Below are 55,468 nucleotides of genomic sequence, written 5' to 3' on the forward strand. Positions count from 1 at the left end.
TCAGCCAGAGCCCGGAATACATGCGACTCTTCGGCGCCAATGCCGGCCGCACGCTCGCGGTTTACAGCCACGATCACGATCATACCCATCTACCGGACGGTCGTGTACTGCACAGCGACGGCACGGTCACCGAACATTGCCACCCCGGCGACGGCCACCATCACCATCATGACGAGGATCACCATCATCATGACCATGGCCACCATGAACATCGCCATGAGGACCACGCCCACACCCACGCGCATGACGAGAGCCGTCACGAGGCGGCAGGCCACGGAGCTCTTTTGACGGCAGCGGACAAGGACAGGGAGAGCAAGCATGTTCGATGATTTCTTCGTCCGTGCCCTGCTGGCGGGCATCGGGCTCGCTCTGACCACCGGCCCGCTCGGCTGCTTCGTCATCTGGCGCCGGATGGCCTATTTCGGCGACACCATGGCCCATTCGGCGCTTCTCGGCGTTGCTCTTTCCCTGCTGTTGTCGCTCAATCTTATGGTGAGCGTCTTCGTTGTCGCGTCGATGGTGTCGCTTCTGCTCCTGCTCCTGCAGCGCCGGCAGGCTCTTTCCGCCGATGCCCTTCTCGGAATCCTAAGCCATGCCACATTGGCGATCGGCCTCGTGATGGTAGCCTTCATGACTTGGGTGCGGATCGATCTGGTGGCCTTCCTGTTTGGAGATATTCTCGCGGTTAACCTGACGGATATCGTGGTCGTCTGGGTCGGCGGTTTGCTGGTTCTGGCCATGATCGCCTGGCTCTGGCGTCCGTTGCTCGCCGCCACTGTCAATGCTGAGCTGGCCGAAGCCGAGGGACTGCAGCCCGAACGGGCGCGCCTCGCCTTCATGCTGCTGATGGCGCTGGTGATCGCCATTGCGATGAAGATCGTCGGCATCATGCTGATTACGTCGCTGTTGATTATTCCGGCCGCTACCGCGCGTCGCTTCGCGATCACGCCGGAGGCCATGGCGGTCTTCGCCTCTTTGATCGGAGCTGTTGCCGTCGTCTTCGGCCTCTTCGGGTCGTTGACCTATGATACGCCCTCCGGTCCTTCGATCGTCGTGGCGGCTCTTGTACTCTTTCTCTTGAGTCTTCTGCCCCGGCCCGGCCGGGAGGGCGCAGAGGCAAACAGGTAGGGATCGGAACCATGACAACGCCACAACTGACGAAGAACCAATCGCTCGTTTTCGACGCGCTGACGGAATCGGTTGGACCGCTGTCAGCCTATGGAATTCTCGACCGCCTCCGCGACCATGGCTTCCGGGCCCCGCTGCAGGTCTACCGTGCCCTCGACAAGCTTGTCGAACTCGGTCTGGTGCACCGCCTGGAGAGCATAAATTCCTTCGTCGTCTGCGCCCATCCGCAGCAGGATTGCTGCCATCACGGAACGGTCGCCTTCGCCATCTGCAACAAATGCGGACAGGTGAGTGAATTCCACGACCACGCCATCGATCATCGCTTGGCCGACTGGGCCAAGGGCCAGCGCTTCAAAGCTGAAAAGACGACAATTGAAATCCGCGGGCTGTGCAGCGAATGCGCCTGATCCCCGGGCTTTCAGCCGACATTAGATTGGCTTGAGGTCGCGGGCGAAGCGCTGCCAGTTGCGGACATAGTTTTCGGCCGAAAGCGCAAGCCTTGCTGCCGAGGCGTCATCCAGCGTTCTGACGACCCGCGCGGGCGAGCCGACGATCAGCGAGTTGTCGGGGAACTCCTTGTTCTCGGTAATCAGCGCGTTGGCACCGACGAGACAGTTATTGCCGATCTTTGCGCCGTTCAAAACGGTAGCACCCATGCCGATCAGGGAGTTGTCGCCGATCGTGCAGCCATGGATGATGGCGTGGTGTCCGATCGTGCAGCCCTTGCCGATCGTCACGGGAAAGCGCGGGTCCGTATGGATCATCACGCCTTCCTGGATATTCGTGCGCTCACCGACGACGATCGGTTCGTTATCGCCTCTCAGTACGGCGCCGAACCAGATGCCGACATCCTCGCCGAGATCGACCTGCCCGATCACCTGGGCGTCGGGAGCGATCCAGAAACGGCCCTCCGCAGGTGTCTTCGGGGAGAGGTTTCCGAGCGAATAAAGAGGCATGAAATCCGACCCGTCTGCCGATTGTCTTCAGCGCAGGCGCAGGAGAACGGGGAAGCGTCCCGCTTGCGAAGAAACATGCAGGTGGATATTGGCTTCCGGCTGCGAATAGCGCCAGGCGCGCGCGCCGTGGCAGAGCAGCAGGCCGATCAGATCCTTGGTTCTGGAGCGTTTCCGGCTGAGTCCGATATCCGCCAGCCGGAATGCCGCTTCGTGCAGAGGATGCAGGCTGTAATGCCCACCGCGGCTTTCATTGTCCTGGCCCGCCGCGAATTCGAAGTGATTTTCGTTCGATGCCATGTTCGTTACCTCGTACGCGATAAAAATCGAGGCTGGAAACCGACCGTTACTGCATTGCAGCCCAGCAGCCGATACCCACCTTTTTCAAGCTCTTGCATGCGTTGACAGCTGTCTTCTGGTCGTCGAAGCCACCGAAGCGGGCACGGTAAAGCTGTTCCGAACCGCTATTGTAGGCGACGGTGAAAGGGGTGGCGGAACGCAATACCTTGCCGCCTTTATCCTGCGCCTTGCGCAGGAGTGACATGGCCTGTTCCCGATCCGGCGAAGTGCCGATCTGGATGACCCAACCGGACGAAGGCTGGGTGGAAGCCGTTGTGGTCTGATCGACGGCTACCGGCTTGGCGGCGGCCTGTGCGACGGATTCTTCTTCCACGGGCGTTTGCGGAGCCGCCGAGGCCTGCACATCCGGCATATAGGCCGGCGCGGGCTGCGGCACGGGAACGCTGGCGGAAAGCGGTCGCTCGGGAGCGCCGGTGGCGGCCTTCAACGCGGCGGCAGCGCCGTTATCGTTTGCCGGGGCGGCATAGGCCGAGGCGACCGCCCCGTTCTTGTAGCGGGCGTCAGGAAGCGGGCCTTCCGAGGGAAGGCGTGGTGCATTGGCGATGACGGCGGGCTCTTCGACGGCTGCGAGGGCGCTGGACGGCGCAACGGACGTGTTGACCTTGGCAATCAGGTCGCCGCCACCCGAACGAGACGCTTTCGGCATGTAGCGAAGAACGAGTTGTTTCATCGTTTCGTTGCGCTTGGCTCCTGAGGACGACCCCATCACGACCCCGACGATGGAACGTCCATCCGCCTGGGCGGAGGTTACGAGATTGTAGCCGGCAGCGCGTGTGTAGCCGGTCTTGATACCGTCCACGCCGCGAACGACACCGAGCAGCCGATTGTGATTACCGATCGTCTGCTTGCCGAATTTGAAGCTGCGGGTGGAAAAATATCCGTAATACTGCGGAAAGTGCTGACGAAGCGCGATACCCAGGCGAGCCTGATCGCGAGCGGTCGTCATCTGCGCCGTATTCGGCAGGCCGTTGGCATTGCGGTAAGTGGTCTTGGTCATGCCGAGGCTGCGGGCCTTGGCGGTCATCATCTGGGCAAAACGGCTTTCCGACCCGCCGAGATATTCACCAAGCGCCGTGGCCATGTCGTTGGCCGAACGGGTTACGAGAGCGAGGATGGCCTGCTCGACGGTGACCGAACGGCCAGCGCCGACGCCGAGTTTGGAAGGAGGCTCTGCCGCGGCATTGGCCGATACCGGCACCTTGCTATTGAGGCTGATGCGTCCCGCCTCGAGGGCTTCGAACGTCAGGTAAAGCGTCATCATCTTGGTGAGGGAAGCCGGATACCGAAGGCTGTCGGCATCTTCGCTGTAGAGCACCTTCCCGGTATTGGCGTCGACAACGATGCCGGCATATTTGGGCGCGGCGTTCGCCGGCTCGACATTTACACCAACTGCCGCCGCGAAAATCAGAGCCGCCGCCGCCAGCTTCTGCATCTTTTGCGCGAGGTTGAGACTTCCCATTCTATTCTGCACCGCAAGAACTCTTCACATGCTGATCATTTCGGATCCGGGCTCGCCCCCACGTGCCCAATTTCGGGAAGTCTACGGCCCCAGCCTTACCAAGAGGTTTATAATGAATCATTGGTTGCCGAATCCGGTCGCATTTTATGGGAGGGGATGTATCGTCGGGTTTCCGAGCCGCGCCTCGACAAACTGGCGAATGGCGGTGTCCATCGCTTGCCAGTCCCGAAGCATGAGGCTGGAAAACCGATAGAGAACCGTTAGATCCCTGCCCACGTGAATGTCGCGCTGGCAGTCGCCGCTGGTTGCAAGCGCGGGTTCGCTCGGAAGCATGCAACGGACCGCATAGCCTGCCCCGTCGGGAAGGTTGGCGGTCAACAGAACCTCGTTGTCGTAGCCCGTGCCGTGGCGGAACCTGTGGAGCGTGAGACCGGCGGGGCCTTGCTGGGCCGGGCCTTCGAACAGAAGGCTGTAGATCGGTTCGATCCGGCCCGACATGTCCCGTGACATGGTGCTTTGCGACAGTTGCAGGAATAACAGTGTGTTACTGCTGTTGATGTCGTCAAAACGACGCCTGAGCTCCCGGCTGTAGCCAGTCATTTCGGGCCACAGCAGATGGAGGTCGAGGCGTTCGCTCTCGCCCTCCCGGCGTTGCTCGGCAAAACGGATGGTGTTGGCCTCGATCTGCAATTCATCCTGGCCGATGCCGATCGAAAGTCTGGATGTGCTATCGCTATGTCCGGCCAGCGCGATTTCCTCGCCGAGAGTTCGGCCAAAAACGTGAATCGCCAACGAGAGCGCGGCAAGCAGCGCGATCACTGACGTCGCAATCAGCAAAAAGCGATTCGAGATAAGCGGGCCATGGCCATGCGCATCGTCAGTCATATCCGCCATGCCCACCCCTCGTTCGCTGCCGGCAGCGTTCCCGTCCTGTCGCCTCCGGCTCCCGGAGGGCAATTTCGGAATCCGTCGGTACTTCGGAGCTTCAAAGGTCGGAGAAGATGGTTAATCTGGCGTAAAGATGCGATGTTCCCGCTGCGGGAACGCCAGGCCTTTCCCGAAGAAAGTGAGCCGGTCCCGAATGAACGGGACCGGCTCGTTGGCTCCGGTCGGGGACGGGGTATGCGGGGGACAGACCGGGCCAGTAGCTTTGTCGAGGCGTTTCCAGGTGGCGGGGATCAGTTGGTTCCGACGCTGCCGACCGCAGGAGCGCGACCATCCTGGAGTTTGACCCAGCGGCCAGGATCATCTGTGGATTGCCGCTTGAGGTAGGTATACTCCGTGTCCGACCACAGCAGCACCTTGTTGCGCATGTTGTCGAGAATGAAGTCACCGTGGTCGGTGCGCACCGTGAGAACTGCGTGACCTTCGCCATTCGGCTGCAATACTACGGTAATCAGCAGGTCCGATGGCGAGAACCCCTTCTCCATCAGAAGCTTGCGCTTGAGGAGTACGAAATCCTCGCAATCGCCGACGGTGCGGGGATAGCTCCAGCGCTCCTCAACGCCGTAGATCTCCTGGTCCGTCATCGGCGTGATCGAACTGTTGACGGTATAGTTTACGTCGAGCAGGACTTTCCACCTGTCTTCGGTCAGCAGGGCAGGGCCGGCATCGCCGTCGACGGAGCGGCACTCGTTCGCATAAGACTTGCAGAATTCGTAATGGCCGATCGGCGGGTTCGCTTTCCCGACGATCTTCATGCTGGCAGGTACTGCGGCTGCGGGCGCAACAAGCGCTCCGAGCAGCGCTGCGGTCAAGAGTCCAATCCCCAGAGTTTTCTTTTTTGTCATTGGTTGTCTCCCTGTGATGGAGCCAACATGACACGTATATTTTGATCTCTCGCAAAATGTCGAAGTAAAATACGAGGATGAATAGATTTAAACTTGCCTACAATGAGAATAAAACAAGTATAAAATCAAAATAAAACTCGATGAGTATTTTAGTAAAAATCTCGTCGAATTTTACCTTTTACAGGGGCGCGCTGCCATCCCGTCAAGAAGCGTTTGTGAGATAAAATATTGAAATATAAAAAGAAATATTCGATTTTCGATTCTTGTCTGAGGCGGGTGGCCAATGTCTTCGTTTTCCCGCCGCACTCGATTGGCTCGCAGGGTTGCGGCACGGGCGCAGGATCGGGAAGGCCAAACGTGACGGCGCAGGAGTTCAGCGTTTCAAACCGGTGTCGAAAAATTTCAAGAGGGAATTTATGGGGTCGCGTCTTCGCGTCCGATATCGATGGGCATGCGTCCGCTCCGACGGCATACGCGCCGTCGCGCGGTTAGCGATGAACGCAATCGTTCAAAGAAATTCGGTGAGGGCTTCGCGGGATTGCAGCGACAGGAACTCGATGGCGACGCCTTCGAGGAAATGGCGAACGATGCGACCGCGCATGTTGCCGAGCTGGACGGCGGTGCCGATCGGCGGGCGAATATCGATGTCGATCGCCGCGCCGGACAGCGAGAGGTCCATCAGACGGCAGGGGTAGCGGCGACCGTCCTCCAGCATGAGTTCTGCCACCGTGTTGCGCGGTGTCAGTCGGTCGTGGCGGCGGTCTTCCGGCAGGCCGAGTTCGTGCTTGTTGGCGATCCAGGTCAACTGGGCGGCAAGTTTTTCGCGCTTGCGGCCCGTCGCGACGATGGACATGACGAAGCCGTCCTCGGTCAGTTTGGTGACGGTGCCTTCGATGCGTCCGAGGTGATCGATATAGGCAATGACCCGCTCATTCGCACGCGGTCTGCCGGCGCAGGCGAAGTTGACGTCGCCCGGGGACATGTCGATGACCTTGCAGACATATTCCTCGTAATTGGCAAGCATCAGGCGTCCCTGCAGGTTCACCGCGACGCGCTGGAAGGCGCGCTGCTGTGCAGGGGGAGCCATGTTGCTGTTCTGCGTTGCCTGAAAGGAATACATGGATGAATGGTCTGAAATATTTCGCGACGATTAAATGCTTAGCGGCAAGCTGTTAACATAACGTTTTTTGATGATGCCGGCGGCGTTCTAAATTGGCCTGCATCTCCCGCGATTAAGGTTAATACTTCCTTTTCGTTGCATGGCGCCGTGAGCTGTGGCAAATGGCTTTCACGACGTTTCGAAGCAATATGCTTCAGCACCAACTGTCGGGTAGGGGTAGACCCTGGGGGACCCGAACAGCCGTCCGGTTCAGGCCGGACGGCTTTTTTTTGTCCATGCGCTGCGCTATGGCTCTCTGGTTTGGTGGATCTGAAGTTCGCCAGCTTGCAGAGGTGGAACCAGATGGACGAACGGACGCCGCAATCCGGAGAAGAGCGAGACCCGACGGAAGCCGCCGGGGAACGGCGTCGGGAGCCTGTTTTCAACCTGCCGGCGGGAATTCTCGCCTTGTTGGCGCTGCTGGGGGCAATCTACTTCGTCCAGTCGGTTTTGTTGACGCCGGATATGGTGGACTGGATGACGGTCGAATTCGGTTTCACGCCGATACGCTATGTCTATCCACTGTCCCAGCAGGGATATGAATGGCTCTGGACGCCCGTGACCTATTCGCTGCTCCATGGCGGTCTTGAGCATCTGGCGTTCAACGGCCTCTGGCTTGCGGCTTTCGGTACTCCGGTCCTGCGTCGCATCGGCCTGCCGCGATTCCTGATGCTGTGGGCCGTCTCCTCGGCCGCCGGTGCGGCCTTTCATGCCGCCTTCAACTGGGGCCAGCCGACCTTCCTGATTGGCGCCTCGGGAGCGGTCTCCGCTTTCATGGGGGCGGCCTGCCGATTCGCTTTCGGCGGCCGTGCTCGGGAGGCGGCCTCGCATTTGGGATATAATCCGCCGCGCCTGACGATCGTCGACGCCTTGAGGCAGAAAACGGTACGGGTCTTCATCCTGGTCTGGTTCGTCGGCAATCTCGTGATCGCGTTCGGTGTGCCGCTTTTCGGCGATATTGGCGCCGCCGTCGCATGGGATGCACATATCGGCGGCTTTCTTCTCGGTTTCCTGTGCTTCGGATTATTCGACCCCGTTTCCGACCCTCGACGGCGCGCGTGAGGTGAAGTTCCTCGCATATTGCAATCTCCTTGATTAACAGGCACCATTTCTCCAATCGGAACCGCAGGGAGTGTGCGGAGTTCGATCAGGACGCAATGACTGCGAAGGAGGAGAGCATGTCCGTATCCGTCAGGAGCATACTTGAGGTAAAGGGCCGCGATGTCGTGACCATCGGCCCGAACATGACTTTGGCCGAAGCTGCCCGCGTGCTTGAGGAAAACAAGATCGGCGCCGTCGTGGTCGTCGGCATGGAAGGCCGCATCGTCGGCATCTTCACGGAGCGCGACGTGGTGCGCGCCATCGCACGTTCTGCCGGCGAAGCGCTGACCAAACCGGTCTCGTCTGTGATGACCTCGAACGTTCATCGCTGCAACGAGCAGACGACCGTCAATGAACTGATGGAAATGATGTCGAGCCATCGTTTCCGCCACGTTCCTGTCGAGGAACAGGGCAGGCTCTGCGGCATCGTTTCGATCGGCGACGTCGTGAAATCGCGTATCCGGGAAGTCGAGCTGGAGGCCGAACAGATCAAGGCCTACATCGCCGGCTGAGGCAACCGGGCCAGATGGCTGGCCGAAAGACAAATCGGCCGGCACGCGCCGTCAGCGGGTGAAGGTGTCCTGCAACCGCTTCAATTCGTTGATGCGCGATTTGGTTTCCTCATAGCCGCGCTCGATCGCCTCGCCGGCCCGATGGAACTCTGAGAGGCCGATATCGTTCAGCCGCGGGTGAAGCGCCAGATCCGGGGGATCGCCGGCAAGCCTTGCGCGCGAGATACGATCCTGGATGATGTTGAAGGCCTGGACCATCACGCCGGTCAGGCCGATCCGGTGATGATGTTTTGGCAGATCGGAGACCTCGCCGACCTCGCTGGCCCGATGCTTGACCACGGCTGAACGACCGAACACGTCATAATGCAGGTTGGCCGCCACCACCAGCGGCTGTTCGTAGGCGCGGCAGACGGAGACGGGTACGGGATTGACCAGCGCGCCATCGATCAGAGTGCGGTTGTTGCAGTTGACGGGTTCGAAAATGCCCGGAAGCGCATAGGATGCCCTGAGCGCCGTGATGAGGTGACCGCTTTCGATCCAGACCTCGTGACCGCTGTTGAGTTCGGCGGCGACCGCGACGAACGGCTTCGGCAGGTCTTCGATCATCAGGCCCTGCAGGTGCTCCTGCATTCGCTTGGTGAGGCGCATGCCGCCGAGAAGCCCGCCGCCGCCAATGGTGAGGTCGAGAAGGGAGGCGATCCGGCGCATGGTCAGCGAGCGGGCGAAGGCCTCGAGCTCGTCGAGTTTTCCAGCAAGATAGCAGCCCCCGACAAGCGCGCCGATCGATGTGCCGGCGATCATGCCGACTTCGATTTCCGCTTCGTCCAGGGCCCGGAGAACGCCGATATGCGCCCAGCCGCGCGCAGCCCCGCCGCCAAGCGCCAGAGCAATTCTGGTCTTCTTCGGTTTCTCCGGCTCGAGGATCGGCGGTGTAATCGCAGTCGTGCCTCCGCCCAGGGCGGCACGTGCCGACGCATTACCCTTCAAATTCCAGTTCAGCATCTCCGCATATCCTCACGGCTGAACAACTCCCAATGCCCCATTAGGGCACCGGATGCTTACCAAATTGTTTCGAGGCGGAGCGGACGTGTGCGGAATTCGTTCCGTCACGCCTTTTTGTCCGGTCCGCCATAGATGGCATCGGGATCGAAATGACGGTGATTGTCGGTGACGTCGAGACACGGCGTACCGCCCGAGAGCGATACGCTGCGATAGAAGCAGGAGCGACGCCCCGTATGGCAGGTTGCGTCGTGGCCAGCCACCTCGACCTTCAGCCACACGGCGTCCTGGTCGCAATCGGTCCGGATTTCCCTTACGCTTTGCAGATTGCCGGAACTTTCGCCCTTTTTCCAGATCTTCCCGCGGGAGCGGCTGTAATAATGCGCGATGCCCGTTTCGAGCGTCAGCGCCAGCGCCTCGGCGTTCATATGGGCGACCATCAGGAGTTCGCCGTCGCGGGCGTCGGTGACGACGGCGGTCAGCAGGCCGTTATCGTCGAACTTCGGCGTGAAGCGCGTATCTTCCTCGAGCGCATGCTTGTCGGATGGCGGCGGATCGAAAGCGATCGTCATGATGCGGTCCTGGAACCCTGGAACGTGGGACGGAAGATGCGCCGCTCAGCGGCCGCGCACCATCGACATGAAGCGCGCCTGTTCGGCGGCATTGTCCTTGAAACGACCGGTGAAGGTGGTCGTGAGCGTGGTGGAACCGGACTTCTGCACGCCGCGCATGGCCATGCACATATGCTCGGCCTCGATGAAGACGGCGACGCCCTGAGGACGCAGGGTCTCTTCGATGGCATCGGCGATCTGCGCCGTCATCGCTTCCTGCGTCTGCAGGCGGCGGCCATAGACCTCGACGACGCGGGCGATCTTGGAAAGACCGAGCACGCGCCCATCGGGCAGGTAGGCCACATGCGCCTTGCCGATCACCGGCAGCATGTGATGTTCGCAGTGCGAGAAGAACGGGATATCGCGCACCAGCACGATGTCGTTATAGCCGGCGACCTCCTCGAAGGTGGTGCCGAGCACCTCGTCGATATCGGCATCGTAGCCTGCGAACAGTTCGCGATAGGCCTTCACCACCCGTTTCGGCGTGTCGAGCAGTCCCTCGCGGCTGGGATCATCGCCGACCCAGCGCAAAAGGGTGCGTACGGCTTCCTCGGCCTCTTCGCGGCTCGGGCGCTCGGTTTCGGGCGATAGCTTGTTGACGACGGCATCCATGCCCATGGTCTCCCGGTCCTTCGCGTTGCGGACCGCCTGTTTTGCTTTCTCTGCCTGTAAATGCGTAACTCGGTTCATCTTGGCAAGTCCGTTCTTCCAAATCCTGTCGGTCGGGCGGCCTTGCCCTTGTTTTGTTTGGACCGAATTCTCAACTCTCATATAATGACGATCGAGGCAGAGTGAAGGAACATCGGTGCAACACACTGTTGCGCAAATGCGGACAACGCTGTTGCTTCTTCGATCGTATAGCGGCTCAGGAGACCATAAAGACCCGCCATGGACGACATATATAATTCCAAGATTCTCGAATTCGCCGGAAATATCGTCCGTACCGGACGTCTGGAGGATGCCGACGCCGTTTCGGAAAAGCATTCGAAACTCTGCGGCTCCCGCGTCAAGGTCTATCTGAAGATGGAACGCGGTGTCGTGACCGACTTCTCCCATGAGGTGAAGGCCTGTGCGCTCGGTCAGGCGTCTTCCTCGATCATGGCCCGTCATGTCGTGGGGGCAACGGCCGAAGAGGTTCGGGCCGCCCGCGACGAGATGCTGGCGATGCTGAAGGATGGCGGCGAGGGTCCCTCCGGCCGCTTCGAGGATATGCGGTTCCTGAAGCCGGTCCGCGACTACAAGGCCCGCCATGCCTCCACCATGCTGACCTTCGAGGCCGTGGTGGATTGCATCGATCAGATCGAAGCCGGCACGGCGGCGACGGCGAAGGTAGGCTGACCTGATGTGCGACCATTCGGGCTGCGGCCATGATCGCCCCCCGGCGGCGGCATCGCGTGGGCGAAATTATGCTGGCCCCTTTCGCAAGACGCCCGACCGGCTCCTGGGCATGGGGCTGATCCGGTTCTATCAGTTGACGCTTTCCGGCTTCATCGGCAATTCGTGCCGCCACATGCCGACCTGTTCGGAATACGGCTACGAGGCGATTGCACGGCATGGTTTGTGGTCGGGCGGCTGGCTCACGCTTTTTCGCGTCGGCCGCTGCGGGCCGGGGGGGACCTGGGGTGTGGACCCGGTGCCGGAGAAACTGCCCCGAGAGACGCGCTGGTGGGCGCCGTGGACCTTCTGGCGGATCGGTCGACGGCATGTCCGGGAGGAGCGTTAAGCATGCCGATGCCGATGGAATACCGACAGGCGTCACGCGATTTCGATGCCTTCATGGAAGACCTGCGCGATACCTCGATGCTGCAGACGACGCATCAGAGCTACACGATGCTGCAGGGGGTGTTTCAGGTCTTCCGCCGTCGGCTGACGACGAAGCAAGCTCTTGCCTTCGCCGACATGTTGCCACCGGTTCTTCGGGCGTTGTTCGTCAGCGACTGGGACGTCGAAGAGCCGCGCCTGCCGTTTGGCACGCTGCCGGAGATGACCCGCGAAGTCAAAGCGCTGCGTCCCGACCACAACTTCTCGACGGATACCGCGATCACCGACGTTGCCGCTGTGATGCGCCGCCATGTCGACCTCCCTGCGTTCGAGGCGGTGCTTGCGGAATTGCCGCCGGGGGCGAAGCAGTTCTGGACTGCGTGACGGGCCAACAAAACCTTTACTCACAGGCTGTTTCGGATTATCACGCGGCCCGTTGATAGCCGGCTGCGCCGGCCTTTTTTTACCACCCGCATTCGTTGGCGGGACTGGATAAGGAGCAAACCATGTCTGAATCCGTTTCTCTTACATTTCCCGATGGTTCCGTCCGTGCGTTTCCCGCCGGCACCTCCGGCCGTGACGTCGCCGAATCGATCTCCAAGTCGCTCGCCAAGAAGGCGGTCGCCATCGCGCTCGACGGCACCTTGCGCGACCTCTCCGACCCCGTCGTCGATGGCGCCATCGAGATCGTCACCCGCACCGATCCGCGCGCGCTGGAACTCATCCGTCACGACGCCGCCCATGTCATGGCCGAAGCCGTGCAGGAGCTCTGGCCCGGCACGCAGGTGACTATCGGCCCGGTGATCGAGAACGGCTTCTATTACGACTTCAAGCGCGTCCATCCGGATACCCGCGAGGACTGGCCGTTTACGCCGGAAGATCTTCCGAAGATCGAGAAGAAGATGAAGGAGATCATCCAGCGCAACGCCGCCTTCACCAAGGAGGTCTGGTCGCGCGAGAAGGCGAAGGATGTCTTCGCCGACAAGGGCGAGGCCTACAAGGTCGAACTGGTGGATGCGATCCCCGAAGACCAGGATGTGAAGATCTACAAGCAGGGCGAATGGTTCGACCTTTGCCGCGGTCCGCACATGGCCTCCACCGGCCAGATCGGTACGGCCTTCAAGCTGATGAAGGTCGCGGGCGCTTACTGGCGCGGCGATTCCACGCGGCCGATGCTGACCCGCATCTACGGCACAGCCTGGGCAGAGCAGGAGCAGTTGGACAATTACCTGCATGTTCTCGCTGAAGCCGAGAAGCGTGACCACCGCAAGATCGGCCGCGAGATGGACCTTTTCCATTTCCAGGAAGAAGGTCCGGGCGTGGTGTTCTGGCACGGCAAGGGCTGGCGCATGTTCCAGACCCTGACGGCCTATATGCGCCGTCGCCTGTCCGGTGCCTATCAGGAAGTCAACGCGCCGCAGGTGCTCGACAAGTCGCTGTGGGAAACCTCCGGTCACTGGGGCTGGTATCAGGAAAACATGTTTGCGGTGAAGTCCGCCCATGCTTTCACCAATGCCGATGACGAGGAAGCCGACCAGCGCGTCTTTGCACTGAAGCCGATGAACTGCCCGGGTCATGTCCAGATCTTCAAGCATGGCTTGAAGTCCTACCGCGATATGCCTGTTCGGCTTGCAGAATTCGGTCTTGTTCATCGCTACGAGGCCTCCGGCGCGCTTCACGGCCTGATGCGTGTGCGCGGCTTCACCCAGGACGATGCGCACGTCTTCTGCACCGAAGAGCAGATGGCGGCCGAATGCCTGCGCATCAACGACCTGATCCTGTCGGTCTATGAGGACTTCGGTTTTCAGGAAGTGGTGGTGAAGCTTTCGACCCGTCCGGAAAAGCGCGTCGGTTCCGACGAACTCTGGGACCGCGCCGAAACGGTGATGATGGGTGTGCTGAAGACCATCGAGGAACAGTCCGGCGGGCGCATCAAGACCGGAATCCTGCCGGGCGAGGGCGCTTTCTATGGTCCGAAGTTCGAATACACCCTGAAGGACGCCATCGGCCGTGACTGGCAGTGCGGCACCACACAGGTCGACTTCAACCTGCCGGAACGTTTCGGCGCCTTCTACATCGACCAGAGTTCCGAGAAAAAGCAGCCGGTGATGATTCACCGGGCGATCTGCGGCTCCATGGAGCGATTCCTCGGCATCCTGATCGAGAACTTCGCCGGTCATATGCCGCTGTGGTTCGCGCCGACGCAGGTAGTGGTCGCGACCATCACCTCGGAAGCTGATGGTTACGGACAGGAAGTGGCCGATGCGCTGCGCGATGCCGGTCTGCAGGTCGAAACCGACTTCCGCAACGAGAAGATCAACTACAAGGTCCGCGAGCATTCGGTGACCAAGGTTCCGGTGATTATCGTCTGCGGCAAGCGCGAGGCTGAGGAGCGGACGGTGAATATCCGCCGGCTGGGTTCCCAGGACCAGACCGCCATGTCGCTTGACGATGCGATCAAGGCGCTGTCGTTTGAGGCCATGGCGCCCGATCTGAAACGGAAGCTGGCGGGCAAGGCTGCCGCCTGATCGTGAATGTCTGACAGGGTCTTCGACAGGCCCTGTCAGATATCTGTCACATCGTTGTTATACGGCCTTTGGGAATATGTAACGCTGGTGAAGGGGACTACCTTGCGTTTCGATGAGCTTTCCTACGCCAATGAACGCGACCCGCGCCTGAAGCGCTGGTTTATCCGCTCGATCGAAGGATTGTCCGGTCGCGACCGCTACGCCCGTCTCTATGACATCTGGCGTTCCGATATCGTCGGCAAGACCGACCGCGTCTTCGGCAAGATGCTCGACCTCATCGACGTGAACCTGAACGTTGAGGGCCAGTGGCCGCCGGCAAGGCTCCCGGAAGGCCCGGTCGTCATCGTCGCGAACCATCCATTCGGCATCGGCGACGGCATCGCCATTCTGGCACTGGCCGAAGAACTCGGCCGTCCGTTCCGCGTGCTGATTAACAACGAATTGCTGAAGGTGCCGGAAATGGCGCCTTACTCCCTGCCGGTTTCCTTCGAGGAAACCAAGGAGGCGATGGCCATCAACATGAAGACGCGCCACGAGGCGGTCAGGCTCCTGAAGGAGGGCGTGACGGTGATCGTGTTTCCCGCCGGTGGCGTTGCGACCGCCCGCCGTGGATTCGGTCGCGCCGAAGACCTGCCCTGGAAGATCTTTCCGGCCAAGCTCATCCAGGCCGCCGGCGCCAATGTGATCCCGGTCTATTTCGAGGGGCAGAACGGCCGGCTCTTCCATCTGGCCAGCAAATTGTCGATGACGCTTCGGATTTCGCTGCTGATCCGGGAGTTCCGGCGTCTCTCCGGTTCGACCATCTCGGCCCGTGTCGGCGATCTCATAAGCTGGGACGAACTGCGCGCAACGCCCGATCGCAAGGATATCCTCGCAAGGCTCTACGGCGCGGTCTTCTCTATGGCGCCGGCGCGCCGCCGTGGCGTACTGCGAAAGGCCGGCTGAGCGCGCTCCGCGACCGGCTATTTCGTCAGCAGCAGTTCGACGTCGACGTTATGGCCCGCCTCGACGGTGAAGTCCTTCTGATAGATTTTGTCCTTGTTGCGGGCAATCGCGGTGTATTCGCCTTCCGCGAGCACCATCACCGGGAAGGCGCTGACGCTTTCGGCCACGATATCGCCGGAGGATGCGAGGATCGACCAGGCGGTATCGGCGATCGCTTCTCCGCCGGCTTCCGATACGAGTTTGAAGTTGATCTGCGCGGCGCGGTGCTGGATCGTCGCCTCGGTCAGTTTGCCCGCCTCGACCTTGATGTCGGCGCGCACCACGGCATTCACCGATCCATATTCGGATACGACGTGGTAGGTACCGGAACCGAGCCGCACGATGGAATCGGGCTTGACATCCTCGACCACGAGACCGCGTTCGCCATCGGCCTGGACTTCCGCCGAATAGATGTCGAATTTCAGTTCCTTGGCCGGGATACGGGTATCGGAGCCGGACACCGCGTTGAGCAGGACGCCACCGGCATCGAGCACAAGAACCTGCTTGTCGACATTGCCTTCGCGCGGCACCGACAGCTTCTTCGTAACGCCTGCGCGACCGAAGGAGACGTTGACGAAATAATCACCCGGTTCCAGCTGGAAATCGGCCGATCCGCCTTCGGCGCTGGCCAAAAGCGGCAGCTTGCCGTCGGCTCCGGGAATCGGGCTGAAGACACGCCATGACAGCCCCTGCTGCATGGGATCGCTGTCACTGGTAAGCCTTGCTTCCAGCACCACGTTCTTCATTGTCGATTGCGCCGGCGCCGTCTGGCCGAGATTGGGCGAGAAAGCGTTCAGCTTTGGCATCTTGCTGGTGCCGTTGAGCTGCTTGAAAGCCTTGAAAGCGTCTTCACCGCGTGCCGGTGTCGTGGCAAAGAAAACTGCCGCCACGACAAACAACAATCGGGCAGCGCAGGAATGGCCGGTCATGTATCGCACAATTGGTTGACTTCCTCTCCAATGACAGCAACTTCAATCCCAATGCGATGGCAATTTCAAGACGTGTCCGCCATCGAAGAAGCCGGAAAGTGCCCTTAAATGAAAAATGATATCAAACTCATCGACTATCTCGCCGTCCGCCGTTCCGTTCCGGCCTTCCAGATGAGCGAACCGGGACCGACGACTGCTGAGATCGAACGGATTCTGACGCTTGCCGTCCGCGTGCCCGACCATGGAAAGATCGCTCCATGGCGGTTCATCGTCTATCGCGGCGAGGAGCGCGTGCGCATCGGTGAAGCGCTTCTGGCGCTGGCGCTGGAAAAGAACCCCGACCTTTCCGAGGAAATGGTCACGGTGGAGCGCACCCGGTTCACGCGCGCGCCCGTCGTCATAGGCGTGGTCAGCAAAGCCGGCCCGCATGTGAAGATCCCCGAATGGGAGCAACTCATGTCGGCCGGCGCCGTATGCCTCAATCTGTTGATGGCAGCCAACGCCGTCGGCTTTGTCTCCAATTGGCTGACCGAATGGTTTGCCTATGACGAGCGGGCCTATCCGCTGCTCGGCATCCAGCCGGGCGAGAAGGTCGCCGGCTTTATCCATATCGGCTCCACGACCTTTCCGATCACCGAACGTCCTCGTCCGGCGCTCTCTGATGTGGTCACATGGGTAGGAGAGGGCGACTGATGTTCTACGAGACGGAAACCAATCGTCATGGTCTTGCTCATGACCCCTTCAAGGCGATTGTCGCGCCGCGTCCCATCGGCTGGATCGGCACGCGCGGGCGGGACGGGTCGACCAACCTCTCGCCCTATTCCTTCTTCAACGCCGTCAGCGACCGACCGAAGATCGTCATGTTTTCCTCGAGCGGCCGCAAGGATTCGCTGAGGAATGCGGAGGAGACCGGTGTCTTCACCGCAAGCTTCGCCGGCTTCGATCTGGTCGAAAAGCTGAACCTTTCCTCTGTCGTCGTTCCTTATGGCGTGAGCGAATTCGAGATCGCGGGTCTTACCCCGGTGGAGGGGCGGCTGGTTTCCGCCCCCTTCGTCGGCGAAGCCATGGCTGCGCTCGAATGCCGGGTGACCGAAGTCCACACCCTGAAGACACTGGAGGGTACCGCCTCGGACAGCCATGCGGTGTTCGGCCAGGTGGTCGGCATTCACATCAACGAAAAGGTCATCAGAAACGGTCGGTTCGATGTTGCCCTTGCGCGGCCGGTGGCGCGCTTGGGTTACATGGATTTTGCCGAGCAGGCGCCTGTCTTCGAAATGTTCAGGCCCGAGGCGCCGAAGAAGCTCTAGCGAGCTTTTTCCGATGAATCGGCATCTCTGTCGCGGGTGGCCAGAATTGCGGAGATCTGATCGGGACGGGACGCGACGAGCGCCGCAAAACCGGCCCGGTGGGCATGGGTACAGGTCTCTGCAAGTGCATCGCCCGACAGTTCCGAATCCAGCCAGCCGAAGGCGGGAACTCCGGCATTGGCCGCTGCCAGCAGCGTAAGTTCGCCTGCAAGGTGCGACGCGCCGCCCGTTTCGCCGTTTTGTCTCAGAACCCGTGAGTTCCATCCCAGGCCCCTGAGGCGTAAAGTCCGTCCGGCAAAGCTTGCCGCATGCAGCAGGCCTGCCGGATTGTCCCCGATCACGGCCAGGATCAGCGTTTCGCCGATCGCGATCTGCCGCTTCGCTTCCTCTACCGCCAGCAATGCGTCGAGGCGCTGCAGATCCGGGCCGTCCCGCGTGCCCCCGAGCACAATACCGCAAGGTTTCCCGTCCATCAGCCTTGCCAGCCGCGTTGCCAGGCGGTCGTGCTCGGGTTCATTTTGGAGATAGGCAAAACGACGGCAGGTCATGCCTTCGGGCGAGGGCGTGAAAGCGTTGTGGTCATTCTCAATGAGGATCACGGCGTCGATGCCGGATATGGCGAGCCCGGCCTCGAATGGCTGAGAGACCGCAAGCAGAGCCCGCAAGGGTACTCCCTTCAGAATGGCGTCGGCGTCGTTGGCCAGTGCGGCCTCCCGGTTAATGAACATGGTGAACCGAATGTTAAACCTTTTGCGGCTACCGTGGAACCGTAGCCAAGTGATCTTACGCGGCTTCTCAGGGCTTGGTTGGGTTTTGCAGTGATCGTTGCAGCTTTTCTTCGTTGGGTGGAAACGGCAAAAGCAGGAGACAGGGCTCGGGCGGCGAACGCATTGGCGCGGGCCTATCTTCGGTCTTCGATGGCGGCCCAGGAGCGGCAGGCGGCCCATATGGCGATGACCTGCCTGCTCGATGATCCGTCTCCGCGTGTGCGTCTGGCGCTTGCGGAAGGATTGGCCGATTCCGATGCTGCGCCGCGCGGCGTGATGATTTCCCTTGCCGAAGACCAGCCGGAGATTGCGGCCGTCGCAATCCTGCGTTCGCCGGTTCTGACCGATATGGATCTTGTCGATATCGCCGGGCGCGGCAATGCGGAGACCCGCGCGCTTGTCGCCGCCCGCCCTTCGTTGTCATGCGTCGTCGCTGCGGCTCTTGCCGAGATTGGCGATGCCGGCGAGGTCTGTGTGCTGCTTGAAAATCCAGGCGCCGGGATCTCTCGGCTGACGCTTCGACGGATCGCAGAGCGCCATGGCGCCGACGATGACGTCAGGGCTCTTCTTCTTCCGCGTGCCGATCTTCCGGCGACCGTGCGCCAGATTCTGGTCGGCCATGTCACCGAGGCCCTGACGGGTTCCGACTTTGTCCGCGCCGCAATCGGCGCCCGGCGGGTCGAGCGGTTGGCCCGCGAGGCCGGCGCGGCGGCATCGATCGCCATAACCGGAACGGCTGCCCCGGAAGAGGTGCCGGCCCTGGTCGAACAACTGCGCGAAGCGGGTCGGTTGACGCCGGCTTTCCTGATGCATGCTCTCTGCGTCGGACGGACGGATTTCTTCGCCTCGGTCGTGGTTGCCCTTTCCGGCCTCGAAGAGCGTCGCGTACGGGCGATCCTTGCAACCGGACGCTTTCATGCCGTCCGGGCGTTGCTGGAAAGCATCGGCCTGGTTCGCGATATCAGCCCGCTTTTCGTCGATGCGATCATGCTGTGGCGCAACGCCGTCCTTTCGTCCCATGCCACGGAGATCGACAATATCGCGTCCCGGCTGATGGTCCGGCACCGCAGCGTCATGCACGACGCACCGGCTGTGGCGGAACTTCTGGAAATGGTCGAGAAGCTTGCGATCTCGGAAGAGCGTCGCATCGCTCGTGACTATGCGAGCGGCATCGCCGTTGCAGCCTGATGCTGTCCCTCAGGGGACGATCTTCTTCGCAACCCAGGAATAACCGTCCGCCACGACATGAAGCGGCGTTGCAAAGACCATCTTGATGTCTGACGTTGCCGGCAGCACGTTGCGGATTCTGGCGACCGCGCGGGCGGCAAGCGACTGGCGCTCCTCTTCGGGCAGCGACGCTGCCGGACCGGGCAGGGGAGCCGCGTCACCCGCTGCAGGTCTTGCCGCTCCTTCCGGCGGTGTCTGCATTTCGGCCGCCTGCGTGTCCGGCGGCTGGCAGACAGCAACGACGGTCGGGTAGTTGATGCTGGAATATCCTTCGAGCACTCTTTCCGTCGCGGCATCGCAAAGTTCCACCGACACGAAATGCTGCTGGGCCGTCGCGACATAGTGGCATTCGTTGACGCTGTCGTCGCAGCCGAGGATGGTCATGACGATAAGGGCGGTCTGCATCGGGACACCGTGTGCGGAGATGGCGGGGAAGCTGGACTGGCTTTCCTTGCTTTCAAGCAGAGGAATGCAGCCAAAGCAAGACGACACAGTGCATCGCGGCGCAGCTCTTGACGGCGCCGGGTCATTTCGTCGAAGCTCCAGATGGAGAACCTGAGGAGACAGCCTTGCCCCTGACAATCAGCCGCGAGCCCGTTCGTCAGGCGGGCGTGATTGCCCTTTTGGAACAGTCTGATGCTTATATGGCGGCGCTCTATCCGGCCGACAGCAATCATCTTCTCGACCTCGCTTCCCTTGAAAAGCCGGAGGTGTCTTTCCTCGTTGCCCGGAACGATGGAGAGATTGTCGGATGCTGTGCTCTCGTGGAGGCGGGCGACGGCACTGCCGAAATCAAGCGCATGTTCGTGGCGCCCAATGCGCGGGGCCTTGCGATAGGGCGTCGCCTGATGGAAGCGCTGGAGGAGACCGCGCACGCCATGGGGCTTTCGGCCATCCGCCTTGAAACCGGAGTAAGCCAGCCGGAGGCCATCGGTCTTTATCGTCGCTTCGGCTTTGAGGACATTCCGCCCTTCGGTTCCTATCGTCCCGATCCCCTGAGCCTGTTCATGGAAAAGCGACTGCTCGGTTGAGTGTTCGGCCGGCGACACGGCAATTTAGCCGCCGGCGTTTCTCAATGCTCTTGGCGAGGTCGTGAAAATATGAAAAAGGAATTCAACATTTATCCTCCGGGTTCGGAGCCCCTTGTTTTTCAATTCCTTGCGGACTGACCATGCTGCGCAGATTCTTTGCATTTTATTGGCCTTACCGTGGCCTGTTCGTCCTTGATTTCGCTTGCGCGGTATTGTCCGGTCTGCTCGAACTGGGCTTCCCGATGGCGGTCAAGGCTTTCGTCGATGACCTGCTGCCGAGCGGTCAGTGGGGCCTCATCGTCGGTGCTTCCGCCGCGTTGCTGGCCATCTACATCCTCAATACCGCATTGATGGCGACGGTCACCTATTGGGGCCATATGCTCGGCATCAACATCGAGACGGACATGCGTCGCCTCGCTTTCAGCCATATCCAGAAGCTTTCGTTCCGTTATTTCGACAACGAAAAAACCGGTCATCTGGTCGGCCGGCTGACCAAGGACCTTGAGGAGATCGGCGAGGTCGCCCACCACGGACCGGAAGACCTGTTCATCGCGATTATGACTTTTGTCGGCGCTCTCCTGCTGATGCTGTCGATCAATGTCGAACTCGCGCTGCTGACGGCCGCGATCGTGCCGCTCACCGCATGGGGCACCAGCCGATACGGCGCGCGGATGACGGATAATTTCCGTTCGCTTTTCGGCAGGGTCGGCGATTTCAATACGCGTATCGAAGAGAATGTCGGTGGCATTCGCGTGGTGCAGGCCTTCGCCAATGAGGAGCACGAGCGCACGCTGTTCGAAAAGGACAACCAGAATTATCGCCGCACCAAGCTTGCCGCCTACCGGATCATGGCCGCCAGTACCTCGATGAGCTACATGAGCATGCGGCTGATCCAGATGGTGGTGATGATTACCGGCGCTTATTTCGTCCTGTCCGGCAGCCTTTCGAACGGCGGCTTCGTGAGTTTCCTGCTTCTGGTGGGCGTGTTCTTCCGGCCGGTAGAGAAAATCAACTCCGTCATCGAGACCTATCCCAAGGGCATTGCCGGTTTCCGTCGCTTTGTCGAACTCATCGACACGGAGCCGGATATCGCCGACGCGCCCGACGCCATCGAGGCGCCGCAGTTCCGGGGTGATATCGCCTTCCGGTCGGTCGGTTTCGGCTATATACCCGAAAAGCCGGTGCTGCGTGGCATCGATCTCGATATCAAGGCTGGCGAGACGATCGCTTTCGTCGGCCCGTCGGGAGCCGGCAAGACGACGCTCTGTTCCCTTTTGCCGCGCTTCTACGATGTCAATGCCGGCGCCATCACCATCGATGGCCACGATATCCGCAGCCTGACGCTCGCTTCGCTGCGCAGCCAGATCGGTATTGTCCAGCAGGATGTTTTTCTCTTCGGCGGTTCGGTCCGTGAGAACATCGCCTATGGCCGCCTCGGCGCTTCAGACGCGGAAATCATGGATGCAGCCCGCCGCGCCAAGCTCGACGGTGTCATCGCCGCGATGCCGCAGGGGCTCGACACAGTAATCGGAGAGCGTGGCGTCAAGCTGTCGGGAGGCCAGAAGCAGCGCCTGGCGATTGCCCGCATGTTCCTGAAAAACCCGCCCATTCTCATTCTCGACGAGGCGACGTCGGCGCTCGATACCGAGACGGAGCGAGCCATTCAGCAGTCGCTTGGCGAGCTCTCCGAGGGGCGCACGACCCTGGTCATCGCCCACCGGCTGGCAACGATCCGGGATGCTTCCAGGATTGTCGTGGTGGATGCCAGCGGTATTGCGGAGATCGGCACCCATGCCGAACTGCTGCGCGCCGGTCGCGGCTACGCCCGGCTTTACGAGGCGCAGTTCGGGCAATTGGGCGCGGCGGAGTAACCCACGGGCTTCCTTCGCCGGAGATGTCGGAAAAGAGCGACGTTGGATCTTTGCTTCCGGGTGGCCCCTGCATGCCCGGGAGACAGACGAAGCAGCAGATGGCGACGGCAAGGAGAGCCGTTGGAAACCCGGTAAAGATGCCTGGGGAAGATCAGGGGGGCGCCAGTGCATTCCTGTTTGGAACTGCCGCTCGGCTGTCGCCATCCCGTTCACCGGTTGTCGCGGTCAGCCAGGAACAGGGTTGATCGCGATCCGCGCTCGTCTCAGATATCGAGGTTTTCCGCGAATGCGGCCCGTTCCTGGATAAAGCGGAAACGCGCTTCCGGCTTGGTACCCATCAGGGCGTCGACCGCATCGCGCGTTCCTTCGAAGTCCACGTCATCGATCTCTACCCGGAGAAGCGTGCGTTTCGCGGGGTCCATCGTGGTTTCCTTGAGCTGGGCCGGCATCATTTCGCCCAGACCTTTGAAGCGACCGATCTCGACCTTCTTGCCTTTGAAAACCGTGTCCATCAACTCAGCCCGGTGGGCGTCGTCGCGGGCATAGATCGTCTTGGCGCCCTGTCGGATGACGTAGAGGGGAGGCACCGCAAGATAGAGATGGTTGCCGCGGATCAGTTCCGGCATTTCCTGGTAGAAGAAGGTAATCAGCAGAGAGGCGATGTGCGCACCGTCAACGTCCGCATCGGTCATGACGATGATGCGTTCGTAGCGCAGGTCCTCCTCACGATATTTGGAGCGAGTACCGCAGCCGAGCGCCTGAATGAGATCGGCGATCTGCTGGTTCGCCATCAGCTTGTCGCGGCTGGCGCTGCCGACGTTGAGGATCTTGCCGCGCAGCGGCAGGATGGCCTGGTTGGCGCGGTTGCGCGCCTGCTTGGCCGAGCCGCCGGCCGAATCGCCTTCGACGATAAAGAGTTCGGCGCCTTCCGCCGTATTCTGCGCGCAGTCGGCCAGCTTGCCCGGCAGGCGCAGCTTGCGCACCGCCGTCTTGCGGTTCACTTCCTTTTCCTTGCGGCGGCGCAGTCGTTCTTCCGCCCGTTCGATCACCCAGTCGAGCAGCTTGGCCGCCTCGTTGGGGTTGTCGGCGAGATAATGGTCGAAGGGATCGCGCAAAGCGTTTTCGACAATGCGCTGTGCCTCGACGGTCGCGAGCTTGTCCTTGGTCTGGCCGACGAATTCCGGTTCGCGGATGAAGACCGACAGCATGCCGACGGCAGAGATCATCACGTCGTCGGTGGTGATCTGCTGGGCGCGCTTGTTCTGCGTCAGTTCGGCGTAGTTCTTGAGGCCCTTGGTCAGCGCTATGCGCAGACCGGCTTCATGGGTGCCGCCTTCGGGGGTCGGAATGGTATTGCAGTAGGAATGAACCTGCGGATCGCCGCCATACCAGGTGACCGCCCATTCAAGCGCGCCGTGGCCGTTCGTCTTCTCCGTCTTGCCGGCGAAGATCTCGCGGGTAACGGTGAATTCCTTGCCGAGCGTTGCCGCGAGGTAATCCTTCAAGCCGCCGGGGAAATGGAAGACCGCCTTTTCCGGGATCTCCCCGCCAGCAGGAACCATTCCCGGATCGCAGGACCAGCGGATCTCTACGCCGCCGAACAGATAGGCCTTCGAGCGCGCCATGCGGAAGATACGGGCAGGATCGAATTTTGCGTGGTCACCGAAGATCTGCGGGTCCGGATGAAAGCGCACGCGCGTGCCGCGGCGATTATGCACCTCGCCAAGCTCCTCGAGGCCTCCGAGCGGCACCCCGCGCGAGAAGCGCTGGCGGTAGAGCTTGCGGTTGCGGGCGACCTCGACCTCCAGCATGTCCGAAAGCGCGTTGACGACCGATACGCCGACGCCGTGCAGACCGCCGGATGTCTCATAGGCCTTGCCGTCGAACTTACCGCCCGCATGCAGCTTCGTCATGATGACTTCGAGCGTCGATTTGCCCGGCACCTGCGGATGCAACTCCACCGGAATGCCGCGTCCATTGTCGGTGACCGTCAGAAAGCCTTCCGAATCTAGATAGACATCGATGAAATTGGCGTGGCCGGCCACCGCCTCGTCCATCGAGTTGTCGATGACTTCGGCAAACAGGTGGTGCAGGGCCTTCTCATCCGTGCCGCCGATATACATGCCCGGCCGCATGCGGACCGGTTCCAGCCCTTCGAGAACGCGGATCGAGGATGCGCCGTATTCGTCCGTTCCCGCGGCCGGAGACGGGGCAGCAGGCACCGCACCACGCGGCCGTTCGGCAGGCAAAATGGTAGCCGGGCTTTCGGGGGTCTCGGTCTTCTGCACAAGCGGCAGTCCGGCGAAGAGATCGTTGTCGTCCATGGCTTCGTTCGATAATCTGTCGGTTGCGTCGGCGTCAACGGCTGGGCCTTGCGCGCAACTTGCCTGAAACCCGCATCACTCTTGCGAATCGCCGGGATTTTGCCAGAAAGGCGAGGCAGGCGCGACTTTGCCTCGCAGGCTGCCGCGTGAAAATTCCTTTGAAGCATTGCGTGTCCGCCGCGGCGAAGGCAAGGCTCACCGGGCGAGGAGACGCATTCCCGATGCAAATGTCCACAGTTCATTTTCGCAGCGCCGCGCTCATCCTGTTGCTTCTGGCTTGCATGGTGACCGGTGAAACGCGCGCCGAGACGCTGGCCCCCTTCAAGGACGATCTGTTTTCCAGCTCGGCGATCATCGAGAGCCGGGATGGCGGCGATTTCGAAGTGGTCGATTATCAGGAGCTGCGTGATATCAACGGACGCGACCAGATACCCGAGCGCCGTGTGAAGTCGCGATATGTCGACCTCGCCGTCAAGCGCCAGCAGGTGAACGAGACGCTGGTTCTTCCGACCGGTCCTCTCGACGTGACCCGGGTCGGGGCAGCCCAGAATGCGGCCTTTTCGGTCATCTTCATCCATGGTCGTGGCGGCGACCGAAGGCTCGGCGCCAACGATTATTCCTTCGGCGGCAATTTCAACCGTCTCAAGAATTTGGCCGTGCGCAATGGCGGCGCCTACTACGCTCCCTCGGTACCGTCCTTCGATGCGGCCGGCGTGGCCGTGGTTTCCGCACTGATCGGCGATATCGCCGCCCGTTCTCCGGGACGACCTATCGTGCTCGCCTGCGCCTCGATGGGCAGCTTCGTCTGCTGGGGCGTGACGCGGGACGCTGCGGCAGTCGAAAAGCTCGGCGGCATGGCGATCCTCGGCGGCGCGACCGATCCAGATTTTGCCGGGAGCGCCGCTTACAAGCGCAAGCTGCCGATTGCCTTCACCCATGGCAGCAGGGACAGCGTCTATGCCGCCGCCGATCAGATCGCGCTCTATGACCGGTTGCACAAGTCGGGCTATCCTGCCCGTTTCACCCTTTTCGAGACCGGCTCGCACGGCACGCCTGTGCGCATGAGCGACTGGCGGCAGATCATCAACTGGCTTTTGCAGAAGCGCTGAAAACGGCGATGAAAAGCAGGTTCTGCTAATAAATGCTGCAGATTTGGGCCTGATTTTCACCATATCGCCTGATTTCGCGGCGAATTTCCCAGCTCAAGCTTTTCTTTGCCCCCTTGATTTGCTAGGTCCGCGACAAGGAAAATGGGGTTGGATTATCGAGATGACACCGAATGTTCGTCCGCTTGTCGCGGGAAACTGGAAGATGAACGGTACGCGGGCCTCGCTCGACCAGATCAAGGCAATGGCCGAAGGCGTGATGTCGCCGCTCTCGGATAAGGTCGAGACATTGATCTGCCCGCCGGCGACCCTGCTTTACGTCGCGACCGCGCTCTGCACGGACAGCCCCTTGATGATCGGCGCGCAGGATTGCCACCAGAACCCTTCCGGGGCCCACACCGGCGATATTTCGGCTGAAATGATCGCCGATTGCTTCGGAACCCATGTGATTGTCGGTCATTCCGAGCGGCGTACCGATCATGCCGAAACCGACCATCTCGTCCGCGCCAAGGCTGAAGCCGCCTATGCGGCCGACCTGACCGCGATCATCTGCATTGGCGAGACCGCCGATGAGCGCAGATCGGGGCAGACCCTCGATATCCTGAAGCGGCAGTTGGCTGGCTCCGTGCCGGACGGAGCGACCGCCGCCAATACGGTCATTGCCTATGAACCCGTATGGGCGATCGGCACCGGGCTCACGCCGACCGTAAGCGATGTCGAGGAGGCCCATGCCTTCATGCGGGCCGAACTGGTCAAGCGTTTCCCCGATGAGGGCAAGGGCATGCGCATTCTCTATGGCGGTTCGGTGAAGCCGTCGAACGCCAAGGAACTGATGGGGGTCGCCAATGTCGATGGTGCGCTGATCGGCGGCGCGAGCTTGAAGGCCGCTGATTTCCTCGCCATATACCGGGTCTATGAGGAACTCACCGCCTGAAAAACGGGCGAGGGGCTTTCATTGGTGATGTCTCTCGTGTAGAGAGCCGCCAAACATCGTAATTTGCCCGTCCAGGGCAGGATGGAAAATCCATGCAGACCGTATTGATTGTCATTCACCTCATGATCGTGCTGGCGCTTGTCGGCGTCGTGCTGATCCAGCGTTCCGAAGGCGGCGGCCTCGGAATCGGCGGCGGTTCCGGCTTCATGTCGGCGCGTGGCACCGCCAATGCGCTGACCCGCACGACCGCGATTCTCGCTGCTCTTTTCTTTGCGACCTCGCTCGGTCTCGGGCTGCTCGCCCGCTTTGAATCGAAGCCGACCGATATTCTCGATCGCATTCAGTCCAGCCCGACGGCTCCCGGCGCAAGCGTACTCGACCAGCTTCCGGGCTCGGCTCCGGCTACCGATCAGGCTCCCGCCGGTTCCACCGCTCCGGCTGCCGATGGCGCGGCCGCACCGGCTCCCGCGGCCCCCAAGGCCGATCCGAACGCCGTTCCGACGGGTAACTGATCGTCGGTTCTTCCATCACTCCGGCGGGCTTAACGGTCCGCCGGTTTTCTTTTGTGTATATTCCGCCCCACTTAATAAAAAAGTAGGGACTGGGCTCTTTTGGGCTGGCGGAATCAATTCTGAAAAGGTATCCGGTGACTCCCATGGCGCGATATGTATTCATCACTGGCGGCGTGGTTTCCTCTCTTGGCAAAGGAATTGCGGCCGCGGCACTCGGAGCATTGTTGCAGGCGCGGGGCTACCGCGTGCGCCTGCGCAAACTGGACCCCTATCTCAACGTCGACCCGGGCACCATGAGCCCGACGCAGCATGGCGAGGTCTTCGTGACGGATGACGGGGCCGAAACGGACCTCGATCTCGGACATTACGAACGCTTCACCGGCCGTTCGGCGACCAAGACCGACAACATCACCACCGGCCGCATCTACAAGAACATCATCGACAAGGAACGGCGTGGCGACTATCTCGGCGCGACCGTTCAGGTCATTCCGCACGTCACCAATGAAATCAAGGATTTCGTTGTCGAAGGCAATGAGGACTACGATTTCGTGATCTGCGAGATCGGCGGCACCGTCGGTGATATCGAGGCGATGCCGTTCATCGAGGCGATCCGTCAGCTCGGCAACGAACTGCCGCGCGGCACGGCTGTCTATGTCCACCTGACGCTGATGCCCTATATTCCGGCGGCAGGCGAATTGAAGACCAAGCCGACCCAGCATTCCGTCAAGGAACTGCAGGCGCTCGGCATTCATCCGGATATTCTTTTGGTGCGCGCGGATCGCGAGATTCCGGAGGCGGAACGGCGCAAGCTGTCGCTGTTCTGCAACGTGCGTCCGTCCGCGGTCATTCAGGCGCTCGACGTCGCCAACATCTACGACGTGCCGATGGCCTACCACAAGGAAGGCCTCGACAATGAAGTGCTGGCCGCCTTCGGTATCGAACCCGCGCCGAAGCCGCGTCTCGAGGACTGGGAGAACGTCTGCAATCGTATCCGTACCCCCGAAGGGGAAGTGACGATTGCCATCGTCGGCAAGTATACCGGGCTGAAGGACGCCTACAAGTCGCTGATCGAAGCACTCTATCACGGCGGCATTGCCAACAGGGTCAAGGTCAAGCTCGAATGGATCGAGTCCGAGATATTCGAGAAGGAGGATCCGGCGCCTTATCTCGAAAAGGTCAATGGCATCCTGGTGCCTGGTGGTTTCGGTGAGCGCGGTTCCGAAGGCAAGATCCTCGCGGCCCAGTTTGCCCGTGAACGTAACGTGCCGTATTTCGGCATTTGTTTCGGCATGCAGATGGCTGTCGTGGAAGCGGCGCGCCATCTCGCCGGTATCGAGAAGGCATCTTCCACCGAATTCGGCCCGACCAAGGAGCCGGTTGTCGGCCTGATGACCGAATGGATGAAGGGCAACGAACTCGAGAAGCGTTCGGCCGCCGGCGACCTCGGCGGTACGATGCGCCTCGGCGCCTACAAGGCTTCCCTCAAGAAGGGCACCAAGATTTCCGAGATCTATGGCTCGACGGAAATTTCGGAACGCCATCGTCACCGCTACGAGGTGAATGTCGACTATAAGGACCGGCTGGAAAACTGCGGCCTCGTCTTCTCCGGCATGTCCCCCGACGGCCTGCTGCCGGAAACGATCGAGTATCCGGATCATCCCTGGTTCATCGGCGTGCAGTATCATCCGGAACTGAAGAGCCGTCCGCTCGACCCGCATCCGTTGTTTGCAAGCTTCGTCGGCGCTGCGGTGGAACAAAGCCGGCTCGTCTGATCGAGACCGACGGAATACGTATGTAAAACGGGAACCCGGCCTTGCGGCCGGGTTTTGCATTTTTCCGCAGGCCCGCCAAGCCCCGTGCAAGCCCCTCGAGTCACGATGAGAAAAACTTTAGGAGGTTTTTGATGCGTATTGGTGAATTGTCTTTATTTTCAACCCAGTATTCAACCGGTTCAACAAGCATTCCCCAAGGTACCACGGATACCGGCTTCTCCGCGCTGCTGGACGAGCGGACCTTCTCCGTCGGAGACGAGGAAGCACTCGAAGCGCGCAAGGATGCGTACGAGTCTCAGCAGAAGGCAGAGAAGAGCGCGGCCCAGGACGACATCATATCGCAGTTCCTGGAATATTCGGACATGACGCTCGCAGAGAAGATCCGCGCCGCCTACCTCGATGACCACAACCTCACTGAAGAGCAGCTTGCGGCGATGCCGGAAGACGAGCGCAAGGCGATCGAGGACGAGATCCAGGAAGCGATAAAGCGTCAGCTCGGCGTCGACCAGGATGGCGGCGCCTCGTCGGAAGAAACCGCCAACGTCTGAAACGCCGGCTGTCGTTAGTTAGCCGGCGAAGGGACGAAGAAGCAGGATTGGCGTTTCGTCGCCGGCCTCAAGCGCGGGCGCTTCCGGTGGACGGACAATGAGACAGTCCGATTGCGCGAAGATCTTCATCATGGAAGAATCCTGCTTGCCGAAACTCTGGACGACCAGCTTGCCATCGGCGCGCATCAAGCGTGCGCGAAGGTGATCCTGTCGTTTGTCGTTCGCCGGAAGACTGGATGCCGAAAGTGCGGTCGCATGCCGCTGCAGAGGAGTTCTTCCAGTCATTCGGGCGAGCAGCGGCTCAAGAAACAGCAGGGCGCAGACCATGCTGGACACAGGATTGCCGGGGAGTCCGAGCACACGCATTTCACCCAGACTGCCAACCATCAGCGGCTTTCCGGGTCGCATGGCGATCCGCCAGAAATCCAGTGTCATGCCGGCGTCGAGCAGCGTCGATTGCACCAGGTCGTGATCGCCGACCGAGGCTCCGCCGAGCGTCACCAGAACGTCGGCGCCGAGCGCCCTGGCTTTCTCGACCGCACGGGTGATTTCGCCGCGGTCATCGGCGACGATGCCGAGGTCCACGACCTCCGCGCCGTTGTCACGGGCGAGCGCGGCAACGCCGAAGCTGTTGGAACCGATGATCTGGCTGGCTGCAGGCGTTCGGCCGGGACGGACCAGTTCGTCGCCCGTCGCAAGGATCGCGACTTTCGGTCGTTCATAGACCGGCACTTCGGCGTGGTTCATCGCGGCGACGAGCGTCAGTCGCGCAAAATCAAGATGGGTCCCCGCCGTCAGGACGGTTTCTCCCTCCGCGAAATCCTGCCCACGCGGCCGCACGTGCCGGCCATGGGTCACGGGAAAGGTGGTGCGAATACGACCTTCGCCGAGCTTTTCGGCATCCTCCTGCAGGAGCACCGAATCCGCGCCCGACGGTACCGGCGCGCCGGTGAAGATGCGGACCGTCTCTCCGAAGCCGACGGCGCCCTCGAAAGCATGGCCCGCCGCGGACGTCCCGATAAGATTTAGCTCGGCGCCCGGACGTGGCGCGTCCTCGGCGCGAAGCGCATAGCCGTCCATAGCAGACGCATTGAAAGGCGGCTGGGTCAGGCGCGCACGCAGGTCCGCAGCCAGAACCCGGCCGTTGGCCTGATCGAGCGGCATCATCTCCCCGCGGGCAATAGGCTGCGTCGCCTCCAGAAGCCGCCGCTGGGCTTCTCCGACCGGAATAAGAGACATCTAGCCAGCCTCCGGATGACGGAAATGACCGGACTTCCCGCCGATCTTTTCGACCAGCCGGATACCACCGATCTCCATTGCCTTGTCGACGGCTTTTGCCATGTCGTAGATGGTCAGGCAGGCGATCGAGACGGCCGTCAGGGCCTCCATTTCGACGCCCGTCTTGCCGGTCAGCTTGGCCGTGGCCGTAACGCGCAGGCCGGGCAGGGCGGCGTCCTCGACAATCTCCACCGTCACCTTGCTGAGCATCAGCGGGTGGCAGAGCGGAATGAGGTTGGAGGTCTGCTTGGCGGCCATGATGCCCGCAATCCGAGCCGTCGCGATCACGTCGCCTTTCTTTGCATTGCCGCTCCGGATCGTTTCAAGCGTCTCGGCGGCCATCCGGACGTGCCCTTCGGCGGTCGCGACGCGAACCGTTTCGGCCTTGTCGCCGACATCCACCATATGCGCCTCGCCGGAGGCGGATATGTGGGTGAGACCGCTCATTCGGCTGCCATGATCCCGGCGTCGCCGGTCAGCAGCAGACGGGTCGCCGCCGTAACGTCGTCCTTGCGCATCAGGCTTTCGCCGACGAGGAACGTGGTGATGCCAGAATTCTTCAGGCGTACGCAATCCTCATAGGTGAATATGCCGCTTTCGCCGACCAGCAGGCGTTCGGAGGGAACCATAGGCGCCAGCCTCTCGCTCACGGAAAGGCTGACCTCGAAGGTACGCAGGTTACGGTTGTTGATACCGATCATCGGCGAGGAGAGCTTGAGCGCGCGTTCGAGTTCCGCCTCGTCATGCACCTCGATCAAAACGTCCATGCCGACAGAGAAGGCCTCCTCCTCAAGTTCTTTCGCCTCGTCATCTGAAAGCGAAGCCATGATAAGAAGAATGCAATCGGCGCCATAAGCCCGCGCCTCATGGATCTGATAGGTGTCGAACATGAAATCCTTGCGCAAGGCCGGCAGCGAGCAGGCCTTGCGGGCGGCGACCAGATAATCGAGCGACCCCTGAAAGCTCGGCGTATCCGTCAGCACCGAAAGACAGGCAGCGCCTCCGGCCTCATAGGCGGCGGCAAGCGCCGGCGGATCGAAATCCGGCCGGATCAGACCCTTGGAAGGGCTGGCCTTCTTGATTTCGGCGATCAGTCCGAATTGTCCCGCGTCGCGACGGCTCTTGAGCGCGTTGAAAAATCCGCGTGGAGCAGGCTGCTCTGCCGCCCGTGCCTTGATCTCGGCGAGAGGAAAGGCCGTCTTTGCGGCGGCGATTTCCTCGCGCTTGTAGGCTTCGATGCGTTTCAGGATATCGGTCATGGCTCAAGTCTAGCCCTGTGCGGCGGAATTGGAAACCTCGATCAGTTTGTCGAGAGCGGCCGCCGCCGCCCCGGAATCGAGCGAGCGGCTCGCGATTGCCATGCCCTCGCGGGTATTGTCCGTCTTTCCGGCGACGATCAGCGAGGCGGCGGCGTTGCAGAGCGCAACATCGCGATAGGCGTTTTTAGCTCCATCGAGCACCTCCCGGAGAGCTGCCGCATTGACGGCGCCGTCGCCTCCACGGATCGCCTCCAGCGACACGGTCGGAACGCCGAAATCGTCGGGTGTCAGTTCGAATGTGCTGATCTCGCCGTCCTTGAGGGCCGCGACCTGGGTCGGACCGGTTGTCGTCACCTCGTCGAGGCCGCTGCCGTGAACCACCCAGGCGCTGGTCAATCCGAGATCGCGCAGCGCCTCGGCGCCGGGCAGCAGCCATTCCGGCGAATAGACGCCGAACAACTGCCGCTTGACGTTCGCCGGGCTCGAAAGGGGGCCGACGATGTTGAAGATGGTGCGGGTGCCGAGCTCGACGCGCGCCGGCCCGACATGGCGCATAGCCGGATGATGGAGCTGGGCGAACATGAAGCCGATTCCCGCCTCCCGAATGCAGCGCGAGATGGTCTCGGGTTCGATGTCGAGCTTGACGCCAAGCTGCGAGAGAGCGTCGGCGGTTCCCGATTTCGAGCTCAGCGCCCTGTTGCCGTGCTTGGCGACCGGAACGCCGGCGCCTGCGACGATGAGGGATGCAAGAGTCGAAATGTTATAGGTGTTGGTTCCGTCACCGCCGGTGCCGACGATATCGATCGCGTCTTCCGGCGCCTCGACCGGAACCATCTTGGAGCGCATGATGGAGACTGCGCCGGCGATCTCGTCGACGGTCTCGCCGCGCACGCGCAATCCCATCAGAAAGCCGCCGATCTGGGCCATGCTGGCCTCGCCCGACATCATGACTTCGAAGGCGTCGCTCGCCTCTGCGCGCGTCAGTATCTGTCGTGCGGCGATCTTGGCGATGAAAGGCTTCAAACCGGACATGCTCTCTTTCCCTCTCCGCCTAGCGACGTACCATCGCCTGTTCGGCAAGGGTCTGGTTGATCGTGACGCCGTATTCCGTCTGCAGGCGGCTCACCATCTGGTCGAGGATGTCGTCACCGGCGGCCCGGGCGATCTCGGTAATCTGGGCGTCGTCATTGGCCAGAACATTGGATGATCCCTGGTCGCGGGACTCGTTGACCTTAAGCAGGATCTGGGTGGCAGGATCGCCTCCCGGTGCAGTGGCGACGGTCCCGACCGGTCCGCTGAATGCGGCAACGACCGCCGCCGGACCGAGCACCGGATCATCCGTCTGGCGCTGGATGCCGAGCTTCGTTTCCACGGCGAGGCCGAGTTCCGCTGCCACGTCCTCGAGCGTGCCGCCTTCAGCAACACGCTGCTTCAGGCTTTCGGCCTTGGCGCCAAGCGCGATCTTCTGCTGCTCTGCGGTCCAGTCGGCGATGGCCTTCTCGCGGACTTCGTCGAGCGCACGGTCGCGCTCCGGCGTGATGTCCTTTACCTCCAGCCATACATAGCCGTTATTGCCGATGTTCAGTGGCAGGGCCTCGACACCCACGTCCGTCTGGAAGACCTCATCGAGAAGAGCCTGACGCTCGGGCAGGCCGGCAACCTCGTCGCCATTCTCGTCCTTACCGGTGCGATCGATCGCCTTGACGGTCACGGCCTTGAGCTTCAGCTCGGCCGCGGCCTCGTCGAGCGGCATGCCGCCGGCCCGCAGGTCCTCGAAGCGGTCGTGCACGGTTGCGATGTCTTCGACGGCGGCGGCATCCGCCAGCGCTTCGCGGATCTCGTCACGAACCTCGTCGAGGCTGCGCGTGCGGCTTTCCTTGATATTGGTGATCCGCAGGATGACGGGACCAAGGGCGCCGTCGACGACCGGAGTGGTCGCGCCTTCCTTCGTGACGGCAAAGGCGGCATCGGCAAGAGCCGGATCAGGCAGCTTGTCACGGGAAAAATCGCCGAGCAGAACGTCGCTTGCGGTCTTGCCCTGATCGGTCACCAGCTGATCGAACGAGGTTCCGGACTTGAGTTCGGCTTCGGCAGCCTCCGCCATCTCACGGCTTTCGAAGGAAAGCTGCTCGATGGTGCGGGTTCCGGCGATCTCGTAACTGGCCTTCCGGCTCTCGTAGTCCTGACGGATGGCCTCCTCGGTGATGGCCGCCTTGTCGGCAATGTCGGCCGGTTCGAGCTTCACGTAGGTAATGCTGCGATATTCCGGCGCCCGGTAGCGAGCCTTCACCGTGTCGAACCACGTCGAAAGAGCCTTGTCGTCCGGCGCCTTGACCGGATCGATATTGGCGTTCGTCAGCAGGATATAGGAGATGTCGCGGCTTTCGTAGCGATAGCTCTTGAGCGCATCGACGAGAACCTTGGGAGGGGTGAACCCGTCCGAGGTGGCCTCGACAATCTGGCTGCGGACCGCCACCTTGGAGCGCTCGCGGATATAGTCGTCCTCGCGCAGGCCGGCATTGCGCAGGCGGCTGGTGAAGAGCTGGCGATCGAACTGGCCATTGTCCGACTTGAAGGCCGGGTCCTCGGCGATCAACTGCGCAAGCTTGTCTTCGGAGAGGCCGAGACGCATGTCCTGCGAGAGCTGATCGAGTGCTGCTCCGGCGGAAAGCTCAGCGAAGACCTGGTTTTCGACGCCCAGCGCGCGGGCCTGATCGCTGGTGAGCTGCACGCCGAAGCGGCGGCCGAGTTCGGCCAGTTTGCGCTGGTAGGCGAAGCTGAATTCGTTTGCGGAGATCGTCTGGTCGCCAACGGTGACCACGGCGTTGCTCGCCGAGTTGAAGAGCGATGCTGAAACTCCCCAGACGCCAAAGGACACGACAAGCAGAAGCATCAACAATTTTGCGACCGTGGTATGGGCGGCTTTTCTCAGAACGGAGAGCATCGGGACTCAAACACCTCATTGCAGTTCTTCGCGGGCCCGCGAAGCGGAAAACGTTCCTTAAATCAAACCTGGGCGGAAATGAAGGCTAGATTGGCGAAAAGCCCTGCGGTTCTTCAACAATTGAGGGGGCATCGATTTCGGCTTTGCCCGAGAGGCGACGACATGTCGCTGTCACGCCTGCAATCGAAAGTATGTGCCCGTCATGCGCGCATCTGTAGTATGTGAATGAGTAAAGAGGCGGCAGAAAGAGGAAAAGACCGTGACGGTAGTCGACAACGGGATTCGAGCGGCGCCGGAACGGGGGCTGAGCCGTTCCGATGTCGAAGCCGCCCTCGAAAGATGGGGGGAGAACCGTCTGCCGGTCGTGCCTCCGCCATCCTTTCTGAAAATCCTGGTTCTGCAGTTTCTCAGCCCCTTCATCTACATTCTGATGGCTTCGGCGGCATTTTCCATGCTGCTCGGCGAAATGACCGATGCGCTGTTCATCGCCGTGGTACTGGTCATCAACGGCATCGTCGGCGCGATACAGGAATACTCCGCCGGCAAATCCGCCGAAGCCCTGCGGGCCCTCGAGCAGCCGCATGCCACCGTCGTGAGGGACGGAGCGCGCCAGGTGGTGGATGCCGCCGAACTCGTGCCCGGCGATCTCGTCATGCTCGAGTCCGGGGAACGCGTACCCGCCGATATCCGGCTGCATCGCGTCGAAGGCCTGCAATGCGACGAGGCTGCCCATACCGGTGAGTCGCGGCCGGTGAGCAAGGAGGTGGATGATCTCGTCTTCGCCGGCACCATTGTCACAAGGGGCAGGGCGCGTGGTCTCGTCGTCGCGACCGGTGGCAGGACCGAACTCGGCCGCATCGCCGGCGCCATTCAGGAGCGTTCCACTGCCAAGCCGCCCCTTATGATCCGCATGGAAGATTTCACCCGCCTGATCGCCATAGCCGTCGGCGTGGCCATTGTCTTCCTCGTGGGGATCGGCCTGCTCAGGCAAATGCCGCTCGGCGATCTCCTTACGATGTCCATCGGACTTGCCGTCAGCGCCATTCCCGAGGGCTTGCCGATCGCCATCACCGTCGCGCTTGCCATCAGCATGCGACGCATGGCGCGTGCCAATGTCATCGTCCGTAACCTGCCAGCCGTCGAGGCCCTGGGATCATGCACGATGATCGCCACCGACAAGACCGGCACGCTTACGCTCAACGAGCTGACGGTCACCGACATCCGGCTGCCCGATGAGACGCACTGGCTGCTCGACGCTGAGGCTGATCCCGTTGCCGGCGGCATCCGTAGCCGGGATGGAGACCGGGACGGGCCAAGCCCGGCCGTTGCCCGACTCCTGCGGGCCGCTAGCCTGCCGAACGAGGCGGAGCTGCACCGCGGGGGCATCTTCGATCCGATGGGCGATACCGTCGACATCGCCCTGCTCGCAGCTGCACACAAGGGAGGCGTGTCCCGTGCGGAACTGCTGGAGACTTTCCCGCTGCACAGCCGCATACCCTATGAACCGGAACTGAAGTTTGCCGCGTCGTTTCACCATGGAGAGGATGCCTTGACGGTGTTCGTCAAGGGAGCGCCCGAGATGCTCATGGCAATGTCTGGAACCATGCAGGTCGGCGACGGCGCCGCACCGCTCGACCGCGAGCTTCTGCATGCCCAGGTTTCCGCGATGACGGGTGAGGGCCTTCGGGTTCTCGCCTTCGCCGAGGGCCGGATCGCGCACGACCCGGACGGGCATTATGATCGGCAGTTGCTGATCGATCTCAACTTTCTCGGGCTGGTCGGCATGCAGGACCCGATTCGCCCCGAAGTGCCGGCGGCGCTCGCCGCCTGCCGCACCGCGGGGATCGACGTTGCGGTCATTACCGGCGACGATCCCCGAACGGCCGCGGTGATTTCACGGCAGGCGGGACTGCATTTTTCCGACAACGATATCGCAACCGGCGAGGCCGTCGCCGAGGCGTTGAGGGCAGGGGAAGATGCGCTGGATACCCTGACGCGGCATGTGCGGGTGTTTGCGAGGGTCAAGCCGGAACAGAAGCTTTCCATCGTTCGATCGCTTGTCCGCAATGGCCATTATGTTGCGGTGACCGGCGATGGGGTCAACGATTCTCCGGCGTTGAAACACGCCCATGTGGGGGTGGCGATGGGGCGCTCGGGGACGGATGTCGCCAAGGAAAGCGCCGACATCATCCTGACCGACGATAATTTTGCCTCGATCGTCGCCGGTATCCGCGAAGGCAGGGTTGCCTACAACAATATCCGCAAGGTGATTTTCATGCTGGTCTCGACCGGCGCCGCGGAGGTCCTGCTGTTCGTTCTGGCAATGCTGCTCGGATCGCCGATGCCGATGAGCGCTGTCCAGTTGCTCTGGCTCAATCTTGTGACCAACGGCGTTCAGGACGTGGCTCTGGTAACCGAACCTGCGGAAGGCGACGAGCTTTCGCAGCCCGTAAGGAGGCCGGGAGAACCGATCTTCAACCGCCTGATGATCCGCAGGATACTCGTCGCGACGCTGGTGATGGGTGGCGGCGGTTTTGCGGTTTTCCACTGGCTGTTGTCGAGCGGGCTGTCGCATGTGGCCGCGAGCAATCTACTGCTCCTGCTGTTCGTGCTATTCGAGAATTTCCAGTGCTTCAACAGCCGCTCGGAACGGCGCTCCGTCTTCCGTCAACCGATCGCCTCCAACCCCTATCTTCTGGCCGGCGTGCTGGGGTCCCAGGTGCTGCACATTGGCGCCATGTATGTGCCGGGACTGAATACACTTCTCGGCATTGCACCGATCGGGATCAGGGAGTGGTTGCTGATGCTCGCCCTGGCCTCGGTTCTGCTGCTGGTGAGCGAGGTCGGGAAGTGGCTCTATCGCCGGGATCGCTGAAGGCCTTAACGCGAAACGCCGGCGGATTTCCTCCGCCGGCGTTTCGATAACGGGAATGAATACCGATCAGCGCTTGGAGACCGGAACGTAATCGCGCTTCGGAGCCCCGGTGTAGAGCTGGCGCGGGCGGCCGATGCGCTGCTGCGGATCTTCGATCATCTCGTTCCACTGCGCGATCCAGCCGACGGTGCGGGCAAGCGCGAAGAGAACGGTGAACATGGTGGTGGGGAAGCCGAGCGCACGCAGCGTGATACCCGAGTAGAAGTCGACGTTCGGGTAAAGCTTCTTTTCCTTGAAGTATTCGTCGTTGAGCGCGATCTTCTCGAGTTCGAGAGCGACCTGCATCAACGGATCGTCCGAGTGGCCGGTTGCTTTCAGCACTTCGTACATGGTCTGCTGCATGATCTTGGCGCGCGGGTCGTAGTTCTTGTAGACGCGGTGACCGAAGCCCATCAGGCGGAACGGATCGTTCTTGTCCTTGGCGCGGGCGATATATTCCGGAATGCGGTCGACCGTGCCGATTTCCATCAGCATGTTGAGCGCGGCTTCGTTGGCGCCGCCATGGGCCGGGCCCCAGAGGCAGGCGATGCCGGCCGCGATGCAGGCGAACGGGTTGGCGCCGGAAGAGCCGGCGAGGCGGACCGTCGAGGTCGATGCGTTCTGCTCGTGGTCGGCATGCAGGATGAAGATGCGGTCCATGGCGCGGGCCAGAACCGGGTTCACCTTGTATTCTTCGCACGGCACGGCGAAGCACATGCGCAGGAAGTTGGAGGCGTAGTCGAGATCATTCTTCGGGTAAACGAAGGGCTGGCCGATGTGGTACTTGTAGGCCATGGCGGCGATCGTCGGCATCTTGGCGATCATGCGCAGCGAGGCGACCATGCGCTGGTGCGGGTCGGTGATGTCGGTGGAATCGTGGTAGAAGGCGGACAGCGCGCCAACCGTACCGACCATGACGGCCATCGGATGGGCGTCGCGGCGATAACCGGAGAAGAACTTGCTCATCTGCTCATGCACCATGGTGTGGTGCGTGACGCGATAGTCGAAGTCTTTCTTCTGCGCGGCGGTCGGCAGTTCGCCGTAAAGGAGCAGATAGCAGACTTCCAGGAAGTCGCCTTTTTCGGCGAGCTGTTCGATCGGATAACCGCGGTGCAGCAAAACGCCTTCGTCACCGTCGATATAGGTGATCTTGGATTCGCAGGAGGCCGTCGAGGTGAAACCGGGGTCGTAGGTGAACATGCCGGTGTGTTTGTAAAGCGCGCCGATATCGACGACGTCCGGGCCGATCGTACCCGACTTGATAGCCAGTTCGGCCGACTTTTCCCCGAGTTTCAAAGAAGCGCTTTTGTCCGTCATGCTAATCCTCCGGAATTGGCGGGAGGCGCCCCGAGAGAGCGCCTTGGGTTTAAGCGTAGGGATGTAGCTATATGATACGGAAGTTAATGCCAAGCTAGTCGAAGGGCAAATTGTGCATCGCAAAAGCCTATAAAAGAGGCAGGTGTCGCATTTAATCGATTGAATAAACTTTCGGCCCTCCTGCGCTTCCCCATGCACGCCATAATTGTTAATTTGCAATGGGGCATCCTTCTTCCTCCGGTTGATGAACGAACCGGTCGAAAACAGCGGAAGGCCGTCGCAAGCATTGGCCGGGGGGCTGGTTGGAAAAGGTCGCCGAGCACAAATTTGGAAATCCGGAGGCGGCAGAGCGCCGTGTGTCGCTGCCTTCGGTTGCAGGCGGAAATCAGGCTGTCGGACGCCCGCTAAGACCGACGCGCAATGCTGCCCTGCAACTGGCGGAGGGCTCCGCACGGTTTTGGCAAGCCCTTCGGACGACTTTGGCGCGGGAAGAGACCCGTGGTCACGTCTTCCATTTCGTGCCGGTCTTTCTGGGCGCTGGCGCCGCCGTCTGGTTCAGCCTTGCGGAGCCGCCCGGCGCCATTGCCCTTGCCGTCCTTCTCGGTGTGCTTTCGGTTGCTGCATTGATCGCCCGCTATGGTCCTCCGTTGCCGGCCTATGGTTTGGGGGCAAGCGCGCTTTTCGTTGCCGGCATGGCGCTGGCAAACCTCGAAACGTGGCGGCAGGAAACCGTCATTCTCGATACGCCGGTGACAACAATCGTCGCCGGTGTCGTTGAACGACGGGAGGCCGGTTCCAGAAGCGAATGGCGCTACATCCTGCGGGTGACGGGGACGAAGGATCCCCAGATCCGCCGACCGCCGGAACGAGTCTCTCTTCTTGCACGAGGCAGGCACGCAGCCGCTCCCATCGGCGGCGGCCTGTCCGGCAGGGCGCGCCTTTCACCGCCATCCGGCCCGGCTTTGCCGGGCCTCAACGATTTTGCTTTCGCGAGCTATTTCGACGGAGTCGGCGCTGTCGGTTTCTTTCTCGGGCCACCGACATCGCTGCTGACGGCCGACGATGGCGGAGAATGGTGGCTGCGCCTCGACAGGGCACTTTTTTCGCTCCGCGACGATATCTCGACACGCATCCGCGACGTCGTACCGGGCGATGCCGGTGCGTTTGCCGCCTCCATCATCACCGGCGAGCGGCGTTCAATGTCCAAAGAAGCGACGGAGAGCCTGCGATTGTCGGGGCTTGCCCATATTACCGCGATCTCGGGTCTCAACATGGCGCTCGCTGCGGGGATCTTCTTCGTCGGGCTGCGCAAGCTCTTGAGCTTGCTTCCCGGGTTGTCCCAGTCCATGCCCATCAAAAAGCTTGCGGCCGGAGGTGCGCTTCTCGGCGCATTCGCTTATCTGCTGATCTCCGGCTATCAGGTCTCGGCGGTTCGCGCCTTCCTCATGACGGCGATCATGCTTGTCGCCGTTCTTTTCGACCGTCCCGCGATCAGCCTGAGAAACCTGGCACTGGCGGCGGTTGTGATCGTCGCGGTGACGCCCTCGGCGATCATGGGGCCGAGCTTCCAGATGTCCTTTGCCGCGACCGCCGCCCTGATCGCCGGTTACGCGGCATGGCGTGAGAAGCCGGCAAAGCGGTGGTTTCCCGAGTTCGCCTTTCCCGGCGCCGCGGCGTTGAAATGGAGTTGGAGCGTGATTGCCGGCACGCTCCTGACCTCGCTGATCGGAGGTCTGTCGACTGCTGTCTTCGCCATAGCCCATTTTCACCGTCTGGCGCCCCACAGCCTCGAGGCTAACCTTGCCGCCATGCCCCTGATTTCGCTGATCGTCATGCCGGCCGGGCTTGTGGCGATGCTGCTGATGCCGTTCGGGTTGGATGCCCCGTTTCTTGTGGTGATGGGTGTCGGCCTCGACTGGGTGCTGATGATCGCGAGGGAGGTCGCTGGATGGGGAGAGGGCATCGGTTTCCCGCAGCCGCCCGGATGGTTTCTGCCGGTGGCCTCCGCTGGCCTGCTTTTCCTGACGCTGCTGAGCAGTGTCTGGCGGCACATCGGCACGCTGCTGTTGATGGCGTCGGTATGGGGGCTTGTCGCCGTGCCCGGCGGGATGCCGCGGGCCGATCTTCTGGTCTCGGAGGATGGCCGGCTGGTCGGCCTTTTGCGTTCGCCGGCTTCAATCGCCACGAACCGACCGCGTCCGCCCTCTTTTGTCTTCGATCAGTGGCGCGCGGCCCGGCAATTTAAGGCGCACATCGCCCCGAACGCGATAGCCGCGCCCGCTCCGGAAAAGTCTCCCGGTCCCGACCGCAAGCAGCGAGCGCAGGCGGACCTCGACGCCGTGGCCGAACGCATGCGCAAAGCGCTGGCCGGCGCCGAAACCGGTCGTTTCGTCTGCGAGCCGAAGACATGGTGTGCGGCAAAGCTTGCAAACGGCTGGACCATCGCGACGGTCGAAGACGGTGCTCTTGCCGGCGAGGCCTGCGATATCGCCGACCTCGTGATTTCCGAGCGGCGGCTCGGATTTTCCGCCTGTCGCTCGGGAGCGGCCCTGATTGAGGCCGAAACCCTCAGGCGAACCGGTGCAGTGGAAATTCGCCTCGCTGACCGCATCAGTCGGCAAATGACGATCAATGCTTCTTTTGACGGACCGCCGCGTCCCTGGTCACAACATCGCTATTATGATTGGCGCAGCGGCACATTTCCGGCGGTGCGAACGTCACTCGGGATCAGCCATTTGGACGCAACGGCCAAGTTCGAAGCGGAAAAGACCCCGGTTTCCGGATCTGGACCGGCTGTCAGTGATAACGACGAATAAGGCCGACCAGTTTGCCCTGGACCTTCACGCGGTCGGGTCCGAAGATACGTGTCTCGTAGGCCGGATTGGCGGCTTCGAGGGCAATCGAGGCGCCGCGACGGCGGAAGCGCTTCAATGTCGCCTCCTCGTCATCGACCAGCGCAACGACGATGTCTCCAGGACTGGCCGTCGACGTATTGCGGATGATGACCGTGTCGCCGTCAAGAATGCCGGCTTCGATCATCGAATCGCCTTTTACCTCAAGCGCATAATGCTCGCCGGAACCGAGCATCTCCGCCGGAACGGTAATGTCATGCGTGTTGTTCTGGATCGCCGAGATCGGTACGCCGGCAGCGATGCGGCCCATGACGGGCACATTGACGGAATTGGTGTTTTCCGCTGCGGGTCTGGCGGCGGCCACCGGCGCCGGCTTTCCAAGGCTGCCCTCGATGACGCTCGGCGAAAAGCCACGGCGGGGTTGAAGGCTTGGCGTATAGGCTTCAGGAAGCTTAATGACTTCCAGCGCGCGGGCACGGTTGGGCAGGCGGCGAATAAAACCGCGTTCCTCGAGTGCGGTAATCAGCCGGTGAATACCGGACTTGGAGGCGAGATCGAGCGCATCCTTCATCTCATCGAAAGACGGAGGCACACCTGATTCCTTCATCCGCTCGTGAATGAAGAGAAGCAGTTCCTGTTGCTTGCGCGTCAGCATGTTGCGGTGCCCCGATGTATGAAACAAATCCAGAACAGACACTATATGTTCCATTTGTGTTCCGCAAGTACCTAAATTTCCGTGAAGGAGTAATCAATGATCGTCATTTTTCTCCAGGCAAACGCAAGGCGGACCCTCTGAGGTCGTGCCGGCTTGCCAATCTAGGGCAAAGCGCTAAAACCTGCGCTGGATGCAATGGCGAGCGAGGGGGCTCCGGAAATGTCCGATCATCAGGAAAGCCTGCGGGCGCTCGACCATGTAGTATTGCCGGTTGCGGGGCTCGAAGAGGCGCTTGCACGTCTGAATAGCCTGGGTTTCACGGTGGCGGCCGAGGCGCGCCATCCGTTCGGCACCGAGAACGCTTGCGTGTTTTTCTCGGACGACACCTATCTGGAGCCGCTGGCGGTGGCGAGCCGCGAGGAATGCGAGGCCGCTGCCCGGGAAGGCAATGTTTTCGTCGCGCGCGATCAGGCATTTCGTTTCCGCCGCGGGGAGGGTGGCTCGGCGATCGTCGTCAAAAGCGGTGATGCCGCGGCAGACCACGAAAGATATTGCGAGGAAGGCTTTTCCGCCGGTGACATGCTGTATTTCGAACGGCCGCTGAAGCTGTCGGACGGCGCTGAAACGATGGCCGGCTTTCGCCTGGCCTTCGCGGCCGATCTCCGCTCGCCGGATTTCTTCCTGTTCGCTTGTCAGCGCGTCAACGCCTTGCCGGCCGATCGCGGCGGTCTGGAGCGTCACGACAACGGTGTGCTCGGCATCGCCGCCATCGTCCTGGGCGAGGAGAATCCTTCGGATTTCCAGTACATCCTTGAAACCGTGTTCCGCCAACGCGAAATAGAGGCGCATTCGTTCGGCATCGGCCTGCAGTCGGCCAATGCACGCATCGAGGCGCTGACCCCTTCGGGATTGAGCGGCTACTACGGGATCTGTCCGAATCTGCGGGAAAGGGGTCTGATAATGGCCGCAATCGTCTTTAGGGTCGGCGATATGGGCGTGACAGAGCGGCTGCTCGCTGATAGGGGCATCGCATTCGTTCGCCATGGTGCGCGCCTCGTCGTGTCCCCGGTTGCGGGGCAGGGCGTTTCTTTTGTTTTCGAGGATATCGCATGAGCAATTCCACCAATTCCGAAGTCTTCGTGGGCGAGGGCGCTAATCGGGTGCTTTTTTCCAACAGTGCCCGCTTCGCCTTGATTGCCGGCCCCTGCCAGATGGAAAGCCGCGATCACGCCTTCATGATCGCCGGCGTGCTGAAGGAGCTTTGCGACAAGCTCGGCCTTGGTCTCGTCTACAAGTCGTCCTTCGACAAGGCGAACCGCACCTCTCTCTCCGGCAAGCGTGGTATCGGGCTTGAAAAGGCGCTGGATGTATTTGCCGACCTGAAGAAGGAATACGGCTTCCCCGTTATCACCGACATTCATACGGAGGAGCAGTGCGCAGAGGTCGCTCCGGTCGTCGACATGCTGCAGATCCCGGCCTTCCTGTGCCGCCAGACGGACCTGCTTGTCGCTGCGGCAAAGACCGGCCGCGTCATCAACGTCAAGAAGGGCCAGTTTCTCGCGCCCTGGGACATGAAGAATGTTCTTAACAAGATAACCACCAGCGGGAATCCTAATGTTCTGCTCTGCGAGCGTGGCGTTTCCTTCGGCTACAACACGCTGGTTTCCGATATGCGGGCGCTGCCGATCATGGCGGAAACCGGGGCTCCCGTCGTCTTCGACGCCACCCACTCGGTACAGCAGCCGGGCGGTCAGGGCGGATCGACCGGTGGCGACCGGCGTTTTGTCGAAACGCTGGCGCGCGCGGCGATTGCCGTCGGTATCGCCGGACTTTTCATCGAGACGCACGAGGACCCGGACAATGCGCCGTCCGATGGGCCGAACATGGTGAGGCTGGATGACATGCCGCGGCTTCTCGAAAAGCTCCTTGCTTTCGATGCGGTCGCGAAGAGCAACTGACGCTTTCCTGTTTGGCTGATAATGATGCGCCGGCTTCGAACGAGGCCGGCGCTCTGTTTTCCATCGCGGTCGGGCCTTTGTCCGGCAAGCGACTTTAGCAGATGCCGCGCCGGCCGCGATGTCACACGCTTGCCATTGTATTTTCCCTTGCTTCGATTAAGAGAAGGCCATCCTTTTCTCTCGACTAAGAGCCATCAGGGAGCCAACATGACCGCCATTACCGACATCATCGGCCGCGAAATTCTCGACAGCCGCGGCAATCCGACCGTAGAGGTCGACGTCTATCTCGAAGACGGCAGCATGGGCCGCGCGGCGGTTCCGTCGGGTGCTTCGACCGGCGCGCATGAGGCCGTCGAACTGCGCGACGGCGGCAGCCGTTACCTGGGCAAGGGTGTCGAGAAGGCGGTCGATGCCGTCAACACCGAAATCTTCGATGCGATCGGCGGTCTCGATGCCGAGAACCAGATCCAGCTCGACCGGATCATGATCGAACTCGACGGCACGCCGAACAAGTCGCGCCTTGGCGCCAACGCCATCCTCGGCGTCTCGCTCGCCGTCGCCAAGGCAGCAGCCGAATCCTCTGGCCTGCCGCTTTATCGCTATGTCGGCGGTCCGAACGCCCATGTTCTGCCGGTTCCGATGATGAACATCATCAACGGCGGCGCGCATGCCGACAACCCGATCGACTTTCAGGAGTTCATGATTATGCCGGTTGGCGCGGATAACATCCGTGATGCCGTCCGCATGGGTTCCGAGGTCTTCCACACTCTGAAGAAGGAACTGGCCGCCCAGGGTCACAACACCAATGTCGGTGACGAAGGCGGTTTTGCTCCGGGTCTCGAAAGTGCGCCCGCCGCGCTCGACTTCATCATGAAGTCGATCGAAAAGGCCGGTTATCGTCCGGGCGAGGACATGTTCCTTGCGCTCGATTGCGCCTCCACCGAATTCTTCAAGGACGGTAAGTACGTTCTGGAAGGTGAAGGCCGCACCCTCGAGCCGGAAGCCATGGCCGACTACCTCGCCGAGCTTGCCGCCAAGTATCCGATCATCTCGATCGAAGACGGCATGGCTGAAGATGATTGGGCCGGCTGGAAGGCCCTGACCGACAAGATCGGCTCCAAGGTTCAGTTGGTCGGCGACGACCTGTTCGTTACCAACTCGGCCCGCCTGCGCGACGGCATCAAGATGGGTGTTGCCAACTCCATCCTCGTCAAGGTCAACCAGATCGGCTCGCTCTCCGAAACCCTCGACGCCGTCGAGACCGCTCACAAGGCCCGCTATACCGCCGTCATGTCGCATCGTTCGGGCGAGACCGAGGATTCGACGATTGCCGACCTCGCCGTCGCCACCAACTGCGGCCAGATCAAGACCGGTTCGCTGGCCCGTTCCGACCGGCTCGCAAAGTACAACCAGCTGATCCGTATCGAGGAAGGCCTGGGCCCGCAGGCCCGTTATGCCGGCACCTCCATCCTGCGCGGCTGATCGTCCGATCCGACCATTGCAGCCCGTGCCCCGAAAGGGGTGCGGGCTTTTTCGTTGGCGCCTTCTTTCGGTCAACGAACGGTTAAGTTCTGCTCGGTAATTTGAGCAGACGGTTTTGCGTTTCAGGGCATCGTGGGTATGTGGACCAGGCATCACAAGAAGAGAAAACTCGGACGTCTTGTTCTTCCCGCTGTCACTGTCGCCTTTCTCTCCTATTTCGGCTATCATTCCATCCATGGAGGCTTTGGTCTGCGTGCGGCCCAGGAATTCGAGCGTCAGCGTGTGGAGCGCAGCGCCGAGCTTGCCGAACTTGTCTCGCAGCGCAAGCGTCTTGAAAGGCAGGTGGAGCTGATGAGCGACGGCTCTCTTGAGCGCGACATGCTCGATGAGAAGGCGCGCTATCAGCTCAACATGTCTCGGCCGGACGAAATCGTCATTTTCAACAAGGCTCTTTGATTAACTGAAATCTGGTTAATCGAAAAATTCATAAAAAATTCATATGCTTGCATTGAATGCGAGCCATGCAATTCTGGCATTGCGGTTGGGCCCTTTCTTGCTTATTCTGCCGCCAACCAAATTGACCATAACGCACGGGAGGGATGAATGGCGCCGCGCAAATCCGCGACTGCTACCAGCCGCAAGGCCACGGCCAAGCCTGCCAAGAAGGATTTCACCGAAGGGGCGATTGCCGAATTCGACCGCGAGACGGAACTTAAGGCCTATCGCGAAATGCTTCTGATCCGCCGCTTCGAGGAAAAGGCCGGCCAGCTCTATGGCATGGGTTTCATCGGCGGGTTCTGTCACCTTTACATCGGCCAGGAAGCTGTCGTCGTCGGCATGCAGATGGCGCTCAAGGATGGCGACCAGGTCATTACCGGCTATCGCGATCACGGCCATATGCTGGCCTGCGGCATGAGCGCCCGCGGTGTCATGGCCGAGTTGACCGGTCGTCGTGGCGGTCTCTCCAAGGGCAAGGGCGGCTCGATGCACATGTTCTCCAAGGAGAAGAACTTCTACGGAGGCCACGGCATTGTTGGCGCCCAGGTATCGCTTGGCACCGGTCTCGCTTTTGCCAATCGCTACCGTGACAATGGTCTCGTGTCCGTTGCCTATTTCGGCGATGGCGCCGCCAACCAGGGGCAGGTCTACGAAAGCTTCAACATGGCTGAGCTCTGGAAGCTGCCGGTGATCTACGTGATCGAGAACAACCGCTACGCCATGGGGACCTCGGTTTCCCGCGCGTCCGCCCAGACAAATTTCTCTCAGCGCGGCGTGTCCTTCAATATTCCCGGCATTCAGGTCGATGGCATGGATGTTCGCGCCGTGCGCGCTGCAGGTGAGCAGGCTGCCGAATACTGCCGTTCCGGCAAGGGCCCGGTCATCCTTGAAATGTTGACCTATCGCTACCGCGGCCACTCCATGTCCGACCCGGCCAAGTATCGCTCCAAGGATGAAGTGCAGAAGATGCGATCCGAGCACGACCCGATCGAGCAGGTCCGCAATCGCCTGCTGGAAAAGGGCTGGGCAAGCGAAGAAGAGCTGAAGCAGATCGACAAGGATGTTCGCGACATCGTCGCCGACAGCGCCGATTTCGCCCAGGCCGATCCAGAGCCGGATGCATCCGAGCTCTACACCGATATCCTGTTGTAAGTTGGGGGAGGGTAAGCCCATGCCAATCGATATTCTCATGCCCGCCCTTTCTCCGACCATGGAAGAGGGTACTCTCTCCAAGTGGGTCAAGAAGGAAGGCGATGCCGTGAAGTCCGGCGATGTGATCGCCGAAATTGAAACCGACAAGGCCACCATGGAAGTGGAGGCGGTCGACGAGGGTGTGCTCGGCAAGCTTCTGGTTGCCGCCGGCACGGAAAACGTCAAGGTCAACACGCCGATCGCGGTTCTGTTGCAGGAAGGCGAGACCGCATCCGACATCGGGACCGAAAAGCCGGCCGCTCTGCCGAAGGCGGACGCTGCTCCGGCTCCCGCCGCTGTCGAAGCCGAAAAGCCGGCTGCTTCCGCGTCAGTTCCGGCTGCGCCCGTTGCAACCGTCGCCGCCGATCCGGATATCCCGGCCGGCACCGAAATGGTGACGATGACCGTTCGTGAAGCGCTTCGCGAAGCCATGGCCGAGGAAATGCGCGCCAATCCGGACGTCTTTGTCATGGGTGAGGAAGTCGCCGAGTATCAGGGCGCCTACAAGATCACGCAGGGCCTTCTGCAGGAATTCGGTCCGAAGCGCGTGGTTGACACCCCGATCACCGAGCACGGCTTTGCCGGCGTCGGCGTCGGTGCTGCCATGGCGGGCCTTCGCCCGATCGTTGAGTTCATGACCTTCAACTTCGCCATGCAGGCGATCGACCAGATCATCAACTCCGCCGCCAAGACGCTCTACATGTCCGGCGGTCAGATGGGTGCGCCGATTGTCTTCCGCGGCCCGAACGGCGCTGCGGCCCGCGTCGCGGCCCAGCACAGCCAGGACTATGCGGCCTGGTACAGCCACATTCCCGGTCTCAAGGTCATCCAGCCCTACACGGCTGCCGATGCCAAGGGTCTGCTGAAGGCTGCTATCCGCGATCCGAACCCGGTGATCTTCCTCGAAAACGAAATCCTCTACGGTCATTCCTTCGAAGTGCCGAAGCTCGATGATTTCGTCCTGCCGATCGGCAAGGCGCGTATCCACAAGGCCGGTACCGACGCGACCGTCGTGTCTTGGGGTATCGGCATGACCTATGCCACCAAGGCCGTCGAGGAACTGTCCAAGGAAGGCATCGACGTCGAGCTGATCGACCTTCGCACCATCCGTCCGATGGACATTCCGACCGTTCTCGAATCCGTCAGGAAGACTGGCCGTCTCGTCACCGTCGAGGAGGGCTATCCGCAGTCGTCGGTCGGCACCGAAATCGCCACCCGCGTCATGCAGCAGGCCTTCGACTACCTCGATGCGCCGATCCTGACGATTGCCGGCAAGGACGTGCCGATGCCTTACGCGGCCAACCTCGAAAAGCTGGCGCTGCCGAATGTCGGCGAAGTCGTCCAGGCGGTGAAAACCGTCTGCTACAAGTAACGGGAGGGTAGTAACATGCCGATCAACATCACGATGCCGGCACTCTCCCCGACCATGGAAGAGGGCAATCTCGCCAAGTGGCTCGTCAAGGAAGGCGACCAGATCAAGTCTGGCGATGTGATTGCCGAGATCGAGACCGACAAGGCGACCATGGAAGTGGAAGCCGTTGACGAGGGCACGCTTGCGAAGATCCTCGTTCCGGCCGGAACCGAAGGCGTTAAGGTCAATACCCTGATCGCCGTTCTCGCCGCTGAAGGCGAGGATGTTCAGGCAGCGGCTGCCGGCGGCGCTACCCCGGCTCCGGCTGCTAAGGCTGAGGCCGCACCCGCTGCCCAGCCCGCTCCGGCTGCCGCAGCGCCTGTTGCTGCCGCGTCTCCGGTGGCTGCCGCACCGGCAAAGTCGGATGGCAATCGCGTCTTCGCTTCGCCGCTGGCCCGTCGTCTGGCTAAGGAAGCCGGTCTCGACCTTTCCGTCGTTTCCGGCACCGGCCCGCATGGCCGCGTCGTCAAGAGCGACATCGAGAAGGCTGTTGCTACCGGCGGTGCAAAGGCTGCACCGGCACCGGCTGCTGCCGCATCGGCCGCCGCTCCGGCTCCTGCCCTTGCCAAGGGTGCGGGCGACGACGCCGTGCTCAAGCTGTTCGAGCAGGGTTCCTACGAAGTTCTGCCGCATGACGGCATGCGCAAGACAATCGCCTCGCGCCTTCTGGAATCGCACCAGACCGTTCCGTCCTACTTCGTCTCGATGGATTGCGAGATCGACGCACTCTTGAAGCTGCGCGCCGACATCAACGCGTCCGCCCCGACGGTAAAGACGGAGAAGGGCGAAGTTGCGACTTTCAAGCTGTCGGTCAACGACTTCATCATCAAGGCGATGGCGCTCGCGCTTCGCGACGTTCCGGCGGCGAACGCTTCCTGGACCTCGACGGCACGCCTCCTGCACAAGCATTCGGATGTCGGCGTGGCGGTTGCCATTCCGGACGGCCTCATTACGCCGATCATCCGCAAGGCCGAGCAGAAGACGCTGTCCGTCATCTCCAACGAGATGAAGGACCTCGCCAAGCGTGCCCGTGACAAGAAGCTGAAACCGGACGAATACCAGGGCGGTACCACTGCGGTGTCCAACCTCGGCATGTTCGGTGTGTCGAACTTCACCTCGATCATCAACCCGCCGCATGCTTCGATCGTCTCGATCGGCGCCGGCATTGAAAAGCCGGTGGTAAAGAACGGCGAAATCAAGATCGGCACGGTCATGACGGCGACCTTTGCCTTCGATCACCGCGTCATCGATGGAGCGCTCGGCGCCGAACTTGCTTCGGCCTTCAAGCGCTATATCGAAAGCCCCATGGGAATGCTGGTCTGACCGGAGAGCGGTTCGATGAAATCCGTTCTCTGCTACGGCGACAGCCTGACCTGGGGATACGATCCGGAAAGCATAGGCCGACATGCCTATGAGGATCGTTGGCCGAGCGTACTGCAAAGTGCGCTCGGAACCGGGGTCAGCGTCATCGCCGAGGGGTTGAATGGGCGAACCACCGCCTATGACGATCATCTCGCCGACTGCGAACGCAACGGCGCGAAACTGTTGCCGAGCGTGTTGGAGACGCACAAGCCGCTGGATCTCGTGATCCTCATGCTCGGAACCAACGACATGAAGCAGGCCATAGCCGGCACGGCGATTGCGGCTTCCAAGGGTATCGACAGATTGATCCGGCAGATTAGGCTGCACGATTGGGGTTTCGATTTCGATGGACCCGATGTGCTGGTGGTTTCGCCGCCGCCGATCTGCGAAACCGCAAACGTTTCCTTCTCTGCCATGTTCAAGGGCGCGTTGGACGAATCGGCCATGCTGGCGAGCCTTTATCGGGATCTTGCCGATGAGAACGGTTGTGGTTTCTTTGATGCCGGTCTCGTGGCGAGGACGACGCCGCTTGATGGAATTCATCTCGATGCGGCGAATACGCGCGCCATCGGGCGAGGTCTCGAGCCGGTCGTGCGCATGATGTTGGGTTTGTAATTTCGATCCGAAAAAATTGATCAGGATCAAGGAGAAAGACGACCGGGTCACTAGGCTTTGGATATCGACCGACAAAAGAGGAGATATCGAATGTCGAACACCCCGCACGAAATCCAGGACGAGTTTCCGGAATACACGGAGAAGATGCATGCGCTCAAAGCAGGCAATGAGCACTTCGCCAAGCTTCTGGAAGACTATCGCGAGGTGAACCGTGCGATCCATCGCGCCGAGACCGAGGTCGAGCCGGTCGGCGATGTGCAGATGGAAACGATGCGCAAGCAGCGCATGGTTCTGAAGGATGAAATCTACGGGATGCTGACCAAGGCCTGATCGGGCTGGTCTCATCCCTCGGAAGGGCTCCGTCGCAGGATGGAGTCCGCTCCGGACAAAAAGGGAGATGAAGACCAGTGTCCAACGCCTATGACGTCATCATTATCGGCTCCGGCCCCGGCGGTTACATTGCCGCAATCCGTGCTGCCCAGCTTGGCCTGAAGACAGCCATCGTTGAGCGCGAACATCTGGCCGGTATCTGCTCCAACTGGGGCTGCATTCCCACCAAGGCCCTGCTGCGTTCGGCCGAAATCCTGCATTACGCCCAGCATCCGGGGGAATACGGCATCAAGGTCGAGGGTGCCGTCACACCGGACCTGAAGGCGATCGTCGCCCGCTCGCGCGGTATCGCGCAGCGTATGAACGGCGGTGTCGGCTTCCTGATGAAGAAGAACAAGGTCGATGTCATATGGGGTGAGGCGAAGCTCACCAAGCCCGGCGAGATCGTCGTTTCCAAGACCACCAAGGCGATCCAGCAGCCGCAGGCTCCGCTTCCGAAGAATGTGCTGCCGGAAGGCACCTACACCGCTAAGCACATCGTCGTCGCTACCGGCGCGCGTCCGCGTGCGCTTCCCGGCATCGAGCCGGATGGCAAGTTGATCTGGACCTATTTCGAGGCGATGAAGCCCGAGGAAATGCCGAAGTCGCTGCTCGTGATGGGCTCCGGCGCCATCGGCATCGAATTCGCCTCCTTCTACCGCACCATGGGTGTCGACGTAACCGTCGTCGAGGTCATGAGCCAGGTCATGCCGGTCGAGGACGCCGAAATCTCCGCGCTGGCGAAGAAGCAGTTCGAAAAACAGGGTATGAAGATCCTGCTGGAGGCCAAGGTCGCAAAGGTCGAGAAGGGCGCAAACTCGATCACCGCCCATGTCCAGAAGAAGGACGGCGCAATCGAAAAGATCACCGCCGACCGGATGATCTCGGCTGTCGGCGTTCAGGCCAATATCGAAAACATCGGCCTTGAGGCGCTCGGCGTGAAGACCGATCGCGGCTTCATCGCCATCGACGGCTACGGCCGCACCAATGTTCCGGGCATCTACGCGATCGGCGACGTTGCCGGCCCGCCGATGCTCGCCCACAAGGCCGAGCATGAGGCCGTCATCTGCATCGAAAAGATCGCGGGCCTTCCGAATGTCCATCCGATGGACAAGGCCAAGATCCCGGGCTGCACCTATTGCCACCCGCAGGTGGCTTCCGTGGGCCTGACCGAGGCCAAGGCGAAGGAACAGGGCCGCGATATCCGCGTCGGCCGCTTCCCCTTCGTTGCCAACGGCAAGGCGATTGCGCTCGGCGAAGACCAAGGTCTGGTCAAGACCATCTTCGACAAGAAGACCGGAGAGCTTCTCGGCGCCCATATGGTGGGCGCGGAAGTGACCGAACTCATCCAGGGCTTCGTGGTGGCGATGAACCTCGAAACCACCGAGGAAGAACTGATGCATACCATCTTCCCGCATCCGACCATTTCGGAAACGCTGAAGGAAAGCGTGCTGGACGCCTATGGTCGCGCGTTGAACGCCTGAGCCTGTTGTGATGTTCTATTCCGCGGCCTATATAGGCCGCGGATATCCCACGGAAGGATGTGGCAATGGCAGGCTTTGAAATCGGCTGGTTCCTGATGCTGATCGTCGGCGGTCTCGCCGGCTGGCTGGCGGGCAAGTTCATGGATGTACGCTTCGGCGTGCTGATGAACATCATTATCGGCATCGTCGGTGCGGCCATCGCATCCGCGGTTTTCCGCCGTTTCGGGATCTTTGTGGAAGGCGACTGGCTCGGTTATCTCATCACCAGCTTTGTCGGTGCCTGCTTATTGCTCTTCGTCGTCAAGCTGGTGCGACGTTAAACTCATTCGCCGCAAAGGCCGCGGCAAGGAAGGCTGAACCATGGTCACCATCCTCGACAGGACCAATCCGGAGGAGAAGCGCGTCCGTCACCCGGAAAAAGCCCACCGCCCCGATACGGAGGTGATGCGCAAGCCGGAATGGATCCGCGTCAAGGCCCCGACCTCGAAAGGCTATGCGGAGACGCGCGATCTCGTGCGCAGCCACAAGCTGGTGACGGTCTGCGAGGAAGCCGGATGCCCGAACATCGGTGAATGCTGGGACAAGAAGCACGCCACCTTCATGATTATGGGCGAGATCTGTACGCGCGCCTGTGCCTTCTGCAACGTGGCGACCGGCAAACCGAACGCGCTCGATCCCGACGAGCCGGAAAACGTCGCGAAGGCGGTAAAGCAGATGGGCCTGTCTCATGTCGTCATCACCTCGGTGGACCGTGACGATCTGGAGGACGGGGGCGCCGAGCATTTCGAGAAGGTGATCTGGGCGATCCGCGCCGCTTCGCCCGAGACGACCATCGAGATCCTGACGCCAGACTTCCTGAAGAAGCCGGGCGCTCTGGAACGTGTCGTCGCTGCCAAGCCCGACGTCTTCAACCACAATCTGGAGACGGTTCCGGGCAACTATCTGACCGTTCGTCCGGGCGCCCGCTATTTCCATTCGGTGCGGCTCCTGCAGCGCGTCAAGGAACTGGACCCGACCATGTTCACCAAATCCGGTATCATGGTGGGCCTGGGCGAGGAGCGGAACGAAGTCCTCCAGCTGATGGACGATCTCAGGTCCGCCGATGTCGATTTCCTGACCATCGGCCAGTATCTGCAGCCGACCCGCAAGCACCATCAGGTCATGAGTTTCGTCACTCCCGACGAGTTCAAGTCCTACGAGACGGTTGCCTATGCCAAGGGCTTCCTGATGGTGTCGGCAAGCCCGCTCACGCGTTCGTCGCACCACGCCGGCGACGACTTCGCGCGGCTGAAGGCCAATCGTGAAAAGCTGCGCGGTGGCCGCATGTAGAATCCCCTTTACGTTTCGGCGGTAGGCCTTAACCTCCTCCGGGAGGGAATCAGATGCCGAATTTCGTGGAGATAGAGGATGCGGTGGCAGCCTTGCGGCTGGCGCGACGGGTCATGGTCGTCGGCTGTTCCGGCGGCGGCAAGAGCACGTTGTCGCAGAAACTCGCAGCGCATTTTGGCCTGCTCTACATTTCCATGGACAAGGAGTTCTTCTGGCTTCCGGGCTGGATCGGGCGGCCGCGCCAGGAACAGCGGGCGATGATCGCGCAAGCGGCCGAGGGTGACCGCTGGATCATGGATGGCAGCAATCCTTCCAGCTTCGATCTGCGCGTGCCGCGCAGCGACCTGATAATCTGGGTGCGCATGCCCAGGCGGTTGTCGTTATGGGGCGTGATGGCTCGCGCGCTCAAGACCTACGGCCGTACGCGTCCGGATATGGCGCCGGGATGTCCGGAGAGATTGCCTGACCGCGAATTCATCCGCTATATCTGGAACTTCGAGAAGGTGCATGCGCCGCGCTTCCTGCAAAACTTCGATCTCCATGGCCCGAATGTACCGGTCTTGGTGCTAAAATCCCGCTCAGACACCCGACGCCTTCTTGATCTTGCCGGCGTCCCGGCTTAACTCCAGCCCATGCCACAGTTCGAGACCCGCCGTATCGTAAAGCACTCGCCGGACCGCATGTACGACCTCGTCGCCGACGTCGAGCGCTATCCCGAATTCCTGCCGCTCTGCGAGGGACTGGCGATCCGTTCCCGCCGTGAGCGTGACGGCAAGGAACTTCTGGTGGCCGACATGACCGTCGGTTACAAGGCGATCCGCGAGACATTTACAACCCAGGTTCTTCTCGTTCCCGCCGAGCGGGTGATCGACGTGAA

Annotated in this window: 56 protein-coding genes (2 of these 56 cut by a window edge); 36 read left to right on the forward strand and 20 right to left on the reverse strand. The window is 61.2% G+C overall.

Annotated elements, in window-relative coordinates; translation table 11 throughout:
- The 3 genes in view from ACLBKR_RS07855 to ACLBKR_RS07865 are tightly spaced (at most 11 nt apart) and all read left to right on the forward strand, a layout consistent with a single transcriptional unit that may run on beyond the window.
- Positions 1–329 carry the 3' end of a metal ABC transporter ATP-binding protein gene (locus ACLBKR_RS07855; RefSeq protein ID WP_113442838.1) on the forward strand. 643 nt of this gene lie to the left of the window's left edge, so 329 of the gene's 972 nt are visible here — the last part of the coding sequence; its start codon lies beyond the left edge, outside the window; it ends in the stop codon at positions 327–329.
- On the forward strand, positions 319–1,128 hold the full coding sequence (gene znuB, locus ACLBKR_RS07860; protein WP_414901299.1) for a zinc ABC transporter permease subunit ZnuB: 810 nt from the start codon (positions 319–321) through the stop codon (positions 1,126–1,128). Before ACLBKR_RS07855 ends, znuB begins: the two co-directional genes overlap by 11 nt.
- A gap of 11 nt (positions 1,129–1,139) precedes the next feature.
- Entirely contained in the window at positions 1,140–1,535 is a 396-nt protein-coding gene (locus ACLBKR_RS07865) for a Fur family transcriptional regulator (protein ID WP_113339551.1), read from the forward strand.
- 21 nt (positions 1,536–1,556) lie between these two features.
- On the opposite strand, the gene ACLBKR_RS07870 is transcribed toward ACLBKR_RS07865, so the two are convergent.
- The 6 genes from ACLBKR_RS07870 to ACLBKR_RS07895 form a co-directional block, all read right to left on the reverse strand.
- Positions 1,557–2,084 carry a gamma carbonic anhydrase family protein gene (locus tag ACLBKR_RS07870; RefSeq protein ID WP_414901301.1) on the reverse strand — a complete coding sequence of 176 codons (528 nt, stop codon included), beginning with the start codon at positions 2,082–2,084 and terminating at the stop codon, positions 1,557–1,559.
- 27 nt (positions 2,085–2,111) lie between these two features.
- Positions 2,112–2,381 (reverse strand): hypothetical protein, encoded by a 270-nt coding sequence (locus tag ACLBKR_RS07875; RefSeq protein ID WP_112830127.1) that lies wholly within the window; start codon positions 2,379–2,381, stop codon positions 2,112–2,114.
- A gap of 46 nt (positions 2,382–2,427) precedes the next feature.
- Positions 2,428–3,900 carry a D-alanyl-D-alanine carboxypeptidase gene (locus tag ACLBKR_RS07880; RefSeq protein WP_244710330.1) on the reverse strand — a complete coding sequence of 491 codons (1,473 nt, stop codon included), beginning with the start codon at positions 3,898–3,900 and terminating at the stop codon, positions 2,428–2,430.
- 144 nt (positions 3,901–4,044) lie between these two features.
- Positions 4,045–4,794, reverse strand: a complete 750-nt coding sequence (locus tag ACLBKR_RS07885) for a hypothetical protein (protein WP_113448425.1) — start codon at positions 4,792–4,794, stop codon at positions 4,045–4,047.
- 284 nt (positions 4,795–5,078) lie between these two features.
- Entirely contained in the window at positions 5,079–5,690 is a 612-nt protein-coding gene (locus ACLBKR_RS07890) for a transglutaminase-like cysteine peptidase (RefSeq protein WP_113448426.1), read from the reverse strand.
- 508 nt (positions 5,691–6,198) lie between these two features.
- Entirely contained in the window at positions 6,199–6,810 is a 612-nt protein-coding gene (locus ACLBKR_RS07895) for a PilZ domain-containing protein (protein ID WP_112830123.1), read from the reverse strand.
- Positions 6,811–7,152: 342 nt separating this feature from the next.
- Here ACLBKR_RS07895 and ACLBKR_RS07900 point away from each other — a divergent pair, with 342 nt between their 5' ends.
- Both ACLBKR_RS07900 and ACLBKR_RS07905 read left to right on the forward strand, forming a co-directional pair.
- A complete protein-coding gene (locus tag ACLBKR_RS07900) occupies positions 7,153–7,911 on the forward strand; it encodes a rhomboid family intramembrane serine protease (protein WP_113485929.1) in 759 nt (252 codons plus the stop codon).
- A 116-nt stretch (positions 7,912–8,027) separates the two neighbouring features.
- Complete coding sequence (locus ACLBKR_RS07905) at positions 8,028–8,462, forward strand: CBS domain-containing protein (RefSeq protein ID WP_113425761.1); 435 nt, start codon at positions 8,028–8,030, stop codon at positions 8,460–8,462.
- A gap of 51 nt (positions 8,463–8,513) precedes the next feature.
- Here the strand turns inward: ACLBKR_RS07905 and ACLBKR_RS07910 are convergent, their stop codons facing one another.
- From ACLBKR_RS07910 to folE, 3 genes are all read right to left on the reverse strand, one after another.
- Entirely contained in the window at positions 8,514–9,464 is a 951-nt protein-coding gene (locus ACLBKR_RS07910; protein WP_113448428.1) for a patatin-like phospholipase family protein, read from the reverse strand.
- A 104-nt stretch (positions 9,465–9,568) separates the two neighbouring features.
- Positions 9,569–10,033, reverse strand: a complete 465-nt coding sequence (gene hisI, locus ACLBKR_RS07915) for a phosphoribosyl-AMP cyclohydrolase (protein WP_112830119.1) — start codon at positions 10,031–10,033, stop codon at positions 9,569–9,571.
- Positions 10,034–10,078: 45 nt separating this feature from the next.
- Positions 10,079–10,684 (reverse strand): GTP cyclohydrolase I FolE, encoded by a 606-nt coding sequence (folE, locus tag ACLBKR_RS07920; protein ID WP_112830118.1) that lies wholly within the window; start codon positions 10,682–10,684, stop codon positions 10,079–10,081.
- Between the two features lie 276 nt (positions 10,685–10,960).
- On the opposite strand from folE, the gene ACLBKR_RS07925 reads away from it, so the two are divergent.
- From ACLBKR_RS07925 to ACLBKR_RS07945, 5 genes are all read left to right on the forward strand, one after another.
- Positions 10,961–11,410, forward strand: a complete 450-nt coding sequence (locus ACLBKR_RS07925) for an iron-sulfur cluster assembly scaffold protein (protein ID WP_112830117.1) — start codon at positions 10,961–10,963, stop codon at positions 11,408–11,410.
- Between the two features lie 4 nt (positions 11,411–11,414).
- Entirely contained in the window at positions 11,415–11,795 is a 381-nt protein-coding gene (gene yidD / locus ACLBKR_RS07930; RefSeq protein WP_113339548.1) for a membrane protein insertion efficiency factor YidD, read from the forward strand.
- A 2-nt stretch (positions 11,796–11,797) separates the two neighbouring features.
- The gene (locus ACLBKR_RS07935; RefSeq protein WP_414901307.1) at positions 11,798–12,217 is read left to right on the forward strand and encodes a DUF2267 domain-containing protein; all 420 of its coding nucleotides are present in this window, start codon (positions 11,798–11,800) and stop codon (positions 12,215–12,217) included.
- A 122-nt stretch (positions 12,218–12,339) separates the two neighbouring features.
- Positions 12,340–14,361, forward strand: a complete 2,022-nt coding sequence (gene thrS, locus ACLBKR_RS07940) for a threonine--tRNA ligase (RefSeq protein ID WP_113438252.1) — start codon at positions 12,340–12,342, stop codon at positions 14,359–14,361.
- A gap of 102 nt (positions 14,362–14,463) precedes the next feature.
- On the forward strand, positions 14,464–15,306 hold the full coding sequence (locus ACLBKR_RS07945; RefSeq protein WP_112830113.1) for a lysophospholipid acyltransferase family protein: 843 nt from the start codon (positions 14,464–14,466) through the stop codon (positions 15,304–15,306).
- Positions 15,307–15,323: 17 nt separating this feature from the next.
- Here the strand turns inward: ACLBKR_RS07945 and ACLBKR_RS07950 are convergent, their stop codons facing one another.
- Positions 15,324–16,274, reverse strand: a complete 951-nt coding sequence (locus tag ACLBKR_RS07950; RefSeq protein ID WP_112830112.1) for a hypothetical protein — start codon at positions 16,272–16,274, stop codon at positions 15,324–15,326.
- A gap of 108 nt (positions 16,275–16,382) precedes the next feature.
- On the opposite strand from ACLBKR_RS07950, the gene ACLBKR_RS07955 reads away from it, so the two are divergent.
- Positions 16,383–16,967 carry a nitroreductase gene (locus ACLBKR_RS07955; protein ID WP_112830111.1) on the forward strand — a complete coding sequence of 195 codons (585 nt, stop codon included), beginning with the start codon at positions 16,383–16,385 and terminating at the stop codon, positions 16,965–16,967.
- Positions 16,967–17,581, forward strand: a complete 615-nt coding sequence (locus ACLBKR_RS07960; RefSeq protein WP_112830110.1) for a flavin reductase family protein — start codon at positions 16,967–16,969, stop codon at positions 17,579–17,581. The genes ACLBKR_RS07955 and ACLBKR_RS07960 overlap by 1 nt, the downstream gene beginning before the upstream one ends.
- Here ACLBKR_RS07960 and ACLBKR_RS07965 read toward each other — a convergent pair.
- Complete coding sequence (locus tag ACLBKR_RS07965; RefSeq protein WP_113448430.1) at positions 17,578–18,309, reverse strand: hypothetical protein; 732 nt, start codon at positions 18,307–18,309, stop codon at positions 17,578–17,580. The two genes, ACLBKR_RS07960 and ACLBKR_RS07965, sit on opposite strands and share 4 nt — an antisense overlap.
- A gap of 90 nt (positions 18,310–18,399) precedes the next feature.
- Between ACLBKR_RS07965 and ACLBKR_RS07970 the strand changes: the two genes are divergently transcribed.
- Entirely contained in the window at positions 18,400–19,536 is a 1,137-nt protein-coding gene (locus ACLBKR_RS07970; RefSeq protein ID WP_113339651.1) for a DUF2336 domain-containing protein, read from the forward strand.
- Between the two features lie 9 nt (positions 19,537–19,545).
- Here ACLBKR_RS07970 and ACLBKR_RS07975 read toward each other — a convergent pair whose 3' ends face one another.
- The gene (locus ACLBKR_RS07975; protein WP_113448466.1) at positions 19,546–19,980 is read right to left on the reverse strand and encodes a hypothetical protein; all 435 of its coding nucleotides are present in this window, start codon (positions 19,978–19,980) and stop codon (positions 19,546–19,548) included.
- 164 nt (positions 19,981–20,144) lie between these two features.
- Between ACLBKR_RS07975 and ACLBKR_RS07980 the strand changes: the two genes are divergently transcribed.
- The gene (locus ACLBKR_RS07980; RefSeq protein WP_162708299.1) at positions 20,145–20,606 is read left to right on the forward strand and encodes a GNAT family N-acetyltransferase; all 462 of its coding nucleotides are present in this window, start codon (positions 20,145–20,147) and stop codon (positions 20,604–20,606) included.
- 140 nt (positions 20,607–20,746) lie between these two features.
- Complete coding sequence (locus ACLBKR_RS07985; RefSeq protein ID WP_414901312.1) at positions 20,747–22,477, forward strand: ABC transporter ATP-binding protein; 1,731 nt, start codon at positions 20,747–20,749, stop codon at positions 22,475–22,477.
- 263 nt (positions 22,478–22,740) lie between these two features.
- On the opposite strand, the gene parE is transcribed toward ACLBKR_RS07985, so the two are convergent.
- The gene (parE, locus tag ACLBKR_RS07990; protein ID WP_113448432.1) at positions 22,741–24,801 is read right to left on the reverse strand and encodes a DNA topoisomerase IV subunit B; all 2,061 of its coding nucleotides are present in this window, start codon (positions 24,799–24,801) and stop codon (positions 22,741–22,743) included.
- Between the two features lie 221 nt (positions 24,802–25,022).
- Here parE and ACLBKR_RS07995 point away from each other — a divergent pair, with 221 nt between their 5' ends.
- From ACLBKR_RS07995 to ACLBKR_RS08015, 5 genes are all read left to right on the forward strand, one after another.
- Entirely contained in the window at positions 25,023–25,910 is an 888-nt protein-coding gene (locus tag ACLBKR_RS07995) for an alpha/beta hydrolase (RefSeq protein WP_414901314.1), read from the forward strand.
- A gap of 160 nt (positions 25,911–26,070) precedes the next feature.
- Positions 26,071–26,841, forward strand: coding sequence for a triose-phosphate isomerase (gene tpiA / locus ACLBKR_RS08000; RefSeq protein WP_112830104.1), 771 nt, complete (start codon positions 26,071–26,073; stop codon positions 26,839–26,841).
- Between the two features lie 92 nt (positions 26,842–26,933).
- Positions 26,934–27,353 carry a preprotein translocase subunit SecG gene (secG, locus tag ACLBKR_RS08005; protein WP_113448434.1) on the forward strand — a complete coding sequence of 140 codons (420 nt, stop codon included), beginning with the start codon at positions 26,934–26,936 and terminating at the stop codon, positions 27,351–27,353.
- 134 nt (positions 27,354–27,487) lie between these two features.
- A complete protein-coding gene (locus tag ACLBKR_RS08010; RefSeq protein ID WP_162708298.1) occupies positions 27,488–29,125 on the forward strand; it encodes a CTP synthase in 1,638 nt (545 codons plus the stop codon).
- A gap of 131 nt (positions 29,126–29,256) precedes the next feature.
- Positions 29,257–29,673: a hypothetical protein gene (locus ACLBKR_RS08015; protein WP_414901317.1), complete on the forward strand. Its 417-nt coding sequence runs from the start codon at positions 29,257–29,259 to the stop codon at positions 29,671–29,673.
- A gap of 18 nt (positions 29,674–29,691) precedes the next feature.
- On the opposite strand, the gene glp is transcribed toward ACLBKR_RS08015, so the two are convergent.
- From glp to ACLBKR_RS08040, 5 genes are read right to left on the reverse strand one after another with little or no spacing between them, the layout of a single operon-like run.
- Positions 29,692–30,912, reverse strand: coding sequence for a gephyrin-like molybdotransferase Glp (gene glp, locus ACLBKR_RS08020; RefSeq protein ID WP_113448436.1), 1,221 nt, complete (start codon positions 30,910–30,912; stop codon positions 29,692–29,694).
- Complete coding sequence (gene moaC / locus ACLBKR_RS08025; protein ID WP_113425770.1) at positions 30,913–31,398, reverse strand: cyclic pyranopterin monophosphate synthase MoaC; 486 nt, start codon at positions 31,396–31,398, stop codon at positions 30,913–30,915.
- Positions 31,395–32,210 carry an indole-3-glycerol phosphate synthase TrpC gene (trpC, locus tag ACLBKR_RS08030; RefSeq protein ID WP_113448437.1) on the reverse strand — a complete coding sequence of 272 codons (816 nt, stop codon included), beginning with the start codon at positions 32,208–32,210 and terminating at the stop codon, positions 31,395–31,397. Before trpC ends, moaC begins: the two co-directional genes overlap by 4 nt.
- Positions 32,211–32,219: 9 nt before the next feature.
- Positions 32,220–33,242 carry an anthranilate phosphoribosyltransferase gene (gene trpD, locus ACLBKR_RS08035; protein ID WP_113425772.1) on the reverse strand — a complete coding sequence of 341 codons (1,023 nt, stop codon included), beginning with the start codon at positions 33,240–33,242 and terminating at the stop codon, positions 32,220–32,222.
- Between the two features lie 19 nt (positions 33,243–33,261).
- Positions 33,262–35,154 carry a peptidylprolyl isomerase gene (locus ACLBKR_RS08040; protein WP_113448438.1) on the reverse strand — a complete coding sequence of 631 codons (1,893 nt, stop codon included), beginning with the start codon at positions 35,152–35,154 and terminating at the stop codon, positions 33,262–33,264.
- Between the two features lie 259 nt (positions 35,155–35,413).
- Here ACLBKR_RS08040 and ACLBKR_RS08045 point away from each other — a divergent pair, with 259 nt between their 5' ends.
- Positions 35,414–38,029 (forward strand): cation-translocating P-type ATPase, encoded by a 2,616-nt coding sequence (locus ACLBKR_RS08045; protein ID WP_414901321.1) that lies wholly within the window; start codon positions 35,414–35,416, stop codon positions 38,027–38,029.
- A 66-nt stretch (positions 38,030–38,095) separates the two neighbouring features.
- Here the strand turns inward: ACLBKR_RS08045 and gltA are convergent, their stop codons facing one another.
- The gene (gltA, locus tag ACLBKR_RS08050; RefSeq protein ID WP_414901323.1) at positions 38,096–39,385 is read right to left on the reverse strand and encodes a citrate synthase; all 1,290 of its coding nucleotides are present in this window, start codon (positions 39,383–39,385) and stop codon (positions 38,096–38,098) included.
- Between the two features lie 479 nt (positions 39,386–39,864).
- Between gltA and ACLBKR_RS08055 the strand changes: the two genes are divergently transcribed.
- Positions 39,865–42,201, forward strand: a complete 2,337-nt coding sequence (locus tag ACLBKR_RS08055; protein ID WP_414901325.1) for a ComEC/Rec2 family competence protein — start codon at positions 39,865–39,867, stop codon at positions 42,199–42,201.
- On the opposite strand, the gene lexA is transcribed toward ACLBKR_RS08055, so the two are convergent.
- Entirely contained in the window at positions 42,182–42,892 is a 711-nt protein-coding gene (gene lexA, locus ACLBKR_RS08060; protein ID WP_112830290.1) for a transcriptional repressor LexA, read from the reverse strand. The two genes, ACLBKR_RS08055 and lexA, sit on opposite strands and share 20 nt — an antisense overlap.
- Positions 42,893–43,111: 219 nt before the next feature.
- Here lexA and ACLBKR_RS08065 point away from each other — a divergent pair, with 219 nt between their 5' ends.
- From ACLBKR_RS08065 to ACLBKR_RS08130, 14 genes are all read left to right on the forward strand, one after another.
- Entirely contained in the window at positions 43,112–44,005 is an 894-nt protein-coding gene (locus ACLBKR_RS08065; RefSeq protein ID WP_414901328.1) for a VOC family protein, read from the forward strand.
- The gene (gene kdsA / locus ACLBKR_RS08070) at positions 44,002–44,850 is read left to right on the forward strand and encodes a 3-deoxy-8-phosphooctulonate synthase (protein ID WP_113339530.1); all 849 of its coding nucleotides are present in this window, start codon (positions 44,002–44,004) and stop codon (positions 44,848–44,850) included. Before ACLBKR_RS08065 ends, kdsA begins: the two co-directional genes overlap by 4 nt.
- Positions 44,851–45,057: 207 nt before the next feature.
- Entirely contained in the window at positions 45,058–46,332 is a 1,275-nt protein-coding gene (gene eno / locus ACLBKR_RS08075) for a phosphopyruvate hydratase (RefSeq protein ID WP_112830092.1), read from the forward strand.
- 138 nt (positions 46,333–46,470) lie between these two features.
- Complete coding sequence (locus tag ACLBKR_RS08080) at positions 46,471–46,788, forward strand: FtsB family cell division protein (protein WP_112830091.1); 318 nt, start codon at positions 46,471–46,473, stop codon at positions 46,786–46,788.
- A 147-nt stretch (positions 46,789–46,935) separates the two neighbouring features.
- The gene (pdhA, locus tag ACLBKR_RS08085; protein WP_112830090.1) at positions 46,936–47,982 is read left to right on the forward strand and encodes a pyruvate dehydrogenase (acetyl-transferring) E1 component subunit alpha; all 1,047 of its coding nucleotides are present in this window, start codon (positions 46,936–46,938) and stop codon (positions 47,980–47,982) included.
- A 19-nt stretch (positions 47,983–48,001) separates the two neighbouring features.
- The gene (locus tag ACLBKR_RS08090) at positions 48,002–49,393 is read left to right on the forward strand and encodes a pyruvate dehydrogenase complex E1 component subunit beta (RefSeq protein ID WP_113485941.1); all 1,392 of its coding nucleotides are present in this window, start codon (positions 48,002–48,004) and stop codon (positions 49,391–49,393) included.
- A gap of 15 nt (positions 49,394–49,408) precedes the next feature.
- Positions 49,409–50,755: a pyruvate dehydrogenase complex dihydrolipoamide acetyltransferase gene (locus tag ACLBKR_RS08095; protein ID WP_113485943.1), complete on the forward strand. Its 1,347-nt coding sequence runs from the start codon at positions 49,409–49,411 to the stop codon at positions 50,753–50,755.
- Between the two features lie 15 nt (positions 50,756–50,770).
- Positions 50,771–51,409: an SGNH/GDSL hydrolase family protein gene (locus ACLBKR_RS08100; RefSeq protein ID WP_112830087.1), complete on the forward strand. Its 639-nt coding sequence runs from the start codon at positions 50,771–50,773 to the stop codon at positions 51,407–51,409.
- Positions 51,410–51,499: 90 nt separating this feature from the next.
- Positions 51,500–51,739 (forward strand): YdcH family protein, encoded by a 240-nt coding sequence (locus tag ACLBKR_RS08105; protein ID WP_112830086.1) that lies wholly within the window; start codon positions 51,500–51,502, stop codon positions 51,737–51,739.
- A gap of 77 nt (positions 51,740–51,816) precedes the next feature.
- The gene (gene lpdA, locus ACLBKR_RS08110) at positions 51,817–53,262 is read left to right on the forward strand and encodes a dihydrolipoyl dehydrogenase (protein ID WP_113465378.1); all 1,446 of its coding nucleotides are present in this window, start codon (positions 51,817–51,819) and stop codon (positions 53,260–53,262) included.
- Between the two features lie 65 nt (positions 53,263–53,327).
- Positions 53,328–53,582 (forward strand): GlsB/YeaQ/YmgE family stress response membrane protein, encoded by a 255-nt coding sequence (locus tag ACLBKR_RS08115; protein WP_112830084.1) that lies wholly within the window; start codon positions 53,328–53,330, stop codon positions 53,580–53,582.
- Positions 53,583–53,622: 40 nt separating this feature from the next.
- Positions 53,623–54,591, forward strand: a complete 969-nt coding sequence (gene lipA, locus ACLBKR_RS08120) for a lipoyl synthase (protein WP_112830083.1) — start codon at positions 53,623–53,625, stop codon at positions 54,589–54,591.
- Positions 54,592–54,644: 53 nt separating this feature from the next.
- The gene (locus tag ACLBKR_RS08125) at positions 54,645–55,214 is read left to right on the forward strand and encodes an AAA family ATPase (RefSeq protein WP_414901334.1); all 570 of its coding nucleotides are present in this window, start codon (positions 54,645–54,647) and stop codon (positions 55,212–55,214) included.
- A 9-nt stretch (positions 55,215–55,223) separates the two neighbouring features.
- Positions 55,224–55,468, forward strand: the 5' portion of a protein-coding gene (locus tag ACLBKR_RS08130; RefSeq protein WP_113339521.1) for a type II toxin-antitoxin system RatA family toxin. Its footprint extends 205 nt past the window's final position; only the first 245 of its 450 coding nucleotides appear in the window; its start codon is at positions 55,224–55,226; its stop codon lies off the right edge, out of view.

Source organism: Paenirhizobium cremeum (assembly GCF_047553425.1).
In the GTDB taxonomy this organism is placed as follows: domain Bacteria; phylum Pseudomonadota; class Alphaproteobacteria; order Rhizobiales; family Rhizobiaceae; genus Allorhizobium; species Allorhizobium cremeum.

Bases quoted from the DNA above. Each gene is read 5' to 3' on its own strand.
- ACLBKR_RS07955 (WP_112830111.1), top strand. From the start codon at position 16,383: ATGAAAAATGATATCAAACTCATCGACTATCTCGCCGTCCGCCGTTCC.
- moaC (WP_113425770.1), bottom strand. From the start codon at position 31,398: ATGAGCGGTCTCACCCACATATCCGCCTCCGGCGAGGCGCATATGGTG.
- ACLBKR_RS07905 (WP_113425761.1), top strand. From the start codon at position 8,028: ATGTCCGTATCCGTCAGGAGCATACTTGAGGTAAAGGGCCGCGATGTC.
- ACLBKR_RS07985 (WP_414901312.1), top strand. From the start codon at position 20,747: ATGCTGCGCAGATTCTTTGCATTTTATTGGCCTTACCGTGGCCTGTTC.
- ACLBKR_RS08115 (WP_112830084.1), top strand. From the start codon at position 53,328: ATGGCAGGCTTTGAAATCGGCTGGTTCCTGATGCTGATCGTCGGCGGT.
- tpiA (WP_112830104.1), top strand. From the start codon at position 26,071: ATGACACCGAATGTTCGTCCGCTTGTCGCGGGAAACTGGAAGATGAAC.
- ACLBKR_RS08125 (WP_414901334.1), top strand. From the start codon at position 54,645: ATGCCGAATTTCGTGGAGATAGAGGATGCGGTGGCAGCCTTGCGGCTG.
- thrS (WP_113438252.1), top strand. From the start codon at position 12,340: ATGTCTGAATCCGTTTCTCTTACATTTCCCGATGGTTCCGTCCGTGCG.
- ACLBKR_RS08105 (WP_112830086.1), top strand. From the start codon at position 51,500: ATGTCGAACACCCCGCACGAAATCCAGGACGAGTTTCCGGAATACACG.
- kdsA (WP_113339530.1), top strand. From the start codon at position 44,002: ATGAGCAATTCCACCAATTCCGAAGTCTTCGTGGGCGAGGGCGCTAAT.
- glp (WP_113448436.1), bottom strand. From the start codon at position 30,912: ATGTCTCTTATTCCGGTCGGAGAAGCCCAGCGGCGGCTTCTGGAGGCG.
- lexA (WP_112830290.1), bottom strand. From the start codon at position 42,892: ATGCTGACGCGCAAGCAACAGGAACTGCTTCTCTTCATTCACGAGCGG.
- parE (WP_113448432.1), bottom strand. From the start codon at position 24,801: ATGGACGACAACGATCTCTTCGCCGGACTGCCGCTTGTGCAGAAGACC.
- ACLBKR_RS07900 (WP_113485929.1), top strand. From the start codon at position 7,153: ATGGACGAACGGACGCCGCAATCCGGAGAAGAGCGAGACCCGACGGAA.
- trpD (WP_113425772.1), bottom strand. From the start codon at position 33,242: ATGTCCGGTTTGAAGCCTTTCATCGCCAAGATCGCCGCACGACAGATA.
- trpC (WP_113448437.1), bottom strand. From the start codon at position 32,210: ATGACCGATATCCTGAAACGCATCGAAGCCTACAAGCGCGAGGAAATC.
- ACLBKR_RS07950 (WP_112830112.1), bottom strand. From the start codon at position 16,274: ATGACCGGCCATTCCTGCGCTGCCCGATTGTTGTTTGTCGTGGCGGCA.
- ACLBKR_RS07885 (WP_113448425.1), bottom strand. From the start codon at position 4,794: ATGGCGGATATGACTGACGATGCGCATGGCCATGGCCCGCTTATCTCG.
- gltA (WP_414901323.1), bottom strand. From the start codon at position 39,385: ATGACGGACAAAAGCGCTTCTTTGAAACTCGGGGAAAAGTCGGCCGAA.
- ACLBKR_RS08065 (WP_414901328.1), top strand. From the start codon at position 43,112: ATGTCCGATCATCAGGAAAGCCTGCGGGCGCTCGACCATGTAGTATTG.
- lipA (WP_112830083.1), top strand. From the start codon at position 53,623: ATGGTCACCATCCTCGACAGGACCAATCCGGAGGAGAAGCGCGTCCGT.
- ACLBKR_RS07925 (WP_112830117.1), top strand. From the start codon at position 10,961: ATGGACGACATATATAATTCCAAGATTCTCGAATTCGCCGGAAATATC.
- ACLBKR_RS08100 (WP_112830087.1), top strand. From the start codon at position 50,771: ATGAAATCCGTTCTCTGCTACGGCGACAGCCTGACCTGGGGATACGAT.
- ACLBKR_RS07910 (WP_113448428.1), bottom strand. From the start codon at position 9,464: ATGCTGAACTGGAATTTGAAGGGTAATGCGTCGGCACGTGCCGCCCTG.
- ACLBKR_RS07965 (WP_113448430.1), bottom strand. From the start codon at position 18,309: ATGTTCATTAACCGGGAGGCCGCACTGGCCAACGACGCCGACGCCATT.
- znuB (WP_414901299.1), top strand. From the start codon at position 319: ATGTTCGATGATTTCTTCGTCCGTGCCCTGCTGGCGGGCATCGGGCTC.
- ACLBKR_RS08095 (WP_113485943.1), top strand. From the start codon at position 49,409: ATGCCGATCAACATCACGATGCCGGCACTCTCCCCGACCATGGAAGAG.
- ACLBKR_RS07865 (WP_113339551.1), top strand. From the start codon at position 1,140: ATGACAACGCCACAACTGACGAAGAACCAATCGCTCGTTTTCGACGCG.
- ACLBKR_RS07870 (WP_414901301.1), bottom strand. From the start codon at position 2,084: ATGCCTCTTTATTCGCTCGGAAACCTCTCCCCGAAGACACCTGCGGAG.
- ACLBKR_RS08015 (WP_414901317.1), top strand. From the start codon at position 29,257: ATGCGTATTGGTGAATTGTCTTTATTTTCAACCCAGTATTCAACCGGT.
- ACLBKR_RS07890 (WP_113448426.1), bottom strand. From the start codon at position 5,690: ATGACAAAAAAGAAAACTCTGGGGATTGGACTCTTGACCGCAGCGCTG.
- folE (WP_112830118.1), bottom strand. From the start codon at position 10,684: ATGGATGCCGTCGTCAACAAGCTATCGCCCGAAACCGAGCGCCCGAGC.
- secG (WP_113448434.1), top strand. From the start codon at position 26,934: ATGCAGACCGTATTGATTGTCATTCACCTCATGATCGTGCTGGCGCTT.
- ACLBKR_RS07880 (WP_244710330.1), bottom strand. From the start codon at position 3,900: ATGGGAAGTCTCAACCTCGCGCAAAAGATGCAGAAGCTGGCGGCGGCG.
- hisI (WP_112830119.1), bottom strand. From the start codon at position 10,033: ATGACGATCGCTTTCGATCCGCCGCCATCCGACAAGCATGCGCTCGAG.
- ACLBKR_RS08090 (WP_113485941.1), top strand. From the start codon at position 48,002: ATGCCAATCGATATTCTCATGCCCGCCCTTTCTCCGACCATGGAAGAG.
- ACLBKR_RS07895 (WP_112830123.1), bottom strand. From the start codon at position 6,810: ATGTATTCCTTTCAGGCAACGCAGAACAGCAACATGGCTCCCCCTGCA.
- ACLBKR_RS07935 (WP_414901307.1), top strand. From the start codon at position 11,798: ATGCCGATGCCGATGGAATACCGACAGGCGTCACGCGATTTCGATGCC.
- yidD (WP_113339548.1), top strand. From the start codon at position 11,415: ATGTGCGACCATTCGGGCTGCGGCCATGATCGCCCCCCGGCGGCGGCA.
- ACLBKR_RS07875 (WP_112830127.1), bottom strand. From the start codon at position 2,381: ATGGCATCGAACGAAAATCACTTCGAATTCGCGGCGGGCCAGGACAAT.
- ACLBKR_RS08040 (WP_113448438.1), bottom strand. From the start codon at position 35,154: ATGCTCTCCGTTCTGAGAAAAGCCGCCCATACCACGGTCGCAAAATTG.
- ACLBKR_RS07975 (WP_113448466.1), bottom strand. From the start codon at position 19,980: ATGCAGACCGCCCTTATCGTCATGACCATCCTCGGCTGCGACGACAGC.
- pdhA (WP_112830090.1), top strand. From the start codon at position 46,936: ATGGCGCCGCGCAAATCCGCGACTGCTACCAGCCGCAAGGCCACGGCC.
- eno (WP_112830092.1), top strand. From the start codon at position 45,058: ATGACCGCCATTACCGACATCATCGGCCGCGAAATTCTCGACAGCCGC.
- ACLBKR_RS07960 (WP_112830110.1), top strand. From the start codon at position 16,967: ATGTTCTACGAGACGGAAACCAATCGTCATGGTCTTGCTCATGACCCC.
- ACLBKR_RS07995 (WP_414901314.1), top strand. From the start codon at position 25,023: ATGCAAATGTCCACAGTTCATTTTCGCAGCGCCGCGCTCATCCTGTTG.
- ACLBKR_RS08080 (WP_112830091.1), top strand. From the start codon at position 46,471: ATGTGGACCAGGCATCACAAGAAGAGAAAACTCGGACGTCTTGTTCTT.